At 41.5% G+C, this 57,671-nt stretch carries 57 protein-coding genes and 2 pseudogenes (2 of these 59 running past the window's edge); 46 read left to right on the top strand and 13 right to left on the bottom strand.

Going from position 1 to position 57,671, the window contains the following annotated elements:
• Both BWR56_RS08185 and BWR56_RS08180 read right to left on the bottom strand, forming a co-directional pair.
• Positions 1-3,197, bottom strand: partial view of an alpha-L-fucosidase gene (locus tag BWR56_RS08185; RefSeq protein ID WP_076984794.1) — the 5' portion only. The gene continues 2,773 nt to the left of window position 1, outside the view; the window shows 3,197 of its 5,970 coding nt (coding positions 1-3,197); its start codon is at positions 3,195-3,197; the stop codon falls past the left edge of the window.
• 342 nt (positions 3,198-3,539) lie between these two features.
• Positions 3,540-4,016 (bottom strand): glutathione peroxidase, encoded by a 477-nt coding sequence (locus BWR56_RS08180; protein ID WP_049505165.1) that lies wholly within the window; start codon positions 4,014-4,016, stop codon positions 3,540-3,542.
• A 201-nt stretch (positions 4,017-4,217) separates the two neighbouring features.
• Here BWR56_RS08180 and BWR56_RS08175 point away from each other — a divergent pair, with 201 nt between their 5' ends.
• The 8 genes and pseudogenes from BWR56_RS08175 to BWR56_RS08140 all read left to right on the top strand — a co-directional run bounded on the left by BWR56_RS08175 (position 4,218) and on the right by BWR56_RS08140 (position 9,426).
• Entirely contained in the window at positions 4,218-4,496 is a 279-nt protein-coding gene (locus BWR56_RS08175) for a TIGR04197 family type VII secretion effector (RefSeq protein ID WP_049505164.1), read from the top strand.
• Positions 4,493-4,852, top strand: a complete 360-nt coding sequence (locus BWR56_RS08170; RefSeq protein ID WP_049505163.1) for a DUF3958 family protein — start codon at positions 4,493-4,495, stop codon at positions 4,850-4,852. Before BWR56_RS08175 ends, BWR56_RS08170 begins: the two co-directional genes overlap by 4 nt.
• A complete protein-coding gene (locus BWR56_RS08165; RefSeq protein ID WP_049505162.1) occupies positions 4,842-6,494 on the top strand; it encodes a T7SS effector LXG polymorphic toxin in 1,653 nt (550 codons plus the stop codon). Before BWR56_RS08170 ends, BWR56_RS08165 begins: the two co-directional genes overlap by 11 nt.
• Before the next feature lie 10 nt (positions 6,495-6,504).
• On the top strand, positions 6,505-7,113 hold the full coding sequence (locus BWR56_RS08160) for a TipC family immunity protein (protein ID WP_049505161.1): 609 nt from the start codon (positions 6,505-6,507) through the stop codon (positions 7,111-7,113).
• Positions 7,110-7,418, top strand: a complete 309-nt coding sequence (locus tag BWR56_RS08155) for a hypothetical protein (RefSeq protein WP_231071365.1) — start codon at positions 7,110-7,112, stop codon at positions 7,416-7,418. The genes BWR56_RS08160 and BWR56_RS08155 overlap by 4 nt, the downstream gene beginning before the upstream one ends.
• Before the next feature lie 168 nt (positions 7,419-7,586).
• Positions 7,587-8,192, top strand: coding sequence for a TipC family immunity protein (locus BWR56_RS08150; RefSeq protein ID WP_061421672.1), 606 nt, complete (start codon positions 7,587-7,589; stop codon positions 8,190-8,192).
• A 4-nt stretch (positions 8,193-8,196) separates the two neighbouring features.
• Positions 8,197-8,813: pseudogene (locus tag BWR56_RS08145) on the top strand (TipC family immunity protein).
• 4 nt (positions 8,814-8,817) lie between these two features.
• Positions 8,818-9,426, top strand: coding sequence for a TipC family immunity protein (locus BWR56_RS08140; protein ID WP_061421674.1), 609 nt, complete (start codon positions 8,818-8,820; stop codon positions 9,424-9,426).
• 113 nt (positions 9,427-9,539) lie between these two features.
• On the opposite strand, the gene BWR56_RS08135 is transcribed toward BWR56_RS08140, so the two are convergent.
• Genes BWR56_RS08135 through BWR56_RS08120 form a run of 4 tightly spaced genes read right to left on the bottom strand, consistent with a single transcriptional unit; the run spans position 9,540 to position 11,196 of the window.
• A complete protein-coding gene (locus BWR56_RS08135; protein WP_061421675.1) occupies positions 9,540-10,079 on the bottom strand; it encodes a DUF3278 domain-containing protein in 540 nt (179 codons plus the stop codon).
• A 12-nt stretch (positions 10,080-10,091) separates the two neighbouring features.
• Positions 10,092-10,433 carry a hypothetical protein gene (locus BWR56_RS10005; RefSeq protein ID WP_061421676.1) on the bottom strand — a complete coding sequence of 114 codons (342 nt, stop codon included), beginning with the start codon at positions 10,431-10,433 and terminating at the stop codon, positions 10,092-10,094.
• Between the two features lie 10 nt (positions 10,434-10,443).
• Complete coding sequence (locus BWR56_RS08125; RefSeq protein WP_076984793.1) at positions 10,444-10,986, bottom strand: DUF3278 domain-containing protein; 543 nt, start codon at positions 10,984-10,986, stop codon at positions 10,444-10,446.
• Positions 10,987-11,001: 15 nt separating this feature from the next.
• Complete coding sequence (locus BWR56_RS08120) at positions 11,002-11,196, bottom strand: helix-turn-helix transcriptional regulator (RefSeq protein ID WP_001082470.1); 195 nt, start codon at positions 11,194-11,196, stop codon at positions 11,002-11,004.
• A gap of 162 nt (positions 11,197-11,358) precedes the next feature.
• On the opposite strand from BWR56_RS08120, the gene rsmH reads away from it, so the two are divergent.
• From rsmH to mraY, 4 genes are read left to right on the top strand one after another with little or no spacing between them, the layout of a single operon-like run.
• A complete protein-coding gene (rsmH, locus tag BWR56_RS08115; protein ID WP_000159388.1) occupies positions 11,359-12,309 on the top strand; it encodes a 16S rRNA (cytosine(1402)-N(4))-methyltransferase RsmH in 951 nt (316 codons plus the stop codon).
• A 10-nt stretch (positions 12,310-12,319) separates the two neighbouring features.
• Positions 12,320-12,637: a cell division protein FtsL gene (gene ftsL / locus BWR56_RS08110; protein WP_049538152.1), complete on the top strand. Its 318-nt coding sequence runs from the start codon at positions 12,320-12,322 to the stop codon at positions 12,635-12,637.
• Positions 12,638-12,640: 3 nt separating this feature from the next.
• A complete protein-coding gene (pbp2x, locus tag BWR56_RS08105; RefSeq protein WP_076984792.1) occupies positions 12,641-14,896 on the top strand; it encodes a penicillin-binding protein PBP2X in 2,256 nt (751 codons plus the stop codon).
• Between the two features lies 1 nt (position 14,897).
• Entirely contained in the window at positions 14,898-15,878 is a 981-nt protein-coding gene (gene mraY, locus BWR56_RS08100; protein WP_042750140.1) for a phospho-N-acetylmuramoyl-pentapeptide-transferase, read from the top strand.
• A gap of 73 nt (positions 15,879-15,951) precedes the next feature.
• On the opposite strand, the gene BWR56_RS08095 is transcribed toward mraY, so the two are convergent.
• Entirely contained in the window at positions 15,952-21,285 is a 5,334-nt protein-coding gene (locus BWR56_RS08095; protein WP_076984791.1) for an SIALI-17 repeat-containing surface protein, read from the bottom strand.
• A gap of 329 nt (positions 21,286-21,614) precedes the next feature.
• Here BWR56_RS08095 and BWR56_RS08090 point away from each other — a divergent pair, with 329 nt between their 5' ends.
• From BWR56_RS08090 to BWR56_RS08035, 12 genes are all read left to right on the top strand, one after another.
• A complete protein-coding gene (locus BWR56_RS08090; RefSeq protein ID WP_076984790.1) occupies positions 21,615-21,863 on the top strand; it encodes a YneF family protein in 249 nt (82 codons plus the stop codon).
• A gap of 199 nt (positions 21,864-22,062) precedes the next feature.
• On the top strand, positions 22,063-22,857 hold the full coding sequence (gene racE, locus BWR56_RS08085; protein ID WP_049493675.1) for a glutamate racemase: 795 nt from the start codon (positions 22,063-22,065) through the stop codon (positions 22,855-22,857).
• Positions 22,815-23,825 carry a nucleoside-triphosphate diphosphatase gene (locus tag BWR56_RS08080; RefSeq protein WP_394355681.1) on the top strand — a complete coding sequence of 337 codons (1,011 nt, stop codon included), beginning with the start codon at positions 22,815-22,817 and terminating at the stop codon, positions 23,823-23,825. Before racE ends, BWR56_RS08080 begins: the two co-directional genes overlap by 43 nt.
• Positions 23,801-24,322 (top strand): metallophosphoesterase, encoded by a 522-nt coding sequence (locus BWR56_RS08075; RefSeq protein WP_020902175.1) that lies wholly within the window; start codon positions 23,801-23,803, stop codon positions 24,320-24,322. Before BWR56_RS08080 ends, BWR56_RS08075 begins: the two co-directional genes overlap by 25 nt.
• On the top strand, positions 24,319-24,780 hold the full coding sequence (gene cbpB / locus BWR56_RS08070) for a cyclic-di-AMP-binding protein CbpB (protein ID WP_000560716.1): 462 nt from the start codon (positions 24,319-24,321) through the stop codon (positions 24,778-24,780). The genes BWR56_RS08075 and cbpB overlap by 4 nt, the downstream gene beginning before the upstream one ends.
• Complete coding sequence (gene xerD, locus BWR56_RS08065; protein WP_335755396.1) at positions 24,777-25,511, top strand: site-specific tyrosine recombinase XerD; 735 nt, start codon at positions 24,777-24,779, stop codon at positions 25,509-25,511. The genes cbpB and xerD overlap by 4 nt, the downstream gene beginning before the upstream one ends.
• On the top strand, positions 25,511-26,239 hold the full coding sequence (locus tag BWR56_RS08060; RefSeq protein ID WP_076984787.1) for a segregation/condensation protein A: 729 nt from the start codon (positions 25,511-25,513) through the stop codon (positions 26,237-26,239). The genes xerD and BWR56_RS08060 overlap by 1 nt, the downstream gene beginning before the upstream one ends.
• A gap of 18 nt (positions 26,240-26,257) precedes the next feature.
• Positions 26,258-26,827, top strand: coding sequence for an SMC-Scp complex subunit ScpB (gene scpB / locus BWR56_RS08055; RefSeq protein WP_076984786.1), 570 nt, complete (start codon positions 26,258-26,260; stop codon positions 26,825-26,827).
• Entirely contained in the window at positions 26,814-27,536 is a 723-nt protein-coding gene (locus BWR56_RS08050) for a pseudouridine synthase (RefSeq protein WP_076984785.1), read from the top strand. Before scpB ends, BWR56_RS08050 begins: the two co-directional genes overlap by 14 nt.
• Positions 27,536-27,772, top strand: a complete 237-nt coding sequence (yidD, locus tag BWR56_RS08045) for a membrane protein insertion efficiency factor YidD (protein ID WP_076984784.1) — start codon at positions 27,536-27,538, stop codon at positions 27,770-27,772. Before BWR56_RS08050 ends, yidD begins: the two co-directional genes overlap by 1 nt.
• Before the next feature lie 115 nt (positions 27,773-27,887).
• On the top strand, positions 27,888-28,952 hold the full coding sequence (gene pepA, locus BWR56_RS08040; RefSeq protein ID WP_076984783.1) for a glutamyl aminopeptidase: 1,065 nt from the start codon (positions 27,888-27,890) through the stop codon (positions 28,950-28,952).
• Between the two features lie 20 nt (positions 28,953-28,972).
• Positions 28,973-29,269: a bacteriocin immunity family protein gene (locus BWR56_RS08035; RefSeq protein WP_071851846.1), complete on the top strand. Its 297-nt coding sequence runs from the start codon at positions 28,973-28,975 to the stop codon at positions 29,267-29,269.
• A gap of 94 nt (positions 29,270-29,363) precedes the next feature.
• On the opposite strand, the gene BWR56_RS08030 is transcribed toward BWR56_RS08035, so the two are convergent.
• Positions 29,364-30,995: a Na/Pi cotransporter family protein gene (locus BWR56_RS08030; protein ID WP_049505146.1), complete on the bottom strand. Its 1,632-nt coding sequence runs from the start codon at positions 30,993-30,995 to the stop codon at positions 29,364-29,366.
• 332 nt (positions 30,996-31,327) lie between these two features.
• On the opposite strand from BWR56_RS08030, the gene BWR56_RS08025 reads away from it, so the two are divergent.
• On the top strand, positions 31,328-36,052 hold the full coding sequence (locus tag BWR56_RS08025) for an endo-beta-N-acetylglucosaminidase (RefSeq protein ID WP_076984782.1): 4,725 nt from the start codon (positions 31,328-31,330) through the stop codon (positions 36,050-36,052).
• A 118-nt stretch (positions 36,053-36,170) separates the two neighbouring features.
• On the opposite strand, the gene BWR56_RS08020 is transcribed toward BWR56_RS08025, so the two are convergent.
• Entirely contained in the window at positions 36,171-36,539 is a 369-nt protein-coding gene (locus tag BWR56_RS08020) for a nuclear transport factor 2 family protein (protein ID WP_076984781.1), read from the bottom strand.
• Positions 36,540-36,623: 84 nt separating this feature from the next.
• Positions 36,624-37,550: pseudogene (locus BWR56_RS08015) on the bottom strand (helix-turn-helix transcriptional regulator).
• Positions 37,551-37,903: 353 nt separating this feature from the next.
• Between BWR56_RS08015 and BWR56_RS08010 the strand changes: the two are divergent.
• From BWR56_RS08010 to dnaJ, 11 genes are all read left to right on the top strand, one after another.
• The gene (locus tag BWR56_RS08010) at positions 37,904-39,103 is read left to right on the top strand and encodes a phosphoglycerate kinase (RefSeq protein WP_049505141.1); all 1,200 of its coding nucleotides are present in this window, start codon (positions 37,904-37,906) and stop codon (positions 39,101-39,103) included.
• A 137-nt stretch (positions 39,104-39,240) separates the two neighbouring features.
• Complete coding sequence (locus BWR56_RS08005; protein WP_000119887.1) at positions 39,241-39,768, top strand: FUSC family protein; 528 nt, start codon at positions 39,241-39,243, stop codon at positions 39,766-39,768.
• Between the two features lie 76 nt (positions 39,769-39,844).
• Positions 39,845-40,201 carry a transcriptional repressor GlnR gene (gene glnR, locus BWR56_RS08000; RefSeq protein WP_000664333.1) on the top strand — a complete coding sequence of 119 codons (357 nt, stop codon included), beginning with the start codon at positions 39,845-39,847 and terminating at the stop codon, positions 40,199-40,201.
• A 36-nt stretch (positions 40,202-40,237) separates the two neighbouring features.
• On the top strand, positions 40,238-41,584 hold the full coding sequence (gene glnA / locus BWR56_RS07995) for a type I glutamate--ammonia ligase (protein WP_001122885.1): 1,347 nt from the start codon (positions 40,238-40,240) through the stop codon (positions 41,582-41,584).
• Positions 41,585-41,694: 110 nt separating this feature from the next.
• Positions 41,695-42,015, top strand: coding sequence for a PadR family transcriptional regulator (locus tag BWR56_RS07990; RefSeq protein ID WP_049505139.1), 321 nt, complete (start codon positions 41,695-41,697; stop codon positions 42,013-42,015).
• Positions 42,015-42,590: a DUF2812 domain-containing protein gene (locus BWR56_RS07985; protein WP_076984780.1), complete on the top strand. Its 576-nt coding sequence runs from the start codon at positions 42,015-42,017 to the stop codon at positions 42,588-42,590. The genes BWR56_RS07990 and BWR56_RS07985 overlap by 1 nt, the downstream gene beginning before the upstream one ends.
• A 34-nt stretch (positions 42,591-42,624) precedes the next feature.
• Positions 42,625-43,137: a DUF2812 domain-containing protein gene (locus BWR56_RS07980; protein ID WP_049505137.1), complete on the top strand. Its 513-nt coding sequence runs from the start codon at positions 42,625-42,627 to the stop codon at positions 43,135-43,137.
• Between the two features lie 160 nt (positions 43,138-43,297).
• Positions 43,298-44,332 (top strand): heat-inducible transcriptional repressor HrcA, encoded by a 1,035-nt coding sequence (hrcA, locus tag BWR56_RS07975; protein WP_049505135.1) that lies wholly within the window; start codon positions 43,298-43,300, stop codon positions 44,330-44,332.
• Between the two features lie 26 nt (positions 44,333-44,358).
• Entirely contained in the window at positions 44,359-44,874 is a 516-nt protein-coding gene (gene grpE, locus BWR56_RS07970; protein ID WP_000046025.1) for a nucleotide exchange factor GrpE, read from the top strand.
• 378 nt (positions 44,875-45,252) lie between these two features.
• Positions 45,253-47,076: a molecular chaperone DnaK gene (dnaK, locus tag BWR56_RS07960; protein WP_049505133.1), complete on the top strand. Its 1,824-nt coding sequence runs from the start codon at positions 45,253-45,255 to the stop codon at positions 47,074-47,076.
• Between the two features lie 400 nt (positions 47,077-47,476).
• Positions 47,477-48,613, top strand: coding sequence for a molecular chaperone DnaJ (gene dnaJ / locus BWR56_RS07955; RefSeq protein WP_049505132.1), 1,137 nt, complete (start codon positions 47,477-47,479; stop codon positions 48,611-48,613).
• Between the two features lie 441 nt (positions 48,614-49,054).
• Here dnaJ and BWR56_RS07945 read toward each other — a convergent pair whose 3' ends face one another.
• Both BWR56_RS07945 and BWR56_RS07940 read right to left on the bottom strand, forming a co-directional pair.
• A complete protein-coding gene (locus BWR56_RS07945) occupies positions 49,055-49,342 on the bottom strand; it encodes a hypothetical protein (RefSeq protein ID WP_049505129.1) in 288 nt (95 codons plus the stop codon).
• A gap of 9 nt (positions 49,343-49,351) precedes the next feature.
• Positions 49,352-49,762, bottom strand: a complete 411-nt coding sequence (locus BWR56_RS07940; RefSeq protein ID WP_001278305.1) for an HIT family protein — start codon at positions 49,760-49,762, stop codon at positions 49,352-49,354.
• Positions 49,763-49,829: 67 nt separating this feature from the next.
• Here BWR56_RS07940 and BWR56_RS07935 point away from each other — a divergent pair, with 67 nt between their 5' ends.
• Complete coding sequence (locus BWR56_RS07935; protein WP_049505127.1) at positions 49,830-50,561, top strand: ABC transporter ATP-binding protein; 732 nt, start codon at positions 49,830-49,832, stop codon at positions 50,559-50,561.
• On the top strand, positions 50,558-51,607 hold the full coding sequence (locus BWR56_RS07930; RefSeq protein WP_049505126.1) for an ABC transporter permease: 1,050 nt from the start codon (positions 50,558-50,560) through the stop codon (positions 51,605-51,607). Before BWR56_RS07935 ends, BWR56_RS07930 begins: the two co-directional genes overlap by 4 nt.
• Before the next feature lie 148 nt (positions 51,608-51,755).
• Here the strand turns inward: BWR56_RS07930 and BWR56_RS07925 are convergent, their stop codons facing one another.
• A complete protein-coding gene (locus BWR56_RS07925) occupies positions 51,756-52,085 on the bottom strand; it encodes a hypothetical protein (protein ID WP_049505124.1) in 330 nt (109 codons plus the stop codon).
• 278 nt (positions 52,086-52,363) lie between these two features.
• Here BWR56_RS07925 and BWR56_RS07920 point away from each other — a divergent pair, with 278 nt between their 5' ends.
• From BWR56_RS07920 to BWR56_RS07885, 8 genes are all read left to right on the top strand, one after another.
• A complete protein-coding gene (locus BWR56_RS07920) occupies positions 52,364-52,702 on the top strand; it encodes a LytTR family DNA-binding domain-containing protein (RefSeq protein ID WP_049505123.1) in 339 nt (112 codons plus the stop codon).
• A 4-nt stretch (positions 52,703-52,706) separates the two neighbouring features.
• A complete protein-coding gene (locus BWR56_RS07915; RefSeq protein WP_049505121.1) occupies positions 52,707-53,444 on the top strand; it encodes a response regulator transcription factor in 738 nt (245 codons plus the stop codon).
• Between the two features lie 13 nt (positions 53,445-53,457).
• Entirely contained in the window at positions 53,458-54,807 is a 1,350-nt protein-coding gene (locus BWR56_RS07910) for a sensor histidine kinase (RefSeq protein WP_049505119.1), read from the top strand.
• A 68-nt stretch (positions 54,808-54,875) separates the two neighbouring features.
• Positions 54,876-55,232: a hypothetical protein gene (locus tag BWR56_RS07905; protein WP_049505118.1), complete on the top strand. Its 357-nt coding sequence runs from the start codon at positions 54,876-54,878 to the stop codon at positions 55,230-55,232.
• A 278-nt stretch (positions 55,233-55,510) separates the two neighbouring features.
• Positions 55,511-56,179 carry a CPBP family intramembrane glutamic endopeptidase gene (locus BWR56_RS07900; protein ID WP_049505117.1) on the top strand — a complete coding sequence of 223 codons (669 nt, stop codon included), beginning with the start codon at positions 55,511-55,513 and terminating at the stop codon, positions 56,177-56,179.
• 60 nt (positions 56,180-56,239) lie between these two features.
• Complete coding sequence (locus tag BWR56_RS07895) at positions 56,240-56,644, top strand: hypothetical protein (protein WP_049505115.1); 405 nt, start codon at positions 56,240-56,242, stop codon at positions 56,642-56,644.
• 71 nt (positions 56,645-56,715) lie between these two features.
• Complete coding sequence (locus BWR56_RS07890) at positions 56,716-57,099, top strand: hypothetical protein (protein WP_049505114.1); 384 nt, start codon at positions 56,716-56,718, stop codon at positions 57,097-57,099.
• Positions 57,100-57,150: 51 nt separating this feature from the next.
• Positions 57,151-57,671: the 5' portion of a CPBP family intramembrane glutamic endopeptidase gene (locus BWR56_RS07885; protein ID WP_049505112.1), read on the top strand. 169 nt of this gene lie beyond the right edge of the window; 521 of the gene's 690 nt are visible here — the first part of the coding sequence; it begins with the start codon at positions 57,151-57,153; the stop codon falls past the right edge of the window.

Here is a 57,671-nt window from a genome sequence, read left to right as displayed (position 1 = left end):
TTGCCTTGAACCAAGCGACGGTAACCAACGGTCGAACCTTCGCCGTAAGTCACCCAACGTCCGTTGATTTCAACTTCAATCTTGAAACCTGAGATACGTTGACCTTTGGCAATATCTTCCTTGAGTTCAACGACGTCAAAGCGTCTCTTTTGCCCCAAATCGACTGTAAAGCTACCGGTTGTGGCATCATTTGAGAGCGCCCAGCTGGTGTCATCTTTACCGTCTGTGAGGTGGCTTTCCTTGTAAAGGTGGTTTTGACGAGTCGAACTTGCTGTTACGGTGGCACCTTTGGCAAAGTCAGTCGCATACATTTGATCTAGGGTTGCCTTGAATTCCTTCAAGCGAGCCACATCTGCATCTGCGAATTTCCCTTCTTTATTTGGTGGAATATTGAGAAGGAGCGGGGTTCCACGACCAACGGACTTGAAGTAGATATCCATCAACTCTTTGAGTGATTTCGGCTGTTGATTGTCATGGTAGAACCAGCCTGAACGGATCGAAACGTCAGCTTCCCCTACAGAGTACATATCACCATCTGGGTCACCATGGTTGAGGTATTCGTTTTTCACATCGTCTGTGATGTTAGCTCTCTTGACTTTATGCCATACAGGGTCGCCTGCTATACCTCGTTCATTTCCGATCCAGCGAACGCTTGTCGGTTGAGCAGAGAAGATAGCAATATCTCCTTCGGCTTCTTTGATGTATTTGAACCATTCATCAAAGGTATAGGTCACTTTTTGGGCACCGCTACCACGTGCACCGTCCATCCAAACCTCGATAAATTTCCCTTTATTACCGTATTTCGGATTACCAAGGATTTCTTTCAGTTGGTTGAGATAGTATTGGTTGTATTCCTTTTCGGTTGCGACATGGTATTTAGGATGGTTGGCATCCCATGGTGATAGGTAAACACCCATGTTCATGTCGTACTTGCTAGCAGACTTGGAAACTTCTTCGAGAAGGTCACCCTTTCCATCTTTCCATGGGCTAGCAGCTACGGTATGGTTGGTGTACTTAGATGGATAAGCAACGAATCCGTCGTGGTGTTTAACAACCATAATGGTTCGTTTGAAGCCCGTTTCCTTCAGAGTGCGAATCCACTGGTCAGTATCCAAGTTGGTTGGATTGAAGTATCGGGGGTCTTCTTTCCCATTTCCCCATTCAGAATTGGTATAGGTGTTCATTCCGTAGTGGATGAAAGCTGCCAATTCTTCCTTGTGGTAATCGAGTTGAGCCTTGCTTGGAAGAGGTCCATGGTTGCCAATCTCAGTTTCTTTATCTTCTGGATGAGAGACTGGTGGGGTCGGAGTCGTTGGATTAGCTGTATCAGCGACTGGCTCGTATTCAAAGACGACTTCATTCACCCCTTTTTGCTGGATCCTTGCTTCCAAGTTAGCCTTGACTGGACGGTAGCCAGCTATTTCTTTAGCTTGGAAAGTATGTACGAAGGAAACGTCGTATTCTTGACCTTCATTGTTATCAACTGTTACTTCAGCTAGTTCAGTTGTTGTTCCTTTTTGACGGTAGTAAACTTTGAAAGAGCCTTTGTTGACTTTATAGACCACCTTGATGACACGTGTACCGGCAGGCGCTTTGCTGACAACATTGTGATCTTCAGCCCAAGTATCTTTTAGCTGTTTATTGACTGCTACACCATCGATAGATACAATTTCGTATTTGTCTTTATTCTTCTGATAGAAGTCCGTTTTCTCGATTTCTTTTTTGAAATTGTAGTCAAATGGAGAATCAACAGTTGTCTGTTCGATAAAGGTGTCATTATCTTTGACAGGATTTCCTTCTTCGTCTTCGTGTTGGATAACCACACGGCCGTACTCAACTCCCTTGGTCAAGGTAGCAATCCCATCTTGGTTGAAGGAATATTCGTTGCTTCCAATAACAGCTGTTTCGTTCCGAAGCATACGCCCCTCATCAGTAAAATAGTAACGATTTCCGTTATCTCCTTGGTACCAGCCTTTCACACCATATTTGGCAATCATGTCCTTAACCCATTTCAGTTGTTCAGGTGAAAGGACGAGTCCGCCACCAAAGCGATTCTTTTCAGGAACACCATTGTCAACGGTTCCGTGTTGGTGAACCCCCAGAACTTTTCCTTGGCTATCGACAATCCCGCCACCAGACAAACCAGATACAGAAGTGGTTTTGTAGGTGATACCAGTCGTTCCCTTATCATCATAGGACTCAACAGATCGGATGGTCCCATCTGCCTTGTAAAGCTGACCAGCTAGGATAGGTTGTTTCAGTTCTTTTGAGCTCGAGTCAGTTGGGTAGCCAATCGTACTGATGGCTTCTCCCGGCTGATGTGTCTTGTGCTCCGCTAAAGGCGCAAAGGTTGCTGCTTTGTTTGGACTAGCAATCGGAAGAGGAATAGGAGCTTCTACAAGAGCAAGGTCATTCTTATAGCCTTTTCCAAACTCTTTCTTGTTCCAGAAATGGATGTCCTTTTCTCTGAATAAAACCGTAGTTCCAGAAGATGGAAGTGAGTTTTTCTTTTCGCTGTTTGAACCAACGTTATAGTAGAACTGGGCAGATTTTCCACCACGAATGTGACCTTCGCCAGTTTCTTTATTGGCCTCTAGGAAGTTATGAGCAACGGTAAGGATTAGATTAGGAGCTACAAAGATACCAGATCCTGAAACGAGGTAGCGTTGTTCTCCTGCGTTGTAAGTGCTGTAAACCATAGTAGCAGCAGTAGCAGGTTGTCCCTCGTAGTTGATATGTTTGAGGTCTTGACCACCGTTAATGATAGCACGGTTTCCGTTCTCAGTTTCTTTTGGAGCTTCTTCCTTATCCTTTAGAATGCTCTTAGTTTCTACTTTTGGACTAGCTTTTTTGTCAACGATAGTTGTCGTGTCGAGTTCTTTGACAGGTGTGTCTGGATAGGCACGGTCTTGAATTTCTTCAGGGAGCAAATCAGCACTGCTGGTATCGGCAGCAGGTGTTTCTTGTTTTTCAGCTTCTACACGGTCTTCTTCTTTGACTGGTTCAGCCTTGGTCTCTTCTATATCTGCTACTTGTTTAATTTGCTGATCTAAATTGGATGTCGTGGTAGGAGACGTTTCGTCTGCACGCACAGTTCCAGAAGCAAAAAATGCCAGTCCGACGATAACAGAGGCCACTCCTACAGTCAACTTCCGAATGCTAAAAGTTTGCCCTTTTTCAAAAAGGTATCGATTCATAATATACTCCTAGTTTTTAGAAAGGCAGTCAGCTACTGCCCAAGCCCAAGTCTGACTTGGTTACAACTTGATTTAATGAAAAAACTCTCTGATAATTTGTAAGCCACCTTACCTCCTGTTTATAAAGCGCTTTCATTTTAAGATAAAAAAATTTAAAAGGTCATTTCTCCCTTAAAATGACTGAAAACTTTTAATATAACAAATATACTAAATTAATGAAAGAATTGCAAGAGCAAAAAGCAAAAAAATAAATATAAATTAAAGAAAATCAGTTACTTTTTAAAGAAAAAACGCATCCTTTCATGGCTCAAACTAAATGAAAGGATACGTTTTAAAAAGAAATTAGAGTATTTTTTGGAGAGAATCTTGGATGGTTTGGGGGTCTGTTTTGGAAGAGAAGCGCTCAAGGACTTGCCCATCTCGACCAATGAGAAACTTAGCAAAATTCCATTCGATTCGTTTTCCTAGCGGGCCAGACTTCTGGTCTTTTAGCCAAACATAAAGAGGATCTGCTTCCTTGCCGTTGACCTTGATCTTGGCAAAGCGAGGGAAAGTGGTCTGATAGTGTAGGCTACAGAAACTATTGATTTCCTCTGCGCTGCCGGGTGCTTGTCCCATAAACTGATTGCAAGGGAAATCTAGGATTTCAAAGCCCTGATCTTGATAGCGTTCATAGAGTTCTTGAAGCCCCTGGTACTGGGGCGTTAAACCACATCCTGTAGCAGTGTTGACAATCAAGAGAACCTTGCCACGATAGCTCTCCAGGGGAGTTGCTTGGTTGTTTTGGTTCAAAACGGAAAAATCATATACGCTGGTCATGAGAGCCTCTTTTCTTTTTCTACATTGTAACAGTTTTTACCCTTTTCGTCGAGTTGGATGAGAGAAGTTGTTGAAAAAATACACAATTGTAGATAAATCAGGACAAAATGATGCTCCTTTTATGAAACATGGTATAATAGGCCTATATAGCTAAATGGAGTGTACTTATCACTAGGGAATCAGAAAAAGGATAAAACAGCCATGTCAACAGTAAAAAGTGATATAAATCTTGCGCAAACATATGCGACTCAGCTTAAAAATGCTTGTCAATCGTTAACAGCGATCGCTGCGGCTAGTCAGGATGACTTAACGACCCTTCAAGGGAATAACAAGGCTCATCAATGTCTGACAAAGGATCAAAATCTAGCTAGTCAGATAACAGCCGCTGTCACCCTAACTTCCGAACGACTTCACTCTGTAGCGAGTGATTTTGAAGCGCTAGATAAGGCTGCGGCCAATGGTTTTGGGAGTCATACATGAGCACGTTAGATGAGTTGAAGAAAAGAGAGCGAGAACTCTTGTACCAGCTAGAAGACAATGGAAAAGAGAAATACCGCACTAAAGAACTGATAGAAACCTTTGAAGGATATGATAGAGCTAGCCACCGTTATCAAAGTGATTTGTGGGAGGCAGCCTATCAGAGCCGATACGCAGGACAGTTGGAAGAAACGCTCCTGCAAAGAAATCAACTCAAAAACCAAATCTTTGAGGACCTCACCTACCACATGGATGATTTGAAGAAAGAAAAGTTCCGATTAGAGGGAGACTTGGATGCGGTTTACTATGAAAGGCGCAAGGAACTAGAAAGAGAGGAGGAGACGCGTCATGGGCATTGATATGTATTTGGAACAATCGCAACTACAAAGTTCAAGTGTAGCGACCATGTGTCAATCTCAGGTGGAGGCTTATCAAGCCTTGCAATCAGCCATCCAAAAGTTTTCAGAGGATAAGGAAAGTCTAAAGGGCGACGCTTATGATTCGGCTAGAAGTTTTTTTGCAAGTGTCTTATTGCCCTTGAGCAAAGGGGGACAACTCTATGCAGAAACCTTCTCTCAAGCTATCAAGAAATTACCAGAAGACTACCAAACGATGGTCGACAGCAAGAGTTGGCGTGAGGATGATCTGCTTGATAAGATCCGCCAGGAAGAGCAAATGATCGCCTATCTGGATGAAGTCAACCAATCCCTTTCTTCCTTGACCATGGATAGCGAAGAAAAAGGGAGATTGAGACGTAGTAATGTGGAACTCATGCGAGGACACCACGCGAATAAACGTGTCTATGAAACAATCTTGAGAGACCTGCGTGCCTATGATAGCTATTCAGGAGGACTGTTCGATGAACTAGACAGTATCGATGTGCAGTTGAGTCGTGGGCTGGCCCAGATCGAAACGAGCTGGGATGCCAAGACAGGCGTCTTTAAAGTCCCATCTGACCTGACTTGGGCAAACTACCTGACTGCCTATTCTGATACAAAGGACTTGAAGCTCAGTCGCCAAGAGAAGGCCTTTGTCCAGACCATGATGGCAGAATACGGCTTTGATGCAGAGACAGCCCAACAGCTCTTGACCATCAAGCAAGGGATAGATAAGAAATTCCCAACCTCAAGTCAAGAGTTCCGTGACTATATCTTTTTGCGTGTCGTCGGTGCCGCCTACTATAATGACTTTAAGTGGAAGGAAACAGCGGGCTATTTAAAAAATTATTTTTTTGATGAGGTTGTTAGCAGTCCATCTACAGTTGAAAAAATGAGAGTAGAAAAACCAATTCTTGAAATCTTTAAAGAATTAGGATTGAAAGAAGAAAAGGCCAAAGAACTGTATTATAATCTTAGACTGCAACACGAGATGGCGGGTGGGGAATCTGATAACATAGAAAAAATTAAGGATGATGATCAAAAAAATGGGACTAACCATTATGATTCCTATAAAAGTACTTATGAAGGGATTTATGGTGATAAGGGTAACTTTGACGAATTTTGGGACAGCAAACTAAAGTCATACTCTAACAATGGAGCGGGCCATGCAGACTTTACCCACCAGTCCATTACTATGGCGACTCATCTTAATCCTAACCAAGCTCAGTTATCCGATCTCTATGGCGGTAGAGAGCGTGTCAAGGACCTTTCTGGCTGGGAGGGAGATACGACCTTTAATGCAAACGATATGAAGCCAAGTATCGGAGAGGATGACTACAAGGCGGATTTGGACTCGGTCAACCTTATCGGCCGTATGCAAAATGGGCAATCCTATGACCAAGCAATCTCTTCTTACTATGCTGACCTTCAAAAAGACTCCTCTCAGAGAGAAAGAGAATTCCTAAAAAATAAGGATTGGGATACAGTCAGAGATACTATTTATGATAGTTTGCGACCAACGGATATTAAGTTAGATGGAGAGGATGCTCTTAAAGCATATATTGAAAGAAAATATCCAGGAGTGTTCAAGTTTTTAAACCGCTTGGAAGCCGTGGCGGACTAGGAGGAAGTCTATGAAGAAAATTCTAGGTGTTTTAACAATAGTAGTATTACTTGTATCAGTTTGTTTTTACTTTTTTCCTAAACAACCTAAAAATATTTTTGATGAAATTTACCAAGAAACGGAGAAAACCTATCGGTTAAATAATATTTTAAGAAACATAGATGGGTTTAAAATCAGACCCGATTGGCCTAACGATGGAGAATATTTTGCATACACCCCTTCAGGGAAGTATCAAACTCATCCTGAAGGTTATAAAGACATAAATATTAGCTTTAATTTTGGAGAAGGTATTAAAGGGATGACGATACGTTTTGAAAAAAGGATTAATTCGGATATTACCCTATGGTATTCAGCACACTATAATATGCAAAAGAAAGTGCTCAAAAAAGGGCTTGCGATTTTTGAAGAGCCAAGGCAACCAGGTCAATATCTTAATGATGAAGAAAAAGTAAGAGACTATTTAAAAAAATACAACATAACCAAAGAAGAATTAGAGAAAGACTTCGACGAAATCGTCAATCAGAAGGTTTTAAAAGACTGGTGTTCCATCTATGACAGCAAGTACTCGCCAAGCAACTATGGCGATGTCAAGATTGAAACCCAGTGGGAGAATTGGTGACAGGCCACGCAGACTTTACCCACCAGTCCATCACTATGGCTACTCATCTTAATCCTAATCAAGTCCAGTTAACTGATATCTATGGCGGTAGAGAGCATGTCAAGGACCTTTCAGGCTGGGAGGAAGACACGACATTTAATGCAAATGATATGAAACCAAGCATCGGCGAGGATGATTACAAGGCTGATTTGGACTCGGTCAATCTTATCGGCCGTATGCAAAAGGGGAATCCTATGACCAAGCCATATCTTCTTACTATGCTGATCTTCAAAAAGATTCCTCTCAGAGAGAAAGAGAATTCTTAAAAAATAAAGATTGGAAGCATGTCAGAAGTACTATTTATGCTAGTATCCTCCCATTAGAGATTATGGAAAAAGGTGAAGATACCATTAAAGCATATATTGAAAGTAACTATTCAGGTGTATCCAAGTTTTTAAACCGCTTGGAAGCCGTGGCGGACTAGGAGGAAATCTATGAAGAAAATTCTAGGTGTTTTAACAATAGTAGTATTACTTGTATCAGTTTGTCTTTACTTTTTTTCTAAACAACCTAAAAACATTTTTGATGAAATCTATCAGGAAACAGAGAAAACCTATCGCACAAATAATATTTTAAGAAATATAGAAGGTTTTGAAATCGATGATGTCTGGCCAAGTGATGGAGATTATTTTAAATATAGCCCTTTAGGAAAGTATAAGACTCCTCCAGAGGATTATCTTGAACTGAGAGTTGGATTTAATTTTGAGAAAGCGTATAGTAAACTGTTTGTTTCATTTGAGAGAAAAATAGCTGATGGTACGAAGCTATGGATGGTCAACAAATATAATCCAAATACTAAAACAATCACAAAGTCAATTCAGATTGTGATATCAGGAAATGAGGATAGTTATATCGAAGACGAAGCTCAGGTGAAATCCTACCTAGAGCAGTACGGTATCACTGCCAAGGATTTGGATTCTTACTACGACGAAATTGTCAATCAGAAGGTTTTAAAAGACTGGTGTACCATCTATGACAGCAAGTACTCGCCAAGCAACTATGGCGATGTCAAGGTTGAAACCCAGTGGGAGAATTGGTGATAACATGAAGAAAATCCTCGGTTTAGTAGCTTTAGTCTTACTAGTTGTATTATTTTTCTTTTACTTTTTTCCTAAACAACCTAAAAACATTTTTGATGAGATTTACCAAGAAACAGCAAAAAATTATTTGGTCCATTATAACTTCAAAGACTTAAAAAATGTGACAGTAAAAAATCGAAAGCTTTATGATTCGAATATGAATGAAACGGATAAGTATGAATCAATAATAACATACGATGATTCTTCTCTTGGAAGCGATGTGAAGAATTTAGAACTACGGTTTAATTTTGATGGTAGTAGTAAAGGTGTAAATATTTGGTTTGAAAGATATGCTAACTCAGGAGAAGAAATTAACTTTGTTATTCATTACGAATTTAAGAAAAATTATTAGTTAAAAAAATTATGATTTATGAAATTAGATCAGAAACATACATTAAAGATGAGGCTCAGGTAAAATCTTACCTAGAGCAGTACGGTATCACTGCCAAGGATTTGGATTCTTACTACGACGAAATCGTCAATCAGAAAGTCTTGAAGGACTGGTGTTCGATTTATGACAGCAAGTACTCGCCAAGCAACTATGGCGATGTCAAGGTTGAAACCCAGTGGGAGAATTGGTGACAATATGAAGAAAATCCTAGGCCTAGTAGCCTTATTCGTGATAATCACATCATCCTGTTTTTACTTTTTTGTGCGTCAACCTAAAAACATTTTTGATGAAATCTACCAAGAAACGGAGAAAACATATCGTACAAATAATATTTTAAGAAACATAGATGGCTTTAAAATCAGGGCCGGTTGGCCAAGTGATGACCCAAATATTTCGTATACTCCTTTTGGAAAGTATGAAACTCTACCCAAAGGCTATAGTGATATAACCATTGACCTTAATTTTGGAGAAGGTATAAAGGGGGTGTCGATTCGTTTTGAAAGGAAGACTAATTCGAATATTACCCTATGGTATTCGGCACACTATAATCTGCAAAAGAAAGTGATCAAAAAGAAACTTGCGATTTTTGAAGAGCCAAGGAAACCAGGCCAATTTGTTGATGATGAAGAAAAAGTAAGAGAATATTTAAGAAAGAATAATATTTCTAAAGAAGATTTAGAGAAGGATTACGACGAAATCGTCAACCAGAAAGTCTTGAAAGACTGGTGTACCATCTATGACAGCGAGTACTCGCCAAGCAACTATGGCGATGTCAAGGTTGAAACCCAGTGGGAGAATTGGTGACGAGGGTCAGTAGATATTTTGGAAAATATCCTATGAATTGAAGTGGAAATCCCACCTAGAACGAACTAGGTGGGATTCTTTGACTATAAAATGAGAAATTAGCGAATCTTGCTCTATTTTTTAACGTGTTCCGATAAAAAGGCATAGGTCATGGTTCCAAAGATGGCACCAATTCCCAAACCCAAGACTAGTAAAGGGAGCGTTTTATCGAACTGGGAGAGATTGTCCCAAAAGGTGTCGAGTGGAAGATGCTGAACAAAAAGTTTATGAAAGATTAGTAAGAGGAAGAGACCAAGCTGAATACTGATGAATACACCCCAACTACGAACTTGGATTTGACTTTTGCTGTAGCTTTTGTGATGGATTTCGGACGGGTCATCCTTGTCTAAATGTAAGTTGCGAACTGCTAGTCTCGCCCTAGATGCGAGGACGAAGATAAGTCCAAAATAGAGGTAGGGCATGGCATCTCGAACCAACTCTATGAAGCGTCCAAATAGGAGATAGAACAAGAAGAGTAGGAGGGAGGAGTAAACGATTTGGATCAAGGAACGGGCACAAGCCTTGTAAATCATCTCTTGACGGCATTCATCAAAAGGCCCTTGTATGTGAAAGAATAGTTTGAGTAAGCGAGTGGTGAAATCTTCTTTTTTCATGGGAGTAACCTCCTAAATGAGCGATTTTTGATTGACTTCTTTAAAGAGTTGATAGAGAGTATAGAAGTAAACCAAACTAAAAGTGATACAGATTATTAGAAATACCAGGTATCTCCAATCCGTAGGATTTGTTAAAAGTTGTGGAAAGGATACGAGGATAAAACAGAGAGATGCATTTAGAAGACGTATTTTTTTTGATTGGATTTTCTGGAATCTCTGTCCCTTGTTCAATACAGGAAGGAATAAAAGAAAGATAATCAAGAAAGGATGCTCAATATGTCCAGAAAGTAGGAAAAAGGTAACAAAGATACTGATAAAAACATGACTGATCAGTAGTTTAGCTAGTGATTTCATAAGGAACCTCCTAGTCGTTTTCTTGGTCTTTCTTGGCTTTTCGAATGCGAAGAGAGACGATAATTTGTATGGTCACTCCGAAGAAGAAAGTAGCTAGGATAGTTGATACAAAATGTCCTGTATTTAAAAGAGAACCAAGATAATCCTTGCTATCATCGGTTAGGACATTCAGAAGCGGTATTCCAAAGAACATGCCCATGCCATAGATCAGACCAGCTTTTAGACCAGGAAAATGTAGCTGTTTACTTTCTTTCTTACTTAACATTTCGGGATCAATAGCTGTGATGCCCGTTTTTTTGGTTTGAGAGACCACATAGAGGGCAGCCATCATCGAAATACCAAACACCACGAGAGGATAGCCGATAGCGACAATTTGCGGGTATTTATAAGCAAGGACAAAGGGGATGAGGTTGCCAAATATCATGAGATAAAAGAGAACGATAAAGACCTGATTCCCGATACGATCGGCCTCGCGCCGTTTGTGTTCGTCAAGGGGACCAGAAATGCCATATGTGCGTTTGATAAGTTTGCCAGTGAGAGTTTCTTTTTTCATTTGTTTGCTCCTTTTCTAAAAATCGTCTTCCCAAAAGAGACTGTTAAGGTCAGTTTGGAGGCTGCGGGCGAGATTGAGACAGAGTTCCAGGGTTGGATTGTACTTGTCGTTTTCAATCATGTTGATAGTCTGTCTCGAGACACCGATATCTTTGGCGAGTTCGAGCTGGGAAATGCCCAGTTCCTTGCGGAATTCTTTCACACGATTCATAGGGGCTCCTTTCTGGTATGTCGCATATATTTGACTATATTATATTCTTTTGGAGATGAGGTGTCAAGTATATATGACATATTTTTGAGAATTTTTTTCGAAGAAACTTAGCCTTGTCTGACAAGTGCAAGCTGGTCAGATTTGTGGTAAAATAGATAAGATATGACAAAAGAATTTCATCATGTAACGGTCTTGCTTCATGAAACGATTGATATGCTTGACGTAAAACCTGACGGTATCTACGTTGATGCGACTTTGGGTGGAGCAGGCCATAGCGAATATTTATTAAGTAAATTGAGCGAAAAAGGGCATCTCTATGCCTTTGACCAGGACCAGAATGCCATTGATAATGCGCAAAAACGGTTGGCACCCTATATCGAAAAGGGGATGGTAACCTTTATCAAGGATAACTTCCGTCATTTGCAGGCACGTTTGCAGGAGGCTGGTGTCCAGGAAATTGATGGAATTTGTTATGACTTGGGAGTGTCCAGTCCTCAGCTAGATCAGCGTGAGCGTGGCTTTTCTTATAAAAAGGATGCGCCACTGGATATGCGGATGAATCAGGAAGCTAGTCTGACAGCCTATGAGGTGGTCAATCATTATGACTATCATGACTTGGTTCGGATCTTTTTCAAGTATGGTGAGGATAAGTTTTCTAAACAGATTGCTCGTAAGATTGAGCAAGCGCGTGAGGTGAAACCAATTGAGACAACGACGGAGTTGGCAGAGATTATCAAGTCGGCCAAGCCTGCCAAGGAACTCAAGAAAAAGGGGCACCCTGCCAAGCAGATTTTCCAGGCTATCCGAATTGAAGTCAATGATGAGCTGGGTGCGGCAGATGAATCCATCCAGCAGGCCATGGACATGCTGGCTCTGGATGGTAGAATCTCGGTCATTACCTTCCATTCGCTGGAAGACCGCTTGACCAAGCAGTTGTTTAAGGAGGCTTCAACAGTGGAAGTTCCCAAAGGCTTGCCCTTCATTCCAGATGATCTTAAGCCTAAGATGGAATTGGTATCCCGTAAGCCAATCTTGCCAAGTGCCGAAGAGCTAGAAGCCAACAACCGTTCGCATTCAGCCAAGTTGCGCGTGGCCAGAAAAATTCACAAGTAAGAGGAAAAACATGGCAGAAAGAATCGAAAAAACAAGCCAGTTATTGCAATCGAAGTTTAAGGGTTTTTCACGTGTGGAAAAGGCCTTCTATGTTTCGATTGCTGCAACAATGATTATCCTGGCAATTAGCGTTGTGTTTATGCAGACCAAGCTACTACAAGTTCAGAATGAATTGACCAAGGTCAATGCTCAAATCGAAGAAAAGAAAACCGAGCTAGACGATGCCAAGCAAGAGGTCAATGAATTGATTCGTTCAGAACGTTTGAAAGAAATTGCAAATTCCAAGGATTTGCAGCTAAATAACGAAAATATCCGAGCAGCGGAGTAAGAAATGAAACAGTGGAAAGAAAAAATCATCCGTTATGCCGTTCGTAACCGTAAATCTCCAGAAGAAAATCGTCGAAGAGTAGGGAAAAGCCTGAGTTTATTGGCTGTCATACTCTTCGCTGTCTTTTTGGTCAACTTTGCGGTCATTATCGGAACGGGTAAAAAATTTGGTAAGGACTTGGTTCAAGAAGCAAACAAGGTCCATCAAACAACCAAGACGATTCCTGCAAAACGGGGAACCATCTACGATCGTAATGGAACGCCTATTGCAGAGGATGCGACTTCGTATAATATCTATGCCGTTATTGACAAGACCTACAAGTCAGCAACTGGCAAGATACTCTATGTAGAGGATTCTCAATTTAATAAGGTAGCTGAAATTTTCCATAAATACCTAGATATGGAGGAGTCTTATGTCAAAGAACAGCTTTCTCAACCAGATCTGAAACAGGTATCTTTTGGAGCCAAGGGGAATGGGATCACCTATGCCAATATGATGGCCATAAAAAATGACCTCAAAACAGCTGGGGTTGAAGGGGTTGACTTTACAACTAGCCCTAACCGCAGTTATCCCAATGGACAGTTTGCTTCTTCCTTTATCGGTTTAGCACAACTTCATGAAAATGAAGATGGCACCAAAAGGTTGATTGGAACCTCTGGTCTAGAGAGTTCTTTAAATAACATTCTGGCGGGTACAGATGGGATCATCACCTATGAGAAAGATCGTCTGGGAAATATTGTTCCGGGTACAGATCAAGCTTCCCAACAAACGGTAGATGGAAAGGATGTATACACAACCCTTTCTAGTCCCTTGCAATCCTTTATGGAAACGCAGATGGACGCCTTTCAGGAAAAACTAAAAGGCAAGTATATGACGGCTACCTTGGTCAGCGCTAAAACAGGTGAAATCCTCGCTACCACCCAACGACCTACCTTTAATGCAGATACTAAAGAAGGAATCACTGAGGACTTTGTTTGGCGTGACATTCTTTATCAAAGTAACTATGAACCAGGATCAGGCATGAAGGTTATGACGTTAGCTTCTTCTATTGATAATAATACCTTCCCAAGTGGAGAATACTTCAATAGCAGTGAATTTAAAATGGCGGATGCGACGACTCGAGATTGGGATGTTAATGAGGGTTTGACTACTGGTAGTATGATGACTTTCTTACAAGGTTTCGCTCACTCCAGTAATGTTGGAATGAGTCTACTTGAACAAAAAATGGGAGATGCTACTTGGTTGGATTATCTAAAACGCTTTAAATTTGGGGTTCCAACTCGCTTTGGCTTGACAGATGAATACGCTGGTCAACTTCCAGCTGATAATATTGTTAGTATTGCTCAAAGCTCATTTGGGCAAGGAATTTCAGTGACACAAACACAAATGCTTCGTGCCTTTACAGCTATTGCTAATGATGGAGTTATGCTGGAGCCAAAATTTATAAGTGCTATTTATGATACTAACAATCAGTCTGTACGTAAGTCACAAAAAGAAATAGTAGGAAATCCTGTTTCCAAAGAGGCAGCAAGCACAACTCGAAATCACATGATCTTAGTTGGGACGGACCCTCTATATGGAACTATGTATAATCACTACACAGGAAAGCCAATTATAACAGTTCCTGGACAAAATGTAGCAGTTAAATCCGGTACGGCTCAAATCGCTGATGAGAAAAATGGAGGATACTTGGTTGGTTCTACCAATTATATTTTCTCAGTTGTGACTATGAATCCTGCTGAAAATCCTGATTTTATCTTGTATGTAACGGTTCAACAGCCTGAGCATTATTCAGGTATCCAGTTGGGAGAATTTGCCACCCCAATCTTGGAGCGGGCTTCAGCTATGAAAGAATCTCTCAATCTTCAATCTCCAGCCAAAAATTTAGATAAAGTTACGACAGAATCTTCTTATGCAATGCCTAGCATCAAGGATATTTCACCTGGTGAGTTGGCGGAAGCCTTACGCCGAAATATTGTGCAACCAATCGTTGTAGGTACTGGAACAAAGATTAAAGAGACTTCTGTAGAAGAAGGGACCAATCTTGCACCAAACCAACAAGTTCTCCTTTTATCGGATAAGGTAGAAGAAATTCCAGACATGTATGGCTGGAAAAAAGAGACTGCCGAGACCTTTGCTAAATGGTTGGATATTGAACTGGAATTTGAAGGTTCAGGTTCCGTTGTTCAGAAGCAAGATGTTCGGACTAATACAGCTATCAAAAACATTAAAAAAATTAAATTAACTTTAGGAGACTAATATGTTTATTTCTATTAGTGCTGGAATTGTGACATTTTTACTAACTTTAGTAGGAATTCCGGCCTTTATCCAATTTTATAGAAAGGCGCAAATTACAGGCCAGCAGATGCATGAGGATGTTAAACAGCACCAGGCAAAAGCTGGGACTCCTACAATGGGGGGACTTGTTTTCCTCATTGCTGCAGTTGTGGTGAGTTTCCTCGTCGCTCTTTTTTCGAAACAATTGACCAATAATGTTGGTATGATTTTGTTTATTTTGGTCTTGTATGGCTTGGTTGGTTTTTTAGATGACTTTCTCAAGGTCTTCCGAAAGATCAATGAGGGGCTAAACCCCAAACAGAAATTGGCTCTTCAGCTGCTAGGTGGCGTCATTTTCTACCTTTTTTATGAGCGTGGGGGCGATATGCTCTCTGTCTTTGGCTACCAAGTGCATTTAGGGATTTTCTATATTATCTTCGCTCTTTTCTGGCTAGTTGGTTTTTCAAACGCAGTCAACTTGACAGATGGTATTGACGGTCTAGCTAGTATTTCCGTTGTGATTAGCTTGTCTGCCTATGGAGTTATTGCCTATGTGCAAGGTCAGATGGATATCCTTCTAGTGATTCTTGCCATGATTGGTGGTTTGCTTGGTTTCTTCGTCTTTAACCATAAGCCTGCTAAAGTCTTTATGGGGGATGTGGGAAGTTTGGCCCTAGGTGGAATGTTGGCAGCTATCTCTATGGCCCTCCACCAAGAATGGACTCTCTTGATTATCGGAATTGTTTATGTCTTTGAAACAACTTCGGTCATGATGCAAGTCAGTTATTTTAAACTGACAGGTGGTAAACGTATTTTCCGTATGACGCCTGTGCATCATCATTTTGAGCTTGGAGGATTGTCTGGTAAGGGAAGTCCTTGGAGCGAGTGGAAGGTCGACTTCTTCTTTTGGGGAGTGGGGCTATTAGCAAGTCTCTTTACACTAGCAATTTTATACCTACTGTAAAAAAATAATCTTTTATTGATAAAAGAAACCAGGATGAAGCTTATCTTCATCCTGGTTTTTGTGTGCTTAAAAGTTAGTTGGACTCATCCTTCTTGCTCTTAAGTAGAAAAGTTGCTGTTAGGACTAGACTCAATCCTGACAAGAATAGTAGTGGATTGGATGTTTCACCAGTAGCTGGAAGTTGTTCTTTAGGAGAAGCACTTGCAGATTGGACAAGGTCTGGACTAGATGAAACTTGCTCAGAGCTGTTGGCTAATGGTTTGATATCTGTTTCACTTGGTTTTTGATTTGCAGTAGTTGATGCTCCATTAGCTTGATAAACGACTGCATAGGTGCTGAAATGACTAGTCATAAATTCTGCCATTCCCTCGCGAATAGTAAAATCGAGTGCCTGTAACTCTTTTGATGGAGTTAGGTAGTAGACATTTTCGACAGCTGAGGAAATAGGCAAGCGGACCAAGACAGTTCCTTTTGGTTGTAAACTATGATCTGTTGAATTTTTAAGGTGAAGATCGTAAGCATCATAGGTCTTACCAAATAGTTCTTGAGCTAAAACGCGTCTGCTAGAAATGTGAGAAATTCCCTCTAAGTCAGTCGCTCCTCCAATAATTTCAACTTTAGTCTTTTCATCCTTTAAGACACGAAGTTTATATTCAGGAACAGAAACAGTAGGAGCTTGTTCTTGTCCCGCTGTCCCGACAGGTTGAGTGTACTCAGGGATAGAAACAGTAGGCGGTTGTTCTAGTCCTGCTGTGCCGATAGGTTGAGTGTACTCAGGAATATTTACTACAGGAGGTTGTTCCTGTCCAGCCGTTCCGATAGGTTTAGTGTATTCAGGGATAGAAACAGTAGGCGGTTGTTCCTGTCCAGCCGTTCCGATAGGTTTAGTGTATTCAGGGATAGAAACAGTAGGCGGTTGTTCCTGTCCAGCAGTTCCGATAGGCTCAGTGTACTCAGGAATAGAAACGGTAGGCGGTTGTTCCTGTCCAGCCGTTCCGATAGGTTGAGTGTATTCAGGGATAGAAACAGTAGGTGGCAGTTCTTGTCCTGCTGTGCCGATAGGCTCAGTGTACTCAGGAATAGAAACGGTAGGCGGTTGTTCCTGTCCAGCTGTACCGATAGGCTTAGTGTATTCAGGAATTTCTACAATAGGAGCAGGGTCATCTCCCTTGCTTGTAGTTGGCTGCTGATTCTCAACCTTCTTCTCATCCTTTTTGGTAAAGACAGCTATTACAGGACTGCTTGTTGTATTTCCCTGGATAGAATAAGCTTCTATCGCATTTCCAATTTTTCGATTGGTTTCGTCAGGGATAGGGATTTGTACCTGATTATCTTGGATTGATAAGACAGTCTGATCTCCAGTCGTAACTAGATGATTATCGTCTATCCTGCGTAAAACGAGTGGATCTTTGATGCCTGGGAAGGTCACAGCGATGGCTTCCCAATCTCCAGCTGGAAGAGTTAAAGAGATGTTTTTATCCCCTTCCTTAAGTGGTGCGATACTTGGACTATCCAAGCTTACAGCTGGAGCCTTAATCACATCAAATGAATCTAGAGAAATTTTCTTGCGACCTGCTGGTGAATTTGGATCAACTTTCAATGTCAAAATATGATTACCATCGGTCAGATTAGTAAATTCTCCAATTAAGGTTGCCTTTTCGGTAGCGCCAGCAGTGTAGAAGTCTAGACTTGGCATTTCTTTTCCATCCAGTGTCACGAGAGCTTTTCCGAGAGCGGATGTTTTAAGTCCGTAAATTCGAATACCTGTTCCAGTAAATGGAATGGTTGCCTGAGCTTCTGAAACAGTACTTGGGTCGGCGTTATTGATGTCCGCATATTTTTCTGTGCTCTTATATAATTCAGTATCGCTCCAATCTTTGAATTGAGATCCGTATTGAATGCGAGAGTCACGGTCATCCATTTTTTCAATAGTTGTTCCTTGTCCCGGTAAAACTTTAAAGTAGTCTAAGGAAATTTTGGAGCGCTCACTGCCACGGTGTTTATGCTCTTGTTTTACAGTGATAGTCATCACATGAGCACCATCTGACAATCCTGTGAAGCGACCGATAAGGCTACCTTTTTCAGTTGCACCTGCAGTATAGAAGTCCAGTTCACCGACTGATTTACCATCGATTTTGACTTCAGCGATTCCTAATTGAGATGATTTGAGACCATAGATTTCAATGCCAACACCATTGAAAGGAATGGTTGCTGTCGCATCTTTATCTGTATAGTTACCTAGTGAAAGGTCGGCAAACTTCTCTGTTCCTCCAAATAATTCTGAGTCTGCCCAGTTTCCAAATGCAGAACCGTATTGGATTCGGCTATCACGGTCATCCATCAATTGGTTATAGGTTTCGACATTGACCTTTTCGGATACCTGTGTAGAAACATTACCCAGCATAGCCTTAACAGTATAAGTGTAGACGAGTTGAGGGTCGAGTGAACGGTCGATAAAATGGGTTTGATTGGTCACAAATTCTCTGCTTGCAGAGGTTTGGCCAGATTCGTCTTTCACTTGTCTTTGGATAACATAGTGGGTAGCGCCTTCTACTTGGTTGAAGGTGAGTTCGGCAGTGACTCCATTTTGTCTAACTGCTGTCAGACTGGTTACACGACCAGGGAAATGTTCAAAGGTAATGACATCACCTTTTTGTGTTGCCAGTTGAATGCGGCCATCTTTCAGAACAGTTGCTTTGACAGATTTACCATTAACCTTAACCTGACTGGCTTCGATATTTGGATAATCTACAACTAGGTCTCCACCGACATTTGAAAGGAAGGACAAGCTTTGCAGGTTTTTATCTTTCCACTTCATGCTGACTTCAAAGTTACCGCGAGCAACCAGACCAGAAACCTGACCGTCTTTCCAAGCATCTGGAAGGGCTGGCAATGGTGCAATGTAGCCAGTGTGTGATTGAAGAAGCATTTCTGCAATTCCACTGGTTGCTCCAAAGTTTCCATCGATTTGGAAAGGTGCGTGCGTATCCCAAAGGTTTTCTAGGGTTGAATATTTGAGCTGTTCAGCAAGCAGGCGATGGGCACGGTTACCGTCTAAGAGACGAGCCCAGAGGTTGATTTTATTGGCCTTAGACCAACCAGTACCACCATCTCCACGGTGATTGAGGGTAGCACGCGCAGCTTCTAAGTATTCAGCCTGATCCTTGCTAAAGAGCGTACCTGGGAAGAGACCTACCAGATGGGAAACGTGGCGGTGGTTATTTTCAATGCCTTCATTAGTGAATTGTGGACTGTCTTCTTCGTACCATTCCTTGATACGTCCTTCTTTGTTAATGTGAAGTGGTTTTAGTTTGTCAAATTTAGCCTTGATCTCTGTGACTAAGTCTTGGTCGACTTTCAGATGGTTGGCAACTTCCATGTAGTCATGGAATAGCTGCCAGACTAGCGACTGGTCAAAGGTGTTTCCGATGGTGATGGTACCGTGTTCTGGTGAGTAGGATGGAGAAGACACCCAACGGTCACTGGCCTGGTCATAGTGCAAGAAGGAGTTCCAGAACTTAGCAGTTTCCTTGAGCATTGGATAGATCTTTTCTTTGAGATAAGTCTCATCCTTGGTGAATTTATAGTAGTCATAAACGTTCTGCATCATCCAAGCATTAGCTGCTGGCGACCAACCCCAATAGTAATTCCAACCCGGAGTAGTCCAGCCAAAAGGTGTTGCTTGAGTGTGGACCAGCCAACCATTTTCTTGTCCATCTTTGGATTCGATACCGGCGTATTCCTTAGCAGCGATACGGCCATAGTAACGCATATCGTCAATGTAATTGATCATTGGCTTGGCTGTTTCAGCTAGATTGCTCATGTAGGCTGGCCAATAGTTCATTTGCAAGTTGACATTGAGGTGGTAGTCAGCGTTCCAAGGTGGATTGTCTACGGCATTCCAGACTCCTTGTAGGTTGGCAGGAAGGGCATCTGTCCGATCACGAGATGAACTAATCAATAAATAACGTCCGTATTGGAAGAAGAGTTCTTCCAGTTTTTGCCCTTTGCTAGGGTTATAGGTCTGAAGGGCCTCTTTTGTCGTTTGAGCAGCATTGCTTCCACCTAGGTTTAGTTTGACGCGGTTAAAGAGGCTTTGATAGTCTTTGATATGGTTCTTTTTAAGTGTCTCGTAGTCTTTGCCCCTAGCTGCTTCTACAATGCCTTTAACTGTTTTTTCGAGGTCAATGTCTTTGCGATAGTTTGTTTTTGGATTCTGAGCAAAGTTAGTCTTGGCACTGAGTAAAAGCGTAGCGTAGCTAGCTCCTGTGATTGTTAAACTATCCTCATGGACAGTAACTTTTCCGTCCGTTTTAATTCCTAGATAGGATGCGAACTGGAGGCCATTATCTTTGACTGTACCTTTTAGTAGGATACCATTTGGGTCTGTCGTAACATGGCCACTCTTGTAGTTAGAATATTCCGCTGAGTAGTTTCCGTTAGCAAGTAAATCTTCTGTTAAGCTATTCCAAACTGTAAAATCAAGTTTTTTGTCCCCTTTTTGGGTCAAGTGGGTCACGGTGACATCATCAGGGTAACTTGAGAAGGTTTCTCTTTTAAAGGTCGTTCCATCTTGGGTGTAAGAAGTTGTAGTAGTGGCTTCTGTGATATCCAAACCACGGTGATAGTCTGTAACTGTATCCAGCCCCTTTTTCTGGTTATTGAAGACCATGAAGATATCACCAAAGGCTAGATAACGTCCATACTGGGCGTTGTTTGGTCCAACTAGATTTTGTTCAGCTAATCGTTTGGCTTTTTGGCGATCTCCGTCTTCAAGAGCCTTACGAATTTCTGCTAAAATTTTATACCGTTCCTGATAGTTTCCTCCGTTATAGTCGGTACTGTCGGGACGCGGACCACCTGACCAAAGAGTTTTTTCGTTGTATTGGATTCTCTCCTCGCCGATGAGACCAAAAACCTTAGCACCCATTTCACCATTCCCAACTGGGAGTGCTTGTTTTTCCCAGCCATCATAGGAAGGAGCTGTTGGTCGATCATAGTTTAGCTGATAGTTGCTTTGTTCTGTCACAGGTAGTTCTGGTTTTTCGGTTTCCTTATTTTCATTAGGTTTTACAATAGCCTCAGTACTGGCTTGATTAGTTGTAGCAGAAGTAACATCAGCATTAGCGGGTTTGCTTTCAGAAGAACTATTATTAGCTAGAACTGGTTTTTTATGATCAATTGGCACGTTTGACTGTGTATGCTCAGTTGATTCACTTGCTTTTGTTATAGTGTCTGTCTTAACTGTAGTTTTCTCTAATGCAGGCTCGTTTTGCTGTACTTCAATAGTATCAGCAGAGACGGTATGACTAGCTAGAAAAACCGCTCCAAGCAAAACAGAGGCTGTGCCGACTGTTAGCTTTCGAATACTGTAGCGACAGGATTTCTCCTTCCAAATTTTTTCCATAGAAACCTCCTTTATTAATTAAAAGCGCTTTCATTTTTAATGAGGCGAACTTTTGTTTCTATATTGTATTGTTAATCTAATTTTACCAGCTAATGAAGTGTTGTCAAGAGGATTAGAGAAGGATATATATTTGATATTGTTTTGTATTAAAAAAGTGGAGGAAACGAATGGTAAGAGAGTGTATTTTTTATATTCTTTCTAGTTTTGACTAGAAAGATAAGCCAACTTTAATTACAGCTTACTCATCTCTGAAAGCGTAAAACAAACTAGTCAGGGTGGCTAGTTTGTGGTATAATGAAAGAGACTCAAAAAGAAACAGGAGAAAAATGATGGATTTACTTTTAGCAATTGTATTGATTGTGCTAGCTTTTCTAGGAGGAGCTCTTGGGGGAATGTACTTGATTCGTAAGCAAATCGAAAAAGAATTCGCTGACAACCCACGTTTGAATGCTGAAGCAGTTCGTACTCTTTTGAGTGCAAATGGTCAAAAACCAAGCGAAGCTAAGGTACAACAAGTTTACCACCAAATCATCCGCCAACAAAAGGCAGCCCTTGCTAACAATAAAAAGAAAAAATAAATAAGGAAAAGTCTGGGATGAAAGTTCCAGACTTCTCACTATGTTGACTATGGTTTAGGGATGAGACTTTTTCCTTGCATTCTATTGATATTTGATTATGATTAAGAGAGATAGTTATTGATTAGGCTGTCATTCAGTTCATAAGGATCAATAATCATAATGAACTATCAATCAGAAAAAAGACTAGAAAGAAGACTGTATGGATAATCGACCAATTGGTTTTTTGGATTCGGGTGTCGGGGGCTTGACCGTTGTGCGCGAGCTCATGCGCCAGCTTCCCCATGAAGAAATCGTCTATATTGGAGATTCAGCACGGGCGCCTTACGGCCCCCGTCCTGCTGAGCAAATTCGTGAATACACTTGGCAGTTGGTCAACTTTCTCTTGACCAAGGATGTCAAGATGATTGTCATTGCATGTAACACTGCGACTGCAGTCGTCTGGGAAGAAATCAAGGCTCAACTAGACATTCCTGTTCTAGGTGTGATTTTGCCAGGAGCTTCGGCAGCCATCAAGTCCAGCCAAGGTGGGAAAATCGGAGTGATTGGAACGCCCATGACGGTCCAATCTGACATCTATCGTCAGAAAATCAACGATCTGGATCCGGATTTACAGGTGGAGAGTTTGGCCTGTCCCAAGTTTGCTCCCTTGGTGGAGTCTGGTGCTCTGTCAACCAGTGTCACCAAGAAAGTGGTCTATGAAACCCTGCGTCCCTTGGTTGGAAAGGTGGATAGCCTGATTTTGGGTTGCACCCATTATCCACTCCTTAGACCTATTATTCAAAATGTCATGGGACCCAAGGTTCAGCTCATCGATAGTGGAGCAGAGTGCGTACGGGATATCTCAGTCTTACTTAATTATTTTGAAATCAATCGTGGTCGTGATGCCGGACCACTCCATCACCGTTTTTACACAACAGCCAGCAGCCAAAGTTTTGCACAAATTGGTGAAGAATGGCTGGAAAAAGAGATTTATGTGGAGCATGTAGAATTATGACAAATAAAATTTATGAATATAAGGATGACCAGGACTGGTATGTCGGCTCATATAGTATTTTTGGTGGTGTCCGGACATTGACTGATGAAGACTTGGATTTTCCTCTATTTGAGTTTGCCCAAAGATTTCGAGATGAGGAACAAGGTTTTCCTATTTCTGTGATTGTTTTACGCTATGGTTCTCTCTACCGTTTATTGTCTTTTGTGGTAGATATCCTCAACCAAGAAATGGGACGAAATGTGGAAGTCATCCAACGTCAGGGAGCTTTGCTTTTGGTTGAAAATGGCCAACTCTTGTATGTGGAATTGCCCAAAGAAGGGGTCGATGTTCATGATTTCTTTGAAACAAATAAGGTCAGAGAAACCTTGTTGATTGCGACTCGTAACGAGGGCAAGACCAAAGAGTTCCGAGCTATCTTTGATAAGTTAGGCTACGATGTGGAAAATCTTAATGACTATCCTGACTTGCCTGAAGTAGCTGAAACAGGCATGACCTTTGAAGAAAATGCCCGTCTCAAGGCAGAAACTATTTCTCAATTAACAGGCAAGATGGTTTTGGCAGATGACTCTGGTCTCAAAGTCGATGTCCTTGGTGGCTTGCCAGGTGTCTGGTCAGCTCGTTTTGCAGGAGTGGGAGCTACTGACCGTGAAAACAATGCCAAACTCTTGCACGAATTGGCCATGGTCTTTGAACTCAAGGACCGCTCGGCTCAATTCCATACAACCCTGGTCGTAGCCAGCCCAAACAAGGAAAGTTTGGTTGTTGAAGCAGACTGGCCAGGCTACATTAACTTTGAACCTAAGGGTGAAAATGGCTTCGGCTATGATCCTCTCTTCCTTGTAGGAGAGACAGGCAAGTCCTCAGCTGAATTAACCCTTGAAGAAAAAAATAGTCAATCTCACCGTGCCTTAGCCGTTAAGAAACTTTTGGAGGTATTTCCATCATGGCAAAGCAAACCATCATTGTAATGAGCGATTCTCATGGCGATAGCTTGATTGTGGAAGAAATCCGTGATCGCTATGTAGGCAAAGTTGATGCCGTTTTTCATAACGGCGATTCTGAACTGCGTCCTGATTCTCCCCTTTGGGAAGGCATACGTGTTGTTAAAGGGAACATGGACTTCTACGCCGGCTACCCAGAACGTTTGGTGACCGAGCTTGGTTCGACCAAGATTATCCAAACTCATGGTCACTTGTTTGACATCAATTTCAACTTTCAAAAGTTGGACTACTGGGCTCAGGAGGAAGAGGCCGATATCTGTCTCTATGGTCACTTGCATGTGCCAAATGCTTGGATGGAAGGAAAGACTCTTTTTCTAAATCCAGGTTCTATCAGTCAACCACGTGGGACTATCAGAGAATGTCTCTATGCTCGTGTGGAGATTGATGACAGTTATTTTAAAGTGGACTTTTTGACACGAGACCACGAGGTGTATCCGGGCTTGTCCAAGGAGTTTAGCCGATGATTGCCAAGGAGTTTGAGACTTTCTTGTTGGGGCAAGAAGAAACTTTTTTGACCCCTGCTGAAAATCTAGCTGTGTTAATTGATACCCACAATGCGGATCATGCAACCCTCTTGCTTAGTCAGATGACCTACACCCGTGTTCCTGTTGTGACAGATGAAAAACAGTTTGTTGGGACGATTGGGCTCAGAGATATTATGGCTTATCAGATGGAGCATGACTTGAGCCAAGAAATCATGGCGGATACGGATATTGTTCATATGACCAAAACGGATGTAGCGGTTGTTTCGCCTGATTTTACCATTACGGAGGTCTTGCACAAGCTGGTAGATGAGTCCTTCTTGCCTGTTGTGGATGCGTCAGGGATTTTCCAAGGGATTATCACGCGCAAGTCTATCCTCAAGGCAGTGAATGCCCTCTTGCATGACTTTAGTAAGGAATATGAGATTCGATGCAAATGAGAGACAGAATTTCAGATTTTTTAGAGGAAAAGCAGGGCTTGTCTGCCAATTCCAAGCAGTCCTATAAGTATGATCTGGAGCAATTTTTAGACATTGTAGGCGAGCGGATTTCTGATACCAGTCTCAAGATTTACCAAGCCCAACTAGCCAATCTAAAAATCAGCGCCCAGAAGCGAAAGATTTCGGCCTGTAACCAATTTCTCTACTTTCTCTATCAAAAAGGAGAAGTGGATAGTTTTTACCGCTTGGAATTAGCTAAACAAGCTGAAAAGAAAGCTGAAAAACCAGAAATTCTAGACCTAGACTCTTTTTGGCAGGGGAGCGACTTTCCAGAGGGCCGCTTGCTAGCGCTCTTAATCCTAGAAATGGGACTCTTGCCAAGTGAGATATTAGCTCTCAAGGTTGCGGATATCAATCTGGATTTTCAGGTGTTGAGAATCCAGAAGGCTTCTCAACAGAGGATTGTCACCATTCCCACGAGCTTGCTTTCAGAGCTAGAACCCTTGATGGGCCAGACCTATCTTTTTGAAAGGACAGGGAAAGCCTATTCTCGTCAGTGGGCCTTCCGTCAGCTAGAAGCTTTTGTCAAGGAGAAAGGTTTTCCAGCACTATCAGCCCAAGCCTTGCGGGAACAGTTCATTCTACGACAAATTGAAAACAAGGTCGATTTGTACGAAATTGCAAAAAAATTAGGATTAAAAACAGTCCTGACCTTAGAAAAATATAGATAATGGATATTAAATTAAAAGATTTTGAAGGGCCCCTGGACTTGCTCTTGCACCTGGTTTCTAAGTATCAGATGGATATCTACGATGTGCCCATTACGGAAGTCATCGAACAGTATCTAGCTTATGTTTCAACCCTGCAGGCCATGCGTCTGGAAGTGACGGGCGAGTACATGGTTATGGCCAGTCAGCTCATGCTGATCAAGAGTCGCAAGCTTCTTCCAAAGGTAGCGGAAGTGACCGATTTGGAGGATGACCTGGAACAGGATCTCCTCTCTCAAATCGAAGAATACCGCAAGTTCAAGCTCTTGGGGGAGCACTTGGAAGCCAAGCACCAGGAACGGGCCCAGTATTATTCCAAAGCGCCGACAGAGTTGATTTACGAAGATGCGGAGCTTGTGCATGACAAGACGACCATTGACCTCTTTTTAGCTTTTTCAAATATCCTAGCCAAGAAAAAAGAGGAGTTCGCACAGAATCACACGACTATCTTGCGAGATGAGTATAAGATTGAGGACATGATGATTATCGTGAAAGAGTCCTTAGCTGGACGAGATCAATTGCGCTTGCAGGATTTGTTTAAGGAAGCCCAGAATGTCCAAGAGGTCATTACCCTCTTTTTAGCAACCCTAGAGTTAATCAAAACACAGGAGCTGATCCTCGTGCAAGAGGAAAGTTTCGGAGATATTTATCTCATGGAAAAGAAGGAAGAAAGTCAAGTGGCCCAAAGCTAGACTTGATAGAGAGGAAAGATGAGTACTTTAGCAAAAATAGAAGCGCTCTTGTTTGTAGCGGGTGAAGATGGGATTAGAGTCCGCCAGTTAGCTGAACTCCTCTCTCTGCCACCGACAGGCATCCAACAGAGTTTAGAAAAATTATCTCAGAAGTATGAAAAGGACCTAGATTCCAGTTTGGATCTGATTGAGACTGGTGGTGCTTATAGATTGGTGACCAAGCCTCAGTTTTCAGAGATTTTGAAGGAATACTCTAAGGCACCTATCAACCAGAGTTTATCTCGGGCTGCCCTTGAGACCTTGTCCATCATTGCCTATAAGCAGCCGATTACACGGATAGAAATTGATGCCATCCGTGGGGTCAACTCGAGTGGGGCTTTGGCGAAGTTGCAGGCCTTTGACTTGATACGAGAAGACGGGAAAAAAGAAGTGTTGGGACGCCCCAACCTCTATGTGACAACAGATTATTTCCTAGATTACATGGGAATTAACCATTTGGAAGAATTACCAGTGATTGATGAGCTTGAGATTCAAGCCCAAGAAAGCCAATTATTTGGTGAAAGGATAGAAGAAGATGAGAATCAATAAGTATATTGCCCACGCAGGTGTGGCCAGTAGGAGAAAAGCAGAAGAGTTGATCAAGCAAGGCTTGGTGACGGTTAATGGCCAAGTGGTGCGTGAACTCGCAACGACCATCAAGTCAGGCGACACGGTTGAAGTTGAAGGCCAACCTATCTACAACGAAGAAAAGGTATATTATCTGCTTAACAAACCACGCGGTGTCATTTCCAGTGTGACAGATGACAAGGGGCGTAAGACGGTTGTCGACCTCTTGCCCAACGTGAAGGAGCGCATCTACCCTGTAGGTCGTTTGGACTGGGATACATCAGGAGTCTTGATTTTGACCAATGATGGGGATTTTACGGATGAGATGATTCACCCTCGTAATGAGATTGACAAGGTTTATGTCGCGCGTGTCAAAGGTGTTGCCAATAAGGAAAATCTTCGTCCCTTGACTCGTGGAGTGGAGATTGAGGGTAAGAAAACTAAGCCGGCTGTCTATGAGATTCTCAAAGTGGATCCAGTAAAAAACCGCTCTGTGGTGCAGTTGACTATCCATGAAGGGCGTAACCACCAGGTTAAAAAGATGTTTGAAGCTGTCGGTCTCCAAGTGGACAAGTTGTCACGGACTCGTTTCGGACATCTAGACTTGACAGGACTCCGTCCAGGAGAATCCCGTCGTCTTAATAAAAAAGAAATCAGTCAACTACACACCATGGCTGTAACCAAGAAATAATGAAACGAATTTTAATAGCGCCTGTGCGCTTTTACCAACGTTTTATCTCACCAGCCTTTCCACCCTCTTGTCGCTTTGAGCCGACCTGTTCAAACTACATGATTCAGGCTATTGAAAAATATGGCTTCAAGGGTGTTTTGATGGGCTTGGCTCGGATTTTACGTTGCCATCCCTGGTCGAAAACAGGTAAGGACCCCGTCCCAGACCATTTTTCACTCAAACGGAATCATAAATAAAACGAATTACAATGGTGATTCGTTTTTTCACAAGTAGTTTTATCTGGAATGATGATTCCCGCTATCCTTCTCCTATAAAAAGTGGTAAAATGGATGAAAGAAAGAAGGAATTGAAATGACAACATTATTTTCAAAAATCAAAGAAGTAACAGAACTTGCTGCGATCTCAGGTCATGAAGCACCTGTCCGTGCTTATCTTCGTGAAAAGTTGACACCGCACGTGGATGAAGTGGTGACAGATGGCTTGGGTGGTATTTTTGGTATCAAGCATTCAGAAGCTGCGGATGCACCGCGCGTCTTGGTCGCTTCTCATATGGATGAAGTTGGTTTTATGGTCAGCGAAATTAAGCCAGACGGTACCTTTCGTGTTGTAGAAATCGGTGGTTGGAATCCTATGGTGGTCAGCAGTCAACGCTTTAAACTCTTTACTCGTGACGGTCGTGAAATTCCTGTGATCTCAGGTTCTGTCCCTCCACATTTGACACGTGGAACAGGTGGCCCAACTATGCCAGCAATTTCAGATATCATTTTTGATGGTGGGTTTGCAGACAAGGCTGAGGCAGAAAGCTTTGGCATCCGTCCTGGCGACACCATCGTACCAGATAGTTCTGCAATCTTGACGGCCAATGAGAAAAATATCATCTCAAAAGCTTGGGACAACCGCTACGGTGTTCTTATGGTGAGCGAGTTGGCGGAAGCTCTGTCAGGTCAAAAATTCGGAAATGAACTCTATCTTGGCTCTAACGTCCAAGAAGAGGTTGGTCTTCGTGGTGCTCATACTTCCACAACTAAGTTTGATCCAGAAGTTTTCCTAGCTGTTGACTGTTCACCTGCTGGTGATGTTTATGGTGGCCAAGGCAAGATTGGGGATGGAACCTTGATTCGTTTCTACGACCCAGGTCACTTGCTCCTCCCAGGCATGAAAGATTTCCTTTTGACAACGGCTGAAGAAGCTGGCATCAAATACCAATACTATTGTGGAAAAGGTGGAACAGACGCTGGAGCAGCTCATCTGAAAAATGGTGGTGTCCCATCTACAACTATCGGTGTCTGCGCTCGTTATATCCACTCTCACCAAACACTCTACGCTATGGATGACTTCCTAGAAGCCCAAGCTTTCTTGCAAGCCTTGGTGAAAAAATTGGATCGTTCAACGGTTGATTTGATTAAACATTATTAAACATAAGGGAGGTGGTCGGGATGGCAGAAGCAAATCTAGAAAGCCTTATAAAAGACCTCTACAACCATGCCCGTCAGGGCTTGAGTGAAGATTTAGTTGCTGCTCTCCTAGAGACTGCTAAAAAACTACCCACTACAAATGAGCAATTACTAGCAGTGCGACTCTCAGGACTCGTCAATCGTGAATTGCTCATCAATCCCAAACACCCAGCACCTGAATTGATCAATTTGGCGCGCTTTATCAAAAGAGAAGAAGCCAAGTATAGGGGCACTGCAGTTTCTGCTGTCATGTTTGGAGAACTCTTTAAAATGCTTTGATTCCATTGTGAATCAAAGCATTTTTTACGTTAGAAAAAATATTCTTGATTAAGAGACGAAAAAAACCACCTAAATTAAGGTGGCTTCTTACCAATTAAATTTGTTCAGCGATGACCTTTTCAGCTAGGTTCATAGCATGGTCAGACACACGAGTGTAGTGGGAAATGATGTCGATGAAATTGACTCCAGCTTGTGTAGAACACTCACCCTTGTTAAGGCGTTTGATGTGGGTCTTTCTGAGAACGCGTTCCATATTGTTGATTTCTTTATGGCGTCCAATCAGACTCTGAGCTTTTTCAATATCATTGTTTTCCACACTATCAAGGGCATCTTTGATAAATGCAGTTGTTGCTTGATAAATCTCAGCTAATTCCTCCAAAGCAGCTTCAGAGAACTGAACATTCTTACGTTGGAGGTAGTCTGTTAGGTTGAGCAAGCCTTCTGCGTGGTCCCCAATCCGTTCCAAATCACGAGATGAATCCAGGATGTTAGTCAAGACTTCACTTTCCTTTTGACTCAAGGATTCGCTTGAGAGTCTGATGAGGTAACGAGTGAGTTTTTCATCGATGGTGTTGATGGCTTCCTCTGTCTTGTGCCCTTTTTCAGCTACCTTTTCATCCAAACCGATGATATAGGTATAAGAAAGGTCAAAAGCTTTGGCTGCATAGTTTCCTAAGTGCAAAAGTTCTTTTTTGGCATTTCCTAGAGCGATAGAAGGAGATTGCTGGATAAGTTGCTCGTCGAGATAGAGGGGCTCGTACTTGACAACCTCGTCTTCACCAGGGATGAGCTTGGTTACAAAGTAGGCCAAGGCTCCGATGAATGGAAATTGTACAATGGTGTTACTTACGTTAAAGGCACCGTGAGAGAAGGCGATTGTCATCTCAGGTGAGAGGTGAAGGAGTGCCTGGAAGTACTCGATCATAGCAGTAAAGGGGCCTAATAGGATTAAGCAAAGAATAGTTCCTAAAACGTTAAAGGTAACGTGGGTTGCCGCAACGCGCTTTGCAGAGACATTGGCTCCAGCTGCCGCAATGATAACTGTTAGGGTTGTCCCGATATTATCTCCGAAAAGAACTGGTAGTGAACCTTTAAGATCAAGGAACCCACCTGCATAGAGACCTTGCAAAATCCCGATTGTAGCCGAGGAAGCCTGGATGAGGACGGTAATCACTGCACCGGCTACTACTCCTAAAATAGGATTTTGTCCCAAGGTTACCATATATTCCTTGAATTGTGGTAAATCTTTAAGTGGGCTCATACCGGCACTGATGAGGTTGAGAGCGTAGAAGATTCCCCCTACACCAAACAGGATGCGCCCGATATTGTTTGCTGTTCTGTTTTTTGTGAAGAAGAGGAACATGGTTCCAAGGAAAATCAAGGGTAAAGCATACTCGCCTAGTTTGAAACCGATGATAAAGGAAGTAACGGTGGTTCCAATATTGGCTCCCATGATAATTCCGATAGCCTGTCTAAGAGTGAGAAGACTAGCGCTGACCAGTCCGACCGTGATAACTGTAACCCCCGTACTTGACTGAATGAGGGCAGTCACGACGATTCCGACTAGAACGCCTAAAAAAGGATTGCTAGTGTACTTGTCAATGTAAAAACGAAGGCGATCTCCAGCAGCTTGTTGCAAACCGTCTCCCATGGTCTTGATACTGTATAAAAACAGTCCTAGACCTCCTAAAAAGTGAAATAAAATTTCCTGCCAATTAATGGACATTTCTTTTTCCTCCGGAAAATAATAACGGAATTTCTCCTATTCTATTTTAAAGGATAAAAGTAAATCTCACAAGTGTTTAGCTGAAATTTTCATAAGAAACAAGAACTTTCTTTTAAAATGAGAGATAGATTCCCTTTAAGATAGATGATTTATAGGATTGTGTCCAAATTTTACTGATTATTATCCTAGTTATAGTTTTTATGTTAAATAGATTGACATCGCTTTCATATAGGATAAAATGAAGATGATCCTGTTCTGGTGGTGTGCACTGAGAACAGTTACTTTTTATCAAAAAGTAAAGCGCTTACTTTATATTTTATTAGGAGGATAAGATGAAAAATCTATTTTTTGAAAAACGTTGCCGTTACAGTATTCGTAAGCTGTCAATCGGGGCTTGTTCCTTGATGATTGGTTCAGCTCTATTCGCGAGCCCAGCTCTTGCTGAACAAGTCGAAGTCCCTGAAACAGCTGCAAATGCGAGCGCCCAAGCTACAAGCGCTAGTGAAACAGCTAATCCAGATACTGCAGCCCTTGAAAAACAATTAGAGGAAACAGAGAACAAAGTAGCTGAGCAACCAATTTCAGAAAACACTCCAGCAATAACGGATCTGGTTAATGAAAAAGAAGAAGCGAAGCCAGCTCTGACAGATAAAACTGAAAAACCTGCTCAACCAACTGAAAAAGAAGAAGTCAAACCAGAGGAAGCTCCTCAAGTAGCTGAGAAGAAAGCCGACAAACCGACTCTAGCAGACGTTCCTAAAAATGAAGAAAAGAGTCTCCGACCAAAAGAAATCAAATTTGATACATGGGAGGATTTGTTGAAATGGGAACCGGGTGCGCGTGAGGATGATCCTATTAACCGTTCCTCAGTTGAACTCGCCAAGCGCCACAGAGGGCAGTTGGTCAATGAAAAAGCAAGCAGAAGAGCCAAGGTTCAGGCGCTAGCAAATACCAACTCAAAGGCCAAAGACCACGCTTCTGTAGGTGGAGAAGAATTCAAGGCCTACGCTTTTGATTACTGGCAATACTTGGATTCAATGGTCTTCTGGGAAGGTCTAGTTCCAACTCCAGATGTCATTGATGCAGGCCACCGCAACGGAGTTCCCGTTTATGGAACCCTCTTTTTCAACTGGTCAAATAGCATTGCCGACCAAGAGAAATTTGCAGCTGCCTTGAAACAAGACGCAGATGGCACCTTCCCTATCGCACGCAAACTTGTCGATCTTGCTAAGTACTATGGATTTGATGGTTACTTCATTAACCAAGAAACAACGGGGGAATTGGTAGCACCTCTTGGTGAAAAAATGCGCCAATTCATGCTCTATACAAAAGAATACGCAGCCAAAGTCAACCATCCAATCAAGTATGCTTGGTACGATGCCATGACCTACAAATACGGTCGTTACCACGAAGATGGTCTAGGTGATTACAACTACCAGTTCATGCAAAAAGAAGGTGACAAAGTCCCTGCAGATCAATTCTTTGCCAATTTCAACTGGAACAAGGAAAAGAATGACCACTCCGTAGAGATGGCAAAATGGCTAGAACGTAGCCAGTATGATGTCTTTGCAGGCTTGGAATTGCAACAAGGTGGCTCTTATAAGACTAAAGTCAAATGGGATGCCCTCTTAGATGAAAAAGGCAAGTTGCGTTTGTCGTTAGGACTTTTTGCACCAGATACGATTACCAGTCTAGGAAAAACAGGCGATGACTACCACAAGAACGAAGACATCTTCTTTACAGGTTACCAAGGAGATCCAACGGCTCAAAAACCAGCAGATAAAGAGTGGTATGGAATTGCCAATTTAGTTGCTGACCGTACACCAGCAGTAGGTCGAACCTTCACGACCTCCTTTAATACAGGTCATGGTAGAAAATGGTTTGTAGACGGTAAAGTTTCTAAGGATTCTGAGTGGAACTACCGTTCTGTTTCAGGTGTCTTGCCAACATGGCGCTGGTGGCAGACTTCAACGGGGGAAAAACTTCGTGCAGAATATGACTTTACAGATGCCTATAATGGAGGTAACTCCCTTAAATTCTCAGGTGATGTAGCTGGTAAGACGGACCAAGATGTGAATTTGTATTCTACTAAACTAGAAGTAACGGAGAAAACTAAACTTCGGGTTGCCCACAAGGGAGGGAAAGGCTCGAAAGTTTATATGGCCTTCTCTACGACTCCAGACTACAAATTTGAGGATGCAGCTGCATGGAAAGAACTGACTCTCTCTGATGACTGGAAGAATGAAGAATTTGACCTTAGCTCACTAGCTGGAAAAACCATCTATGCAGTCAAACTCTTCTTCGAGCATGAAGGAGCTGTAAAAGATTATCAGTTTAACCTAGGTCAATTAACAATTTCAGATAATCACCAAGCACCACAAGCGCCTACAGGCCTTTCTGTGGTGAAACAATCTCTTAAAAATGCCCAAGAAGCTGAAGCAGTGGTCCAATTTGCTGGTAACCAAGATGCGGATTTCTATGAAGTCTACGAAAAAGACGGTGATAACTGGCGTTTGTTGACAGGTTCATCTGCTTCAACCATCTACTTGCCAAAAATTAGCCGTTCTGCTAATGCGACTGGTAGGACTCAGGAACTGAAAGTCGTTGCAGTTGGTAAAAATGGGCTCCGTTCTGAGGCTGCAACTGCGTCATTCAACTGGGGGATGACTGTTCAGGATACAACTCTCCCAAGACCTTTGGCTGAAAATATTGTTCCAGGGGCAACGGTTATTGGTAGCACTTTCCCTAATACTGAAGGCGGGGAAGGCGTCGAAGGCATGTTGAACGGTACGATTACAAGTCTGTCAGACAAGTGGTCTTCAGGACAATTGAGCGGTAGTGTCGATATTCGTTTGACCCAACCACGTCGTGTTGTCAGATGGGTAATGGATCATGCGGGAGCTGGTGGTGAGTCTGTTAACGATGGTCTGATGAACACCAAGGACTTTGATCTTTATTACAAGGATACAGATGGCGAGTGGAAACTAGCTAAGGAAGTCCGTGGCAATAAAGCGCACGTTACAGATATCACTCTTGACAAACCAATCACCGCGCAAGACTGGCGTTTGCATGTCATTACATCTGATAACGGAACACCTTGGAAAGCCATTCGTATCTACAACTGGAAGATGTACGAAACATTGGACACAGAAAGTCAAAATATTCCAATGGCTAAGGTAGCTACCCGTTCACTTGGAAACCACCAAGTTCAACTAGGCTTCTCTGATGTTCCAGCGGGTGCAACTATCACCGTTTACGACAAGGCAGATTCACAAACACCGATTGCAACTTTGAAGTCTGAAACTGGAGGCGACTTGGCAACAGCACCATTGGGCTTTGACAAGCAACCAACTCTCCTCTACTATCGTACCCAACTACCTGGCAAAGAAATCAGTAACACCTTGGCAGTAGCGATTCCGCAGGATGAGAGAAAAATTGTTGCAGTTAGCCTTGAAAAAGGACCTAAGAAGACAGTTTATAAAGAGGGTGAAAAACTTGACCTCAGAGGCGGAACACTCCGTGTTCAATACGAAGGGGGGCAAGCCGATGAGCTGATCAACCTTACTCACTCAGGTGTGACAGTATCTGGCTACGACGCTCATCAAAAAGGGGAACAAAAGCTCACAGTCAGCTACCTTGGACTTCCAGTTACTGGTGACTTGAAGGTACAAGTGATAGGACAAGACCAAGGAAAACCAAAGGAAGTAGCAGGTCTGTACATTACTCAGAAACCGAAAACAGACTATCTAGTAGGAGAGCAACTGGATCTTGCAGAAGGTCGCTTCGGCGTTCTCTATGATGATGAGACAGAAGAAAGTCATGCCTTCACAGATCAAGGTGTTGAAATCACGGGCTATGATGCTCAGAAGACTGGACGACAAACCTTGACCCTTCATTACAAGGGGCACACCGCTGAGTTTGATGTCTTGGTTTCTCCAAAAGCAGCTGTCAACGATGAGTACCTAAAACAAGAAATCACTGCTGTCCAAGGCCGTCAGTCAACCCTTGCCTACACCTTCTCAAGCGAGGACAAACAAGCAGCACTAGTAGAGAAGCTCAATGCAGCGAAAGCTGTAGCAGAAAACCATAATGCTAGCCAAGAAGAAGTCAATCGGGCTTTGAATGAGTTGAAACAAGCAGGGACAGCCTTGGATGGAAATCAACGTTATCAGACAGCTAGAGAAGAATTGGAAGGTTTGCTCGAATCTGTCCGTGAAAAAGATCCTAAAGCTGAGTTGATTGCCCAAGCAGAAACTTTGTTGGCTTCAGAGATGCCAACTCCACAAGCTTTTGCGGAAATGAAAGAGAAGCTAAATAAGAAACTAGCTCCTGCAGAAGAAAGTCACCATGTTGGAAGCGTGGATCCAAATGAAGTGGCTCCAACGGTTGAGGCACTCCCTGAACTAGTTATTGAAACTGAAACAACAGCCTATGAACGTCAGGAGCGACCAAACGCCGAACTTCTCAAAGGACAACGCCGTATTGTGCAAGCTGGAGTTGAAGGTCAAATTCGTCGTTTTGTAGAAGTAGATAGCCAAGGCAAACGTACCCTTCGTTCGACTGAGGTTCTCAAGGAAGAAATTCCAGAAATCACCGAAGTTGGTACAAAAGTTCTATCAAGCAACCAACCAGCTGAAGGTGTGAAAGATTTAGTTCTAGCAACTCCGAAACTGGAAGTTGAAGAGGGAACAGTTTCCTTCGAACATCAGGAACGACCAAATGCAGCCCTTCTCAAAGGACAAGGCCAGCTAATTCAAGCAGGTGTGGAAGGTCAAGTTCGTCGCTTTGTAGAAGTTGATGGTCAGGGCAAACGCACTCTTCATTCTATTGAGGTTCTCAAGGAAGCCCTTCCAGAAATTGTTGAAGTAGGAACGAAAGAGGAGCAAGTCTCACAAACAAGGGATCAAGCTCTTTCAGCAGCACCAGCAAAAGTTGAAGAAATAAGTAAAGGGCTTCCAAATACGGGAGCGACAAGAGATGCTAGTCTAGTAGCGCTGGGACTCCTCGGAGTAATGAGTGGCTACGGCTTGCTCTCTAAAAAGAGGAGAGAAGACTAATCAGATTTACGAATCTTGGATTTTCTCATAAAAATTAAAAAACAAGGTTTGACTGTAGATTAGTCAGACCTTGTTTTTAGTTTTGAAATTGAAGAGTAAATTTGAAGCTAGATTTTTGTTATTCAATTCCTTGGATAAATTTTTGGAAACGATAGGTGTCGAAATAAATATTGGATGCAACTAATTTATCAAACTCATCGAATTTCAGAAATTCTGCGACATCCAGTTCAAGTTCTTTTCCTTGAGGAGAATGTAGATGGTAGCGATTTAAAGCTGAGACTGCTCGACCATCAACAAGTAATTGCTTCACTTCAAGATGCTGGCTCAAAGCATAGAATTGGCCTGCGCCTTGCAAATAAACATCACGTCCTTGTCGAATTTCTATACTATCGCACATGCCATAGTCAAAGTTTTCAGCTACGAAATCTTCCCAGCCTCCCTCATTTACTGCCGTAAAATAGCTTTCTGCAAGTGTTTTTGTATCCATTTGGAACCTCCTGTAAAATAATTGGGCTATGATGAATATCACGAAATATTTTGCCCACTTAAGAGTATACAAAAGGAAATATGACTACAGGTTGTCATATTGCTGAAGATTTTTTTTGAGAGTACTGACCAGTAGATTTTGTAAGTGACTTGGAGATACGACCTTTACTTGATAACCAAAGCTTAAGAGTAAATCAAAAAATGCAGGAGTTAAAGCTCTGAATGCCTGAACTTTTATTATTTCGTCCTCGACTCTGATTTCTTCTTCCGTGAAGTGATCGTAGATTTTTGGGAGTGCAAATCTTGTAAAAACTAGTTCGATTTCTTCTCCTTGCCCCTCCACTTTATGTTTTGGGGGATTTAAAAAAAGCTCTAACTTTTCTTGAGATAAACGTGGATAATCGAATGGTTTATCTTTTATCTCCACTAGTTCTAGTTCACGAATTCGAGTTAATTTAAAAATACGAAAATCTAATTTTTCTAAGCAGTAACCGATAACATACCAAGCATTCAGTTTATAGATCAATCTGTATGGGATAATTGTTCGCTGACTTTTCTCCTGTTTTTTCGAATAGTAAGAAAAAGAAATCATCTGTTCAGTTTGTATCGCTTCCTCAATTTCTAGTAAAAACTTTGTATTAAGAGTCCAGGAACTGAGATCAAAGTAAAAAGGACTGTTTGCTCTTGTAATTTCTTAAGAAGACAGCTTGTGTTCGATACTGTCAAGACTTGAATGACCAACGATTTTACTAACATTTTGGCTCATATTAATGATAAACTGTCTCTCCTCCTCAGTGAAAAAGTTTCTGTCTATCTTATAGTCGCTCGGTATATAGAAACCTCCCTTATCTCCACGTTCCGAATAGATTGGGATCCCCGCTAAACTGAGTGTATCCATGTCCCTATATACAGTTCGAGTAGATATTTCAAATCTCTCTGCAATCTCTTTAGCTGTTATTCTCTTCTTATTTAAAAGAGACAGTAAAATATAAATTAGTCTTTCTAATTTCATGGTAGCAATTCCCCTTCTTTTAATCTCAAATAGCACAAACTAAAGAAACTATTTTAGTTATATTGTATAATAAGAAACCTAGCAATTCAAAAAGAAGGACTGTAGAGTTTAGAATATTAAGGATTAAAGTGTTAGAAAAAGAATGGTATAGAAGTAATTAGGCAGATCAATCAAGAATTTGCCTAAATTATTCCAACCGAATTATGTGAAGATTACTATTTCCCGCACTGCAATCCTAGGTTTTTAGGTTAATAGATAGAAGAATGAACAAGAAAAGTTTAGGGTTTTTCTATCTCTTTTGCGGATTTTGTGATATAATTAACACGTATAAAAAAAAGAAGGAGTCATATCTAATGGCAAAATTGACTGTTAAAGACGTTGAATTGAAAGGGGAAAAAGTTCTCGTTCGTGTTGACTTCAACGTACCTGTTAAAGATGGCGTGATTACCAATGATAACCGTATCACTGCAGCTCTTCCAACTATCAAGTACATCCTTGAACAAGGTGGACGTGCAGTCCTCTTCTCTCACCTTGGACGTGTAAAAGAAGAAGCAGACAAAGAAGGTAAATCACTTGCTCCTGTAGCTGCTGACTTGGCTGCTAAATTGGGACAAGAAGTTAAATTTATCCCAGGTGTTACACGTGGTGCTGAATTGGAAGCCGCTGTTAACGCTCTTGAAGATGGACAAGTTCTCTTGGTTGAAAACACTCGTTTCGAAGATGTTGACGGCAAGAAAGAATCTAAAAACGATCCTGAACTTGGTAAATACTGGGCTTCACTTGGAGATGGTATCTTCGTAAACGATGCATTCGGTACTGCTCACCGTGCACACGCATCTAACGTTGGTATCTCAGCAAACGTTGAAAAAGCAGTAGCTGGATTCCTTCTTGAGAACGAAATTGCCTACATCCAAGAAGCAGTTGAAGCTCCAGAACGTCCATTCGTAGCGATCCTTGGTGGTTCAAAAGTTTCAGACAAAATCGGTGTTATCGAAAACTTGCTTGAAAAAGCTGATAAAGTGCTTATCGGTGGTGGGATGACTTACACATTCTACAAAGCTCAAGGTATCGAAATCGGTAACTCACTTGTAGAAGAAGACAAATTGGATGTTGCAAAAGCTCTTCTTGAAAAAGCAAATGGCAAATTGATCTTGCCAGTTGACTCAAAAGAAGCAAACGCATTTGCTGACTACACTGAAGTGAAAGACACTGAAGGTGAAGCGGTTGATCCAGGTTTCCTTGGTTTGGATATCGGTCCTAAATCTATCGCTAAATTCGACGAAGCTTTGACTGGTGCCAAAACAGTTGTATGGAACGGACCTATGGGTGTATTTGAAAACCCAGACTTCCAAGCTGGTACAATCGGTGTCATGGATGCTATCGTGAAACAACCAGGTGTGAAATCAATCATCGGTGGTGGTGACTCAGCTGCTGCAGCCATCAACCTTGGCCGTGCAGACAAGTTCTCATGGATCTCTACTGGTGGTGGAGCATCAATGGAACTCCTTGAAGGTAAAGTATTGCCAGGATTGGCAGCACTTACAGAAAAATAAGCTTTCTTAGATGAAATCATAGAAAAGAGGAACTCTGTTTCCTCTTTTTTATAGCCCGAAATTAAAAACGCTTCCTATTGATTTTCACTCATAAAATCAACTAATTTATGTTAAAATGGTAGTAGAAAGTTGAGATTATGAGTTATTTTAAAAAATATAAATTTGATAAGTCACAGTTCAAGCTTGGTATGCGAACCTTCAAAACAGGGATTGCCGTATTTATAGTTCTCTTGATTTTTGGTTTTTTTGGCTGGAAGGGGCTTCAAATCGGAGCATTGACAGCAGTCTTCAGTTTACGAGAGAGCTTTGATAAGAGCGTCCATTTTGGAACTTCGCGTATCTTAGGAAATAGTATTGGCGGTTTTTACGCCCTTGTCTTTTTCCTCTTAAACACTTTATTTCATGGAGCCTTTTGGGTAACCTTACTAGTTGTTCCGATTTGCACCATGTTAACCATTATGACAAACGTTGCCATGAACAACAAGGCAGGAGTTATCGGTGGTGTAGCGGCTATGTTGATTATTACCCTATCAATACCAAGCGGAGAAACATTTTTGTACGTGTTTGCGCGCGTATTTGAAACATTTATGGGAGTTTTTGTCGCAATCCTTGTTAATTATGATATTGAGCAACTGAAACTCTTTTGGGAGAAAAAAAGAAAATAATGTTACATTTTATGACATTATTCGTTGACGTTTGTCTTTTTTTAGACTATAATAGACAGGAAGAAGGAAATTGTAAATGAAGGAAAGAGAATTTCGCCGAAATATGGCTGTTTTTCCTATCGGCAGTGTTATGAAGTTGACCGATCTCTCGGCGCGTCAGATTCGTTATTATGAAGATCAAGAGTTGATCAAACCTGATCGAAACGAAGGGAACCGTCGCATGTATTCTTTGAATGACATGGATCGTCTACTTGAAATCAAAGATTATATCTCTGAAGGTCATAATATTGCTGCGATTAAGAAAAAATATGCTGAACGCGAGGCGAAGTCCAAGAAAGCTGTGAGTCAGACGGAAGTGCGTCGTGCACTTCACAATGAACTCCTCCAGCAGGGGCGCTTTGCTTCAGTACGGTCACCCTTTGGTCGCGGTTAGGCAATCGCAAGTAGTCATATATTAAGGAGAAAACCCATGCCAATCACAGCTGCAGATATTCGTCGTGAAGTCAAGGAAAAAAATGTTACCTTTATCCGTCTCATGTTTTCAGATATTCTGGGAACCATGAAAAACGTCGAAATTCCTGCTACAGATGAACAGTTAGATAAGGTCTTGTCAAACAAAGCCATGTTTGATGGCTCTTCTATTGAAGGTTTTGTACGTATCAATGAGTCAGATATGTACTTGTACCCAGACTTGGATACATGGACAGTCTTCCCATGGGGAGATGAAAATGGAAGTGTTGCAGGTTTGATCTGTGATGTCTATACAACAGAAGGCGAACCCTTTGCAGGTGACCCACGTGGTAATCTGAAGCGTGCACTTCGTCATATGGAAGAAGTAGGATTCAAATCCTTCAACCTTGGTCCAGAACCAGAATTCTTCCTATTTAAGTTGGATGAAAATGGGGATCCAACTCTTGAGGTAAATGACAAGGGTGGCTACTTCGACTTGGCCCCTACTGACCTTGCAGACAATACGCGTCGTGAAATTGTGAATGTCTTGACCAAAATGGGATTCGAAGTAGAAGCGAGTCACCATGAAGTTGCGGTTGGACAACATGAGATTGACTTCAAGTATGATGAAGTCCTTCGTGCCTGTGACAAGATTCAAATCTTTAAACTTGTTGTTAAAACCATTGCTCGCAAACACGGTCTTTACGCAACCTTTATGGCGAAACCAAAATTTGGTATCGCTGGATCAGGTATGCACTGTAATATGTCCTTGTTTGATGCAGAAGGAAACAATGCCTTCTTTGATCCAAATGATCCAAAAGGAATGCAGTTGTCTGAAACGGCCTATCATTTCCTTGGTGGCTTGATCAAACATGCTTACAACTATACTGCTATCATGAACCCAACAGTTAACTCATACAAACGTTTGGTTCCAGGTTATGAAGCACCTGTTTACATTGCTTGGGCTGGTCGTAACCGTTCGCCACTTGTGCGCGTACCAGCTTCACGTGGTATGGGAACTCGTCTTGAGTTGCGTTCAGTGGACCCAATGGCAAACCCATACATCGCGATGGCAGTTCTATTGGAAGTTGGTTTGCATGGTATTGAAAACAAAATCGAAGCACCAGCTCCTATCGAAGAAAATATCTACATCATGACAGCAGAAGAGCGTAAGGAAGCTGGAATCACCGACCTTCCATCAACTCTTCATAACGCCTTGAAAGCTTTGACTGAGGATGAAGTGGTCAAGGCAGCCCTAGGTGAACACATCTACACTAGTTTCCTTGAAGCCAAACGTATCGAGTGGGCTAGCTATGCGACCTTTGTTTCACAATGGGAAGTTGATAATTATTTAGATCTTTACTAATATAGAAGAAAGATTGCCTGAGGGTGATCTTTTTTGCATTTTATATCGAACTGTGATATATTTTATATAACGAAGTGCGATGTATCGAATTAAATAGGAGGTGTGGTTAAATGGAATTAACAGATAAGATCAGGCGTGTTTACCTTCCCATGACTGAAACAGGTTTTTATATCTTGTTCTGTCTACAAAAGGAACGTCATGGTTATAGTATTACACAAAAGGTCAAGGATATGACAGATTCACAAGTTTTGATTAGTCCTGGAACTATGTATGGAACCTTGTCAAAAATGGAAAAGGATGGCTTGATCTCCTTTGTCCGAGAGGAGGAAAAACGGAAAATCTATCAGATAACAGATTTGGGACGAAAGGTTTTGGAGATTGAATTGAAACGTATTGAACGGCTCTATAGAAACAGTCGGGAGGAAGTATGATGGAAAAGAAGGTTGTATATCGGATATCTACAATTGCAGATTATGATAGAGAGGCCTTATACCTTGGGGAAATGCATGCTAAGGGTTGGAAACTTAGGAAAGTAAGCTATTCTAACTTAGTAGTTGCGGTTAAGTATACTTTTGAAAAGTGCCAACCGGAGCAGGTGTCTTATCAGTTGGACTTTTATCCCATGAAAAAATCAGAGAGAGCCTCCTATTTACAACTATTTAAAGACTGTGGCTGGGAGCATATTACAGACTTTAATTGTTTTTCCTATTTTAGAAAAGCACATTCTGGAATTGAATCGGATACTGAGTTTGAAATCTATAATGACGCTACAGGGAAGTTAGCTATGATGAAACGGATTTTAATAATGCGGATGCTTCCTATTTTGATTCTATTTTTAGCTCTACTACCGGTTTTCTCAAAGTTTGTCAGTGGAGCTAGTTCTTTCAGATGGGAAGTATTTTTGATTTTCATAATAGATTGGATTTTATTGATAGTTTTTGCGATTCAGATTTCTTATATTTTTTGGAAATTGAGTCAAAAGTGGAAAGAATTATCTGATAAATGAAACAATGCCTGTTTTCTAATTTGGAGGTAAGACAATGAATAGCAAAGTACAATTTCGGATTTTCACCATTGTTGATTTGGACAAGGAAGAAGAGTATTTGCGTGAGATGCACTTGAAAGGCTGGAGATATAGAACGAGTCGTTTTGGTTTTTTCTATTTTGACCAATGCCAACCAGACGATGTCATCTACCGTATATATGATTCTAGATTTCTTAAAAAGTATAAGCATGAACTGCAAGATTTTAGAAATAGCGGTTGGGAATTGATAGAAACAGGTTTTTGTTCAATTCTTCGTAAACCAACTTCTGATATACTTTCAGAGGAGAAAGTCTATATGAGTAAGGGTCTCAGATGGGAAGTTATGCGGTCTAGACTTCGTTCCTGTATAGCCACTTTTTCAGGTGGTCTTGTTGTTTGCATGAGTTTGTATCGAGAAAACTTGTCTCAGTCTTTCTTTATTATTTTCGTTTTATACACTTGTTTAATTTCTTATCTAATCTACGGCTTTTTTAGACTTAAAAGGAAATACCAAGTAGATGAGAAGTAAGATTCTAGGTCTTCAGACTGATTTTTAGCACTCTTGGTAAAAGAGTGCTAATTTTTTGAGTTTTTGTCTTGACATTCTCTTCTAAGGGTGTATAATAGAATCATGAGTTAGCACTTGGGTACATAGAGTGCTAATCGATTGGACAGAGAGGAGTGATGAGATGGTTACAGAGCGTCAGCAGGATATTTTAAATCTGATTATTGACATCTTTACCAAAACGCACGAACCTGTCGGATCCAAGGCGCTACAAGAGTCTATCAATTCTAGTAGTGCTACCATTCGTAATGACATGGCAGCGCTAGAGAAGCAGGGTTTGCTTGAGAAGGCTCATACCTCAAGCGGTCGGATGCCAAGTGTCGCGGGATTTCAGTACTATGTGAAACACTCGCTTGCTTTTGATAGACTGGCTGAAAATGAGGTATACGAGATTGTCAAAGCCTTTGATCAGGAGTTCTTCAAACTGGAGGATATTCTGCAAGAGGCTGCTAATCTACTGACAGACCTGAGCGGCTGTACGGTAGTAGCACTGGATGTTGAGCCGAGTAGGCAACGGTTGACAGCCTTTGATATCGTTGTTTTGGGACAACATACAGCCTTGGCAGTATTTACCCTAGACGAGTCCCGAACGGTTACCAGTCAATTTCTGATTCCAAGGAACTTCTTGCAGGAAGATTTGCTGAAACTGAAGAACATCATTCAGGAACGTTTCCTCGGTCACACGGTTCTAGATATTCACTACAAGATTCGGACGGAGATCCCGCAGATTATCCAGCGTTACTTCACAACAACGGACAATGTCATGGATCTCTTTGAACACATTTTTAAAGAAATGTTCAATGAAAACATTGTGGTATCGGGAAAAGTCAATCTCTTGAATTTTGCCAATCTAGCGGCCTATCAGTTCTTTGACCAACCGCAAAAGGTGGCTTTGGAGATTCGTGAGGGTCTGCATGAAGATCAGATGCAAAATGTCCGTGTTGCGGACAGTCAGGAGTCTTGTCTAGCAAACTTGGCGGTGATTAGCAGTAAATTCCTCATCCCTTATCGTGGTTTTGGAATTCTAGCGATTATCGGTCCGGTCAATCTGGACTACCAGCAATTGGTCAATCAAGTCAATGTTGTCAATCGTGTTTTGACCATGAAGTTGACAGATTTTTACCGCTACCTCAGCAGTAATCATTACGAAGTACATTAAGATTGAAATCATTAAAGGAGGCGAAAATGGCCCAAGATATAAAAAATGAAGAAATGAAAGAAGAGGAAGTTGTGGAAACAACTGAAGAAACAACTCCTGAAAAGTCAGAGTTGGACTTGGCAAATGAACGTGCAGATGAGTTTGAAAATAAATACCTTCGCGCTCATGCAGAAATGCAAAATATTCAACGCCGTGCCAATGAAGAACGTCAAAACTTGCAACGTTATCGTAGCCAAGACCTGGCAAAAGCAATCTTACCATCGCTCGACAACTTAGAACGTGCACTAGCCGTTGAAGGTTTGACAGACGATGTTAAAAAAGGATTGGAGATGGTGCAAGAAAGCTTGGTTTACGCTTTGAAAGAAGAAGGAATCGAAGAAATCGCAGCTGACGGCGAATTTGACCATAACTATCATATGGCCATCCAAACTCTCCCAGCAGATGATGAACATCCAGCAGATACCATCGCACAAGTCTTCCAAAAAGGCTACAAACTCCATGACCGCATCCTAAGACCGGCTATGGTAGTAGTATACAACTAGGCAATTCTGACGGTAGCTAAAGCAACTCGTCAGAAAACGGCAATCGCTATGGCGTTTGCCTAGCCTCCTTACTAACTCGTCGTCGAAATAATATCGATTTCGACTCCTCGTGTCGCAATATATATACATTGAAAACTTGTCCGAAACGACAATAAACTATGAAAGAAAGATAAAAAGCAAGTCGGAGGCTTGCAAGGATGATATTTCCCGCCGTGGTGAAAGTTTCAGTAGTTTTTGCTACTGAAACAGGGGATTTTTGAGACAATAGGCTCAAAAATAAGTGATGAAATCCCGTAGGGAGTTGCTCACGTCCCCACCACTTAAGGGGAATATTAAGAAAAGTCAAAAATAGAATATAAAATTTAAGGAGAAAAACACATGTCTAAAATTATCGGTATTGACTTAGGTACAACAAACTCAGCAGTTGCAGTTCTTGAAGGAACTGAAAGCAAAATCATCGCAAACCCAGAAGGTAACCGTACAACTCCATCTGTAGTATCATTCAAAAACGGAGAAATCATCGTTGGTGATGCCGCAAAACGCCAAGCAGTCACAAACCCAGATACAGTTATCTCTATCAAATCTAAGATGGGAACTTCTGAAAAAGTTTCTGCAAATGGAAAAGAATACACTCCACAAGAAATCTCAGCTATGATTCTTCAATACTTGAAAGGTTACGCTGAAGAATACCTTGGTGAAAAAGTAACCAAAGCAGTTATCACAGTCCCAGCTTACTTCAACGATGCTCAACGTCAAGCAACAAAAGACGCTGGTAAAATCGCTGGTCTTGAAGTAGAACGTATCGTTAACGAGCCAACTGCAGCAGCTCTTGCATACGGTTTGGACAAGACTGACAAAGAAGAAAAAATCTTGGTATTTGACCTTGGTGGTGGTACATTCGACGTCTCTATCCTTGAATTGGGTGATGGTGTATTTGATGTATTGTCAACTGCAGGGGACAACAAACTCGGTGGTGATGACTTTGACCAAAAGATCATCGACCACTTAGTAGCAGAATTCAAGAAAGAAAATGGTATCGACTTGTCAAACGACAAAATGGCTGTTCAACGTTTGAAGGACGCAGCTGAAAAAGCTAAGAAAGACCTTTCTGGCGTGACTTCAACGCAAATCAGCTTGCCATTCATCACTGCAGGTGAGGCTGGACCTCTTCACTTGGAAATGACTTTGACTCGTGCGAAATTTGACGATTTGACTCGTGACCTTGTTGAACGTACAAAAGTTCCAGTTCGTCAAGCCCTTTCAGATGCAGGTTTGAGCTTGTCAGAAATCGATGAAGTTATCCTTGTTGGTGGTTCAACTCGTATCCCTGCCGTTGTTGAAGCTGTTAAATCTGAAACTGGTAAAGAACCAAACAAATCAGTAAACCCTGACGAAGTAGTTGCTATGGGTGCGGCTATCCAAGGTGGTGTGATCACTGGTGATGTGAAAGACGTTGTTCTTCTTGACGTAACACCATTGTCACTTGGTATCGAAACAATGGGTGGTGTCTTCACAAAACTCATCGACCGTAACACAACAATTCCAACATCTAAATCACAAGTCTTCTCAACTGCAGCGGACAACCAACCGGCCGTTGATATCCACGTTCTTCAAGGTGAACGTCCAATGGCAGCAGATAACAAGACTCTTGGACGCTTCCAATTGACTGACATCCCGGCTGCACCTCGTGGAATTCCTCAAATCGAAGTAACATTTGACATCGACAAGAACGGTATCGTGTCTGTTAAGGCCAAAGACCTTGGAACTCAAAAAGAACAAACTATTGTCATCCAATCTAACTCAGGTTTGACTGATGAAGAAATCGACCGCATGATGAAAGATGCAGAGGCAAACGCTGAAGCAGATAAGAAACGTAAAGAAGAAGTAGACCTTCGTAACGAAGTAGACCAAGCAATCTTTGCGACTGAAAAGACAATCAAGGAAACTGAAGGAAAAGGCTTCGATGCAGAACGTGATGCTGCCCAAGCTGCACTTGATGAGCTTAAGAAAGCTCAAGAAGACAACAACTTGGACGAAATGAAAGCAAAACTCGAAGCCTTGAATGAAAAAGCTCAAGGACTTGCTGTTAAACTCTACGAACAAGCCGCAGCAGCGCAACAAGCTCAAGCAGGAGCAGAAGGCGCACAAGCAACAGGAAACGCAGGCGATGACGTCGTAGACGGAGAGTTTACGGAGAAATAAAATAGTCCAGTGGACTATTTTATCCCGAGCTTGAAAATCGGAGAGCGAGGTCGTTAAGAATGACTAATCACTAAAGTGATTGTCAATCTACTACAATCGCTATGATGACTTTTGCGTTGTAAGTATAAGAAGAAATCCAGAGGTTGCAACCCAGCCTCTGTTTTTCGGTAAAAAGGTGCTGAACCTAATTTATTTGAGTTTTTATCATCAATATGAAAGAAAGGAATTGAACCCGAACTAGATTGAGGTTTCGTTCCGAAATATTAACAGAAAGGAATAAGGGTGTTCATAATTGAACTCGAGCGGAAAGCTTGGAAATTAGATAAACCTCCTAAGAAATCAGGATTTCTTGTCGGTTTCCTAAATTTCAGTCGCTTTCTGTTCGCTCTTAGTATCTTGTATGAACAATACTGAATTTTATGATCGTCTGGGGGTGTCAAAAAACGCTTCGGCAGACGAGATCAAAAAGGCTTATCGTAAGCTTTCCAAAAAATATCACCCAGATATCAACAAGGATCCTGGCGCTGAGGAAAAATACAAGGAAGTTCAAGAAGCCTATGAGACTTTGAGTGACGACCAAAAACGTGCAGCCTATGACCAATATGGTGCTGCGGGTGCCAACGGTGGCTTTGGTGGTGCCGGTGGTTTTGGTGGCTTTGACGGAGCAGGTGGCTTCGGTGGTTTTGAAGATATCTTCTCAAGTTTTTTCGGGGGAGGCGGAGCTTCACGCAATCCAAACGCTCCTCGTCAAGGGGATGACCTCCAGTACCGTGTGAATTTGACTTTTGAAGAAGCTATTTTTGGAACAGAAAAAGAGGTTAAATACAATCGTGAAGCAAGCTGTCGTACCTGTAACGGATCTGGTGCTAAGCCAGGAACAAGTCCAGTCACTTGTGGACGCTGTCATGGCGCTGGTGTTATTAACGTCGATACGCAGACTCCTCTTGGTATGATGCGTCGCCAAGTAACCTGTGATGTCTGTCATGGTCGCGGAAAAGAAATTAAAGATCCATGTACTACATGTCACGGTACAGGTCATGAAAAACAAGCTCATAGCGTACATGTGAAGATCCCTGCTGGTGTGGAAACAGGCCAACAAATCCGCCTCGCTGGTCAAGGTGAAGCAGGCTTTAACGGTGGACCTTACGGGGACTTGTACGTGGTGGTTTCTGTTGAAGCCAGTGATAAATTTGAACGTGAAGGAACAACTATTTTCTACAAGTTAAATCTCAATATTGTCCAAGCAACTCTTGGAGATACTGTGGAAATTCCAACTGTTCATGGAGATGTTGAATTGGTTATCCCAGAAGGAACTCAGACTGGCAAGAAATTCCGTCTACGTGGCAAGGGAGCACCGAGCCTTCGTGGTGGTGCCGTTGGTGACCAATACGTTACTGTCAATGTCGTGACTCCGACAGGTTTGAACGACCGCCAAAAAGCAGCGCTTAAAGAATTCGCGGCTGCAGGTGACTTGAAAGTCAATCCAAAGAAAAAAGGCTTCTTTGACCATATTAAAGATGCCTTTGAAGGAGAATAAAGTAAAAAGAGCCGTCGGGCTCTTTTTAAAGCGTAAACAAGCTATATCCCATCAACTATACACCACAATTTAGACAACTCATTCACCATTTCATAACTAATACTCTTCGAAAATCTCTTCAAACCGCGTCAACGTCGCCTTGCCGTATATATGTGACTGAATTCGTCAGTCTTATCTACAACCTCAAAACAGTGTTTTGAGCAACCTGCGGCTAGTTTCCTAGTTTGCTCTTTGATTTTCATTGAGTATATATCAAATACTTTCCCAGACTTTTCGCCGTAATGAAAACACCTGAAACCAGTTGATTTCAGGTGTTCGGAAACTTTGAGACCTAGGCTCAAAGTTTAGGTATGGAATTTCGAAGAAGGTCGCTACCGTCCGTCATTACTTAAGGAAAGTCTTAAAAAATCTATAAACTAAAAAGAGCCATCGGGCTCTTTTTTACTTATCCTCAAGCTCCTGTGTTTCTTTTATCACAGCTAGTCTAGTCTGGAAATCTTTTTCCAAGACTTTGAACTTGTAGGTCAAGTCTTTTTGATATTCCTTGATAAGGGCTTTTTGCTGGTCGATGATTTGCAAGCTGTTTTGGATGATATCCAAATCATCCTTGATAGATTCAATGCGGTCAGTTGTATCTAGCACTTCATCCTGAATGGCTTGGCGATTTTTCACGACAAAATAACTTCCAGCTGCAGCTCCTGCAAACAGCAATAGATTGGATAGTTTCATGGCATCTCCTTAAGCGTTTTTAATGGTTTCAGCGACTTGGGCAAGTTTGTCAAAGTCAGGTTCGTGGGCGATAAAGTCAATCTTGAGGTCATCTTCTGCACCGTAGCGAGGTACGAGATGCACGTGAGTATGAAAGACTGTTTGACCAGCAACTTCCTCACAGTTGGCGATGATGTTCATTCCGGCAGCCTTGGTAGCCTTCATGACTTTTTGAGCCACTGTTGGTACTTGGGCAAAGAGTTGGCTAGCGCTGGCAGCGTCCATCTCCAAAAGATTGCGAAAATGCTCTTTGGGTACAATGAGGGTGTGTCCAGGCGTTACTTGAGAGATATCAAGAAAGGCAAGAACCTGCTCATCCTCGTATACTTTTGAAGCAGGAATCTCCCCTGCGATGATCTTACAAAAAATGCAATCTGACATAAAATCCACCTCTACTGTATTAAATTTTGATATAATATAGCTACATTATACCAGATTCGGAGAAAATATGTTAGAAATTAAAAACCTGACAGGAGGCTATGTCCACGTTCCTGTCTTGAAAGATGTGTCCTTTATCGTTGAAAGTGGGCAATTGGTCGGTTTGATTGGTCTCAACGGTGCTGGAAAATCAACGACTATCAATGAGATTATCGGTCTTTTGACGCCTTACAGTGGGGAAATTAAGATTAATGGTTTAACCCTGCGAGAAGATGCGACTAGCTACCGCAAGCAGATTGGCTATATTCCTGAAACGCCTAGCTTGTATGAGGAATTGACCCTCAGAGAGCATATCGAGACGGTTGCCATGGCTTATGGTATTGAGCAAAAAGTGGCTTTTGATCGTGCGGAACCTTTGTTAAAAATGTTCCGTTTGGACCAAAAATTAGACTGGTTCCCAGTGCATTTTTCCAAAGGGATGAAGCAGAAGGTCATGATTATCTGTGCTTTTGTCGTGGATCCGAGTCTTTTCATCGTTGATGAGCCTTTCCTTGGCCTCGATCCGCTGGCTATTTCTGACTTGATTCAGCTTTTGGAAGTAGAAAAGCAAAAAGGCAAGTCCATCCTCATGAGTACCCACGTGCTGGATTCGGCGGAAAAGATGTGTGACGCCTTTGTTATCCTCCACAAGGGAGAGGTGCGGGCTCAGGGGAACCTCCAGCAACTCCGCGAAGCCTTTGACATGCCCGAGGCTAGCTTGAACGACATTTACTTGGCTCTAACCAAAGAGGAGGAGCTATGAAAGACTTGTTTTTAAAGCGAAAGCAGGCTTTTCGCAAGGAGTGTGTCGGTTATCTGCGTTATGTTCTCAATGATCACTTTGTCTTATTCCTGCTGGTTCTCATCGGTTTTCTAGCCTACCAGTACAGTCAACTCTTGCAAGATTTTCCTTATAATCATTGGCCCATCCTCTTGTTTTTGGGGATTGTATCTGCCTTGCTTTTGGCTTGGGGAGGAATCGCGACCTACATGGAAGGACCTGACAAGCTCTTTCTCTTAGTCAGTGAAGAGGAGGTGAAGTCCTACCTAAAAGGACAGTCGTCGCGTTCATTTGTTTTCTGGACAATTGTCCAAACCCTCTTTTTACTCTTATTTGCACCTTTGTTTTTAGCTATGGGCTATGGCTTGCCAGTCTTTCTCGTCTATGTGCTTTTATTGGGAGTAGCGAAGTACCTCCTCTTTCGCCAAAAAGCCAGCAAATTTTTCACTGAAACTGGGCTGGACTGGGATTATGTCATTGCCCAAGAAAGCAAGCGCAAGCAAATTCTGCTTCGTTTCTTTGCTCTCTTTACTCAGGTTAAGGGCGTTTCCAATAGTGTCAAACGTCGCGCTTATCTGGATTTTATCCTTAAAGCAGTTCAGAAAGTGCCGAGCAAGATTTGGCAAAACCTCTATCTTCGTTCTTATCTGCGAAATGGAGATCTCTTTGCCCTCAGTCTCCGTCTCCTCTTCCTATCCTTGTTAGCTCTAGTCTTTATCGAGCAAGCTTGGATTGCGACGGCAGTGGTTGTCCTGTTTAATTACCTTATGCTCTTCCAGTTGTTGGCTCTCTATCGTGCTTTCGACTACCAGTACTTGACCCAGCTCTTTCCATTAGAAAAAGGGGAGAAAGAGAAGGGACTACAGGAAGTTATCCGAGGATTGACAGGTTTTGTTTTATTGGTTCAGCTGATAGTTGGTTTGATTACCCTCCAAGAAAAACTAGCTCTTCTAGCCCTGCTTGGAGCTGGACTGGTCCTGCAAATCTTGTATCTCCCTTATCGGGTGAAACATCAGATGCAGGACTAATACTCTTCGAAAATCTCTTCAAACTACGTCAGCTTTATCTGCAACCTGCGGCTAGCTTCCTAGTTTGCTCTTTGATTTTCATTGAGTATAACATTGCTTATATGATACTAAAAAAGAAGTTGAGTTCTGTCTCAGCTTCTTTTATTTTCTACAAGATAATGGTTGGACCATAGAGACTCAACTTGGTTTTGACTTGATCAAAGTGAAAACGGTCATAGGCTCGCCAAGCAGCACGAGTAGGAGCATCTGGTTCGAGAGCACTGAGGCCCATGAGAAGACTGGAAGTCTGGTAAAATTTTTCCAGTTCAATCAAGAATCGATTATCCACTGTCTCAGCTTTAAAGAGAAAGTCAAGGATATTGTCCAGCTGCTCCTGAAAGCGGACATCGTCAGCTGTTGCCTGTTTGCAGACTTGATAGGCTTTGTTTAACTCAGTTATCAGTGCCTGAGCTGTTTTGATAGGGTCTGTATCCGTCATGAGAATTCCTCCTTTGTGATGGTTCTAAAGTTGTTTCAAGTGATTGTCTTTCTATAATCATAGCTTATCACTTTTAACTCTTTTTTTACCTTCAAATCTTGAATTGTCATTGAAATTTCCTGAATTACAATAAGTGAATTTTATGATAAAATAGTTGTAAGATTATCATATTCATTTTGTAAACACTTCGACACTTTAGGAATTTTTGAGAACCGTTTAGGATTTGGTGAAAAATAGTTTCTAGACTTATGCTATCCTCTTTTTAGGAGGTTTTATCCATGAACTACATTATCATCCAAAAAGAGAAAGAAATTTTCAAATTAAACATAAAGGATATCTACTATATCCAAACGCATCCAAGTAAAGCCCATACCGTACAGATTGTTACAGAAAACGCTAGCTTTGATCTATTTCAAAATTTAAGCAATCTTGAGAAACAATATGGAGAAACCTTGACGAGATGTCATCGAAATTGTCTGGTCAACCTTGAACGAGTAAAATCCATGGATATCCAAAGAAAGACTCTTTTTCTTGGAGAAGAAGGTCGATATGCTGTTCAGTATGCCAGACGTCGCTATAGAGACATTCGCCAAAAATGGTTGAAACAAGGAGAGTAAGAAGATGAGAATATTTGTTTTAGAAGATGACTTTTCCCAACAAGCTAGAATTGAAACGACGATTGAGAAACTTTTGAAAAAACAGAGTATCATTCCTAGTTCTTTTGAAGTCTTTGGGAAACCAGACCAACTGCTGGCAGAGGTGCATGAGAAGGGAGCCCATCAGCTATTCTTTTTGGATATTGAGATTCGAAATGAGGAGATGAAAGGTCTAGAGGTAGCTAGAAAGATTCGAGATCGGGATCCTTATGCCCTCATCGTCTTTGTGACGACTCACTCGGAGTTTATGCCCCTGTCCTTTCGCTACCAGGTGTCTGCTTTGGACTACATTGATAAGGCCTTGTCAGCAGAGGAATTTGAGTCTCGTATCGAGACAGCCCTCCTCTATGCCAATAGTCAAGACAGTAAGAGTCTGGCGGAAGATTGCTTTTACTTTAAATCAAAATTTGCTCAATTCCAGTATCCTTTTAAAGAGGTTTACTATCTCGAAACGTCGCCCAGAGCCCATCGTGTTATTCTCTATACCAAGACGGACAGGCTGGAATTTACAGCGAGTTTAGAGGAGGTTTTCAAGCAGGAGCCCCGTCTCTTGCAGTGCCACCGCTCTTTTCTCATCAATCCTGCCAATGTAGTTCGTTTGGATAAGAAAGAAAAACTGCTTTACTTTCCCAATGGTGGAAGTTGCCTGATCGCGCGTTATAAGGTCAGGGAAGTGTCTGAGGCCATCAATAACTTACACTGAGTGAGGTGATGTAATGGAAATAGTTTGGAAGATAGTATATTCATTTTTGATAGCTGGATTGGAATTGTTTATATTTTTTAAGGTGGATGGAATTGTTCTAACTCTGGAGAGATTTTTTAAAGCTTTTCTTTTTAAGTTACTTTTAGCAGTCGTTTTTGTAACGATTAACTATATAGTAGGAAATACTTACCTATCTTATTTTGTGGTACCCTTGTACGGCATCGGCTTATCTTTCTTATTGTTAAGAGGCCTTCCTAAAAAACTCCTTTTCTTTTATGGTCTCTTTCCAATGATATTGGTGAATCTCTTTTATAGAGGTGTTTCTTATTTTGTGCTTCCGTTTTTAGACCAAGGGCAAATAAATGACAAATACTCATTTATTTGGGTGTTTATAATGATTTTCAATTTCTTCATTTCTCTAGCCTTTTTGAAATGGTTGGACTATGATTTTACTAGTTTGAGAAAGGAGATTCTCGATAAAGCTTTTCAAAAGTCCCTGACTAAGATTAACTGGATAATGGGGGCCTACTTTCTAGTCATGGAAAATCTGTCTTACTTTGAATATGCATACGATATCCAATCAAAGACTGTTCGCCATCTCATCCTAGTGTTTTACCTACTCTTTTTTATGGGTATTATCAAGAAATTGGATACCTATTTGAAGGACAAACTCCATGAGAGATTGGACCAAGAGCAGGCCTTGCGCTACAGAGATATGGAACGCTATAGTCGGCATATAGAGGAACTTTACAAGGAAGTAAGGAGCTTTCGCCATGACTACACTAACCTCTTAACCAGCTTACGTCTGGGCGTTGAAGAGGAGGACATGGAGCAGATAAAAGAGGTCTACGACTCCGTCTTAAAGGATTCTAGTGAAAAATTGCAGGACAATAAATATGACCTTGGTCGATTGGTGAATATTCGTGATAAAGCCCTCAAAAGTCTCCTCGCGGGAAAATTTCTAAAAGCCAGAGATAAGAAGATTGTCTTTAATGTCGAAGTTCCTGAGGAGATTCAGGTAGAGGGGATGAGCCTGCTTGATTTTCTGACTATTGTGTCTATCCTTTGTGACAATGCTATTGAAGCCAGTGTAGAGGTTAGTCAACCTCACGTTTCAATCGCCTTTTTAAAAAATGGAGCACAAGAGACCTTCATCATAGAAAATTCCATCAAAGAAGAGAGAATAGATATTTCTGAAATCTTCTCCTTTGGAGCAAGCTCTAAAGGAGAGGAGAGAGGAGTTGGTCTCTATACCGTCATGAAAATTGTGGAAAGCCATCCCAATACCAGTCTAAATACCACCTGCCAAAATCAAATCTTTCGTCAGGTTTTAACGATTCACTCGATGTCAGTTTATGATTAGAAGATTTGTGGAAAGAAGTACTGCCTGTAGTCATCAATTAAAATGCCATAGTATATGAGGTATCCTATATGAATAAGAAATCCTTTTTTATCATCTGTTCTACGTTGATCATAGCTTCGAATCTTCTCATGATTTCCGTGGTGAACAAGGGAGAAGAAACAGGGAGTAACCTGTTTGTGATTGCTATAGCCTGTGTTTTGCTACCAGCCTTTTTATATGCAGTTAAGAACCGACAGACTTCATTTGTAAATGTAGAATCAATACTCCTGATTCAGTTGACAGTTATATCCCTACTCCGTCTTATCAATAGAATAGGGAGTACGCCTGAAATCCTCAACATTATCATTACCCTTATCGCTTTGGCAAGTGGGACAGCTGCTATCCTTGTTGCGATTATGAGAATATATGAGAACATACGGAAGTGAGGGTGAGTAGTTCTCTATTTTGTATTTTCACATTGTCAAGTTCCCCCAGGGCAAGTATGTTTTTCATGCTTGCTTTTTTAAATTTTTTAACAATTCAAGAGGTTTTGATGACCATTTATGATTTGAGTATTCCAAGGTCAAAATGAGTGCTATACTAGCAGTGTAAAGGTTGAAGCAGGAAGTATGATAAATCACAAGTTAAGGAAGCGGTGGCTTCGTTCGTGGAAGTAGTAAATTAGAAAAAATATCTTGTTAAGGAGTTGAAAAAAGAACAAACTATGAAAAAAACGATTTCTATCTTTAAAAAAATAATTACTTGTTTTTTACTTACTTTTGCTATTCAAGTTGTACCATTAACTGTTGTGAGACGATTTTATGACGGAGTGATGGGAGATGTGTTCAGTGTTGGTGCCTTCTTTCTATCTTTCTTTATATGCTTAACCATTCTTGTATATCTTATTAAGAGATGGGGTGATGAGACTACTTTAGATTGCTTGCCAATCAAATGGGTAGAATTGAAATGGATTGTTCTTGCTTATCTGGCTAATCTGGTTTTAGTAGTTGGTTTTATATTTTTCACGACCGTTCTTGGAAAAGTCCATGATAATACAAGTTCTTTAAGCTTTTTTCAACATTTGGAAACAAGTGGTTTCTTGTACATAGTTCTATTCTGGTTGTCAACTACTTTCACTCAACCTCTTTTGGAGGAGATACTCTTTAGAGGAATCATTTTAGGAAGTTTAGAAAAATATTCTCCCATAGTTGCTATTATCCTTTCGTCTGTTCTTTTTGGATTTGCTCATGACGGAGAAATGCTCTCTCAACATCTAGTGTCAGGAATTGTATTAGGAATTCTCTATATAAAGCGGAGAAATCTATATTCCTGTGTAGTTGTACATGGTTTGATGAATGCTACTGTCACCTGTCTCTTTTTTCTGGCTACTTAGGTTTTGAACCGGTGAGTTTGTGTAGTTCTTCGTCTAATAATATATGAAAGGAGCAAAGAAATGAAAACTTTTCTTGCTAAAAAACGGAACATCTTCCTTGCGAGATTGTTCCTAGGTCAGTTGCCCTTGCTTGTCTCTACTTATCTATTTCTATCTCGTCAGTTTTTAAATTTTTCCTTAGTTTTCCAATTTCTTTTAGTGGTTATTAACTTGGCTTCTATTTTGGTTACTGTTTACCTCACTAGGGAAATGAGAATAAGAGAGTTTGAAGATGATGATTTGGTTAGTCCTAGAACCAATCAACTCATGTATATTGGCTTGACAGGCTTTATGTCTATTATCTGTTTGTATAGAGGTATCACAGCAGGAGAATCCTACCAACAATTAATCGCTTATATTGGCGCGGTTCTCTGCTTGCTTATCATGCTTCTGCTCATTTGGGGATTGAAGTATTATAAAAAGTAGTTTGCCTTCCTCTTCTGGATTAGAAGCTTCTATTAAAACGTTCGTGAAATAAATGAATGGAGGAATTTAATATGAAATACAGATTATTTCTTGTTATTTTCGTTAGTAGTATGTTGAATATTCTTTTAGGGACATTTTTACAAATCTCTAATGTGTCGATTGGGTGGCTTGTTCTCTACAGTGGCTTGTTTGAAGCAGGCGTTTTCCTTCTTACTAATAAAGGTTTGGCGGTAAAAATCAAGGAAGTAGACATTCAAAACCGCTTTAAATTTATTTTTGGAAAAACGGTATGGTTACAAATTCTTTTGCTCATCTTTTTGATGGTCAAACTGTATCTTGGTTTGGATGTGAGGTTGATTTTATTCTATGGCCATATTTTCATTGTCTTTAATGCCTTAATGTATCTATTATCTAGTAGTCAGGTCAGTCTTAAAAAGAACAAACTGTCTTCTTAATCTTACAGCAGTAGAGCCTGATAAGGGGAGGTCATAATAGGGAGGAGTTCTATGAAAAAACACTCTATTCTTTTTAAAACGAGTGCCATTCTTTCTTATTTGTTTCTGTTTTTCGGATTGTTTTGGACAACCCAATTTTGGAGCAATTATTGGGAGTTCTCGTCTTGGGTAGGAAATCTTATCTGGATTCGAAACATCATCAGCCTTCTCTTTATCGGCCTGATGATTTGGATTTTAGTCAGGTCGGGTCATGCTTATCTCTTTCGTATTCCTAGGAAAAAGTGGTTGAGCTATTCTGTTCTGACGGTGTTAGCAGCCATTGTGCTTATCTGCTTTAACTATCTGACAGCTAAACACGTTCAGGGAACTAATGAAGGGTGGAATTTGTTTATTGCCTATAGTGAGACAAATTTTGCGGAGTTTGGTGTTTACCTAACCTTAATCGTACTAGGACCTCTGATGGAAGAATTGGTATGTAGGGGACTGCTTCAACATGCCTTCTTTAAGAATTCGAGGTGGGGACTGGATCTTCTCTTTCCGTCATTCTTATTTGCCTTGCCCCACTTTTCTAG

Source organism: Streptococcus oralis (assembly GCF_001983955.1).
GTDB lineage: Bacteria > Bacillota > Bacilli > Lactobacillales > Streptococcaceae > Streptococcus > Streptococcus jiangnanensis.
Note: the sequence above shows the minus strand (reverse complement) of the source record. Positions and strands in the feature narration are given on the sequence as shown.

Coding starts and splice junctions, on each gene's coding strand:
- scpB (WP_076984786.1), top strand. CDS start 26,258: ATGAGTACTTTAGCAAAAATAGAAGCGCTCTTGTTTGTAGCGGGTGAA.
- dnaJ (WP_049505132.1), top strand. CDS start 47,477: ATGAACAATACTGAATTTTATGATCGTCTGGGGGTGTCAAAAAACGCT.
- BWR56_RS08135 (WP_061421675.1), bottom strand. CDS start 10,079: ATGAAAAAAGAAGATTTCACCACTCGCTTACTCAAACTATTCTTTCAC.
- hrcA (WP_049505135.1), top strand. CDS start 43,298: ATGGTTACAGAGCGTCAGCAGGATATTTTAAATCTGATTATTGACATC.
- BWR56_RS07895 (WP_049505115.1), top strand. CDS start 56,240: ATGAAAACTTTTCTTGCTAAAAAACGGAACATCTTCCTTGCGAGATTG.
- grpE (WP_000046025.1), top strand. CDS start 44,359: ATGGCCCAAGATATAAAAAATGAAGAAATGAAAGAAGAGGAAGTTGTG.
- BWR56_RS07930 (WP_049505126.1), top strand. CDS start 50,558: ATGAAAGACTTGTTTTTAAAGCGAAAGCAGGCTTTTCGCAAGGAGTGT.
- BWR56_RS08120 (WP_001082470.1), bottom strand. CDS start 11,196: ATGAATCGTGTGAAAGAATTCCGCAAGGAACTGGGCATTTCCCAGCTC.
- BWR56_RS08150 (WP_061421672.1), top strand. CDS start 7,587: ATGAAGAAAATTCTAGGTGTTTTAACAATAGTAGTATTACTTGTATCA.
- BWR56_RS07945 (WP_049505129.1), bottom strand. CDS start 49,342: ATGAAACTATCCAATCTATTGCTGTTTGCAGGAGCTGCAGCTGGAAGT.
- BWR56_RS08180 (WP_049505165.1), bottom strand. CDS start 4,016: ATGACCAGCGTATATGATTTTTCCGTTTTGAACCAAAACAACCAAGCA.
- BWR56_RS07900 (WP_049505117.1), top strand. CDS start 55,511: ATGAAAAAAACGATTTCTATCTTTAAAAAAATAATTACTTGTTTTTTA.
- BWR56_RS08095 (WP_076984791.1), bottom strand. CDS start 21,285: ATGGAAAAAATTTGGAAGGAGAAATCCTGTCGCTACAGTATTCGAAAG.
- BWR56_RS07905 (WP_049505118.1), top strand. CDS start 54,876: ATGAATAAGAAATCCTTTTTTATCATCTGTTCTACGTTGATCATAGCT.
- BWR56_RS07990 (WP_049505139.1), top strand. CDS start 41,695: ATGGAATTAACAGATAAGATCAGGCGTGTTTACCTTCCCATGACTGAA.
- racE (WP_049493675.1), top strand. CDS start 22,063: ATGGATAATCGACCAATTGGTTTTTTGGATTCGGGTGTCGGGGGCTTG.
- pepA (WP_076984783.1), top strand. CDS start 27,888: ATGACAACATTATTTTCAAAAATCAAAGAAGTAACAGAACTTGCTGCG.
- BWR56_RS07940 (WP_001278305.1), bottom strand. CDS start 49,762: ATGTCAGATTGCATTTTTTGTAAGATCATCGCAGGGGAGATTCCTGCT.
- ftsL (WP_049538152.1), top strand. CDS start 12,320: ATGGCAGAAAGAATCGAAAAAACAAGCCAGTTATTGCAATCGAAGTTT.
- BWR56_RS08165 (WP_049505162.1), top strand. CDS start 4,842: ATGGGCATTGATATGTATTTGGAACAATCGCAACTACAAAGTTCAAGT.
- BWR56_RS10005 (WP_061421676.1), bottom strand. CDS start 10,433: ATGAAATCACTAGCTAAACTACTGATCAGTCATGTTTTTATCAGTATC.
- xerD (WP_335755396.1), top strand. CDS start 24,777: ATGAGAGACAGAATTTCAGATTTTTTAGAGGAAAAGCAGGGCTTGTCT.
- BWR56_RS08035 (WP_071851846.1), top strand. CDS start 28,973: ATGGCAGAAGCAAATCTAGAAAGCCTTATAAAAGACCTCTACAACCAT.
- glnR (WP_000664333.1), top strand. CDS start 39,845: ATGAAGGAAAGAGAATTTCGCCGAAATATGGCTGTTTTTCCTATCGGC.
- BWR56_RS07920 (WP_049505123.1), top strand. CDS start 52,364: ATGAACTACATTATCATCCAAAAAGAGAAAGAAATTTTCAAATTAAAC.
- BWR56_RS08010 (WP_049505141.1), top strand. CDS start 37,904: ATGGCAAAATTGACTGTTAAAGACGTTGAATTGAAAGGGGAAAAAGTT.
- BWR56_RS08005 (WP_000119887.1), top strand. CDS start 39,241: ATGAGTTATTTTAAAAAATATAAATTTGATAAGTCACAGTTCAAGCTT.
- BWR56_RS07980 (WP_049505137.1), top strand. CDS start 42,625: ATGAATAGCAAAGTACAATTTCGGATTTTCACCATTGTTGATTTGGAC.
- BWR56_RS07915 (WP_049505121.1), top strand. CDS start 52,707: ATGAGAATATTTGTTTTAGAAGATGACTTTTCCCAACAAGCTAGAATT.
- BWR56_RS08025 (WP_076984782.1), top strand. CDS start 31,328: ATGAAAAATCTATTTTTTGAAAAACGTTGCCGTTACAGTATTCGTAAG.
- yidD (WP_076984784.1), top strand. CDS start 27,536: ATGAAACGAATTTTAATAGCGCCTGTGCGCTTTTACCAACGTTTTATC.
- BWR56_RS08050 (WP_076984785.1), top strand. CDS start 26,814: ATGAGAATCAATAAGTATATTGCCCACGCAGGTGTGGCCAGTAGGAGA.
- BWR56_RS07985 (WP_076984780.1), top strand. CDS start 42,015: ATGGAAAAGAAGGTTGTATATCGGATATCTACAATTGCAGATTATGAT.
- cbpB (WP_000560716.1), top strand. CDS start 24,319: ATGATTGCCAAGGAGTTTGAGACTTTCTTGTTGGGGCAAGAAGAAACT.
- mraY (WP_042750140.1), top strand. CDS start 14,898: ATGTTTATTTCTATTAGTGCTGGAATTGTGACATTTTTACTAACTTTA.
- BWR56_RS07890 (WP_049505114.1), top strand. CDS start 56,716: ATGAAATACAGATTATTTCTTGTTATTTTCGTTAGTAGTATGTTGAAT.
- BWR56_RS08075 (WP_020902175.1), top strand. CDS start 23,801: ATGGCAAAGCAAACCATCATTGTAATGAGCGATTCTCATGGCGATAGC.
- BWR56_RS08030 (WP_049505146.1), bottom strand. CDS start 30,995: ATGTCCATTAATTGGCAGGAAATTTTATTTCACTTTTTAGGAGGTCTA.
- BWR56_RS08125 (WP_076984793.1), bottom strand. CDS start 10,986: ATGAAAAAAGAAACTCTCACTGGCAAACTTATCAAACGCACATATGGC.
- BWR56_RS08060 (WP_076984787.1), top strand. CDS start 25,511: ATGGATATTAAATTAAAAGATTTTGAAGGGCCCCTGGACTTGCTCTTG.
- BWR56_RS08140 (WP_061421674.1), top strand. CDS start 8,818: ATGAAGAAAATCCTAGGCCTAGTAGCCTTATTCGTGATAATCACATCA.
- BWR56_RS07910 (WP_049505119.1), top strand. CDS start 53,458: ATGGAAATAGTTTGGAAGATAGTATATTCATTTTTGATAGCTGGATTG.
- BWR56_RS08090 (WP_076984790.1), top strand. CDS start 21,615: ATGGATTTACTTTTAGCAATTGTATTGATTGTGCTAGCTTTTCTAGGA.
- BWR56_RS08170 (WP_049505163.1), top strand. CDS start 4,493: ATGAGCACGTTAGATGAGTTGAAGAAAAGAGAGCGAGAACTCTTGTAC.
- BWR56_RS08080 (WP_394355681.1), top strand. CDS start 22,815: ATGGCTGGAAAAAGAGATTTATGTGGAGCATGTAGAATTATGACAAAT.
- BWR56_RS07935 (WP_049505127.1), top strand. CDS start 49,830: ATGTTAGAAATTAAAAACCTGACAGGAGGCTATGTCCACGTTCCTGTC.
- BWR56_RS07925 (WP_049505124.1), bottom strand. CDS start 52,085: ATGACGGATACAGACCCTATCAAAACAGCTCAGGCACTGATAACTGAG.
- BWR56_RS08160 (WP_049505161.1), top strand. CDS start 6,505: ATGAAGAAAATTCTAGGTGTTTTAACAATAGTAGTATTACTTGTATCA.
- glnA (WP_001122885.1), top strand. CDS start 40,238: ATGCCAATCACAGCTGCAGATATTCGTCGTGAAGTCAAGGAAAAAAAT.
- BWR56_RS08020 (WP_076984781.1), bottom strand. CDS start 36,539: ATGGATACAAAAACACTTGCAGAAAGCTATTTTACGGCAGTAAATGAG.
- pbp2x (WP_076984792.1), top strand. CDS start 12,641: ATGAAACAGTGGAAAGAAAAAATCATCCGTTATGCCGTTCGTAACCGT.
- BWR56_RS08175 (WP_049505164.1), top strand. CDS start 4,218: ATGTCAACAGTAAAAAGTGATATAAATCTTGCGCAAACATATGCGACT.
- rsmH (WP_000159388.1), top strand. CDS start 11,359: ATGACAAAAGAATTTCATCATGTAACGGTCTTGCTTCATGAAACGATT.
- dnaK (WP_049505133.1), top strand. CDS start 45,253: ATGTCTAAAATTATCGGTATTGACTTAGGTACAACAAACTCAGCAGTT.